Here is a 57,473-nt window from a genome sequence, read left to right as displayed (position 1 = left end):
TAGCTTTAATACCGCGTCCCAACGATCATCGTCAGATGTATTAACATCACTGATGATAGCTTTTAGTGCCGCACGCTTTTCAGCATACTGAGCAACTAATTTAGTGCGCTTTGCTTCGCGCGCTTTCATAGAATTCTTTGCCATAACCCTACCCTTATTTCTTGAATGGGAAGTTAAACGCTTCTAACAACGCACGGCCTTCATCATCTGTTTTCGCAGAAGTAGTGATAGTGATATCAAGACCACGTACACGGTCTACTTTATCATAATCGATTTCTGGGAAGATGATTTGCTCACGTACGCCCATGCTGTAGTTACCACGTCCATCAAAAGACTTAGCACTTACACCACGGAAGTCACGAATACGTGGGATAGCGATTGAAACCAAACGCTCAAAAAAGTCCCACATACGCTCGCCACGTAGGGTTACTTTACAACCAATTGGGTAACCTTCACGCACTTTGAAGCCTGCAACTGATTTGCGTGCTTTAGTGATTAGAGGTTTCTGACCAGAGATTGCTTCTAGATCCGCAACAGCGTTATCTAGGATCTTCTTGTCAGCTAGAGCTTCGCCCACACCCATATTTAATGTGATCTTTTCGATCTGAGGGACTTGCATGACAGAGCTGAAACCAAACTTCTCTTGAAGCTCAGCAACTACTTTGTCTTTATATACTTCATGCAGTTTCGCCATCATTCTACTCCAACTATTAGATAGTTTTACCAGTAGATTTAAAGATACGTAATTTCTTACCATCTTCAATCTTGAAACCTACACGATCTGCTTTACCCGTTTCCGAGTTGTAGATCGCAACGTTTGATACGTCGATAGACGCTTCTTTCTCAACAATACCGCCAGCTTGGTTCAACTGAGGAACAGGCTTTTGGTGCTTCTTGATTAAGTTGATGCCTTCGACAAATACTCGACCAGATTCAGCAACAACTGAAAGCACTTTACCGCGCTTACCTTTGTCTTTGCCTGCTAGTACGATTACTTCGTCATCACGACGGATTTTTGCTGCCATGATAGACTCCTTATAGTACTTCTGGTGCTAGTGAAACGATTTTCATGAACTTTTCAGTACGAAGTTCACGAGTCACAGGGCCGAAGATACGAGTACCAATTGGCTGTAAGTTATCGTTTAAGATAACAGCCGCATTGCTATCGAAACGGATCAAAGAACCGTCCGGACGACGAACGCCTTTTTTAGTACGCACAACTACCGCGTTTTTAACATCACCTTTCTTCACTTTACCGCGAGGAATTGCTTCTTTTACAGAAACTTTGATGATATCGCCAACCGCTGCATAGCGACGGTGCGAACCGCCAAGGACTTTAATACACTGCACTTTGCGAGCGCCGCTGTTATCAGCAACGTCCAGCTGAGTTTGCATTTGGATCATGTTAATGACCTCCGGTGTAGAAATTACAACACGCCTTAATTTTGTTTAAAATCAAGACATTTCGGTTAAATTCCACTCAAAAAACAAGCAAGTTGTCTCTTAAGGGCGGGCAATTGTAGCAGCAATGGCAAGGAAGTGGTAGGTTATTTTTTAATTAATTTGGAATTATTCGCAATGCCTGCATTGAGGAATTACAGCAGCTTGCTGGTTTGTTATTGATTATAAAACAAACAGGGCGCAAATGCGCCCTGTTTTTGACTTTAATTAAATTTTTATTAATTACCAAATAGACCTTTTAATTTGTCTTTAATTTTATCTTTGGCTTTTTCTTTCACTTCTTCTTTAGCCGCATCACTTACATCGAGCTTATAGCCAACATCATGGAATGGACCTTTGATACGCAGTGGAATTTTAAACCCTGTACTGTCATCGGTCGTGCCTTGCCCTTCGATTGAATCAACAATACCTGTTACTAAACGGTAATCAACGGTCGTCATTGGTAAATCAACCTTACCTGAGCCAGTAATACGAATAAGCGGGCTAAGTAGTGACAAGTCTTTATTTTCACCAACACCGTTAGTGAATACAAAGCTGCCCTGCAATGCCGAGAAATCTGTTTGCTGTGAGTTATCAAAGCCAGTATCTAAACCTTCTGATACTGCGCTTAAGTTACCTTTAATGAGCTCTTTTGCTTTACGAACCATCTCTGCAATATTGGCACCTTTTACCGCACCATCTGCAAACTCAAAGGCTAACTTACCATTCAAGGCATTGATGAAGCTCTTTTGACTTTGGCCTGTGGTCGTTAGATCCCAGTTTAGAGAGCCTTTACCCATCAACTTATCGAAACCGGCCGCATCAGTCAGTAATGGCTGTGCATCGATTTTATCTAAAACGAAGTTGGTGCTAATTTTATACGGTGTTTGCTTGGCATTGACCGTGATCACACCTTTACCATTACCCTCGTAAGCAACAAACTTATCTAGGCTGATTTTAGCTAGTGCATTTTTCAGGTTTACCGTTAACTGGTTTTCACCAAGAGTAATATCATTTGCTTTTAAACCACTTGAGCGCACGACTACATTTGCATCCAATGCATTTAAGCCGCTCATATCAATTGCAGTATCATCCCAAACAATTGGCTGTGCAGGCGCATCTGCTGCAGGCTCTGCTTGTTCTTCTTTAGCTACGCCCTCAGGTAAGTAAGGGTTTAAATCAAGCATGCCTAAATCAATATCGGCATTCACAGCCAAACGGTCACCAAGCTTAATATCGCTTTTACCTTTAATTTGTAGCTCATCTAACGTGGCAAGTAGCTCAGTAAGCTTAAACTGCTGCCCTTTTAGGTGCATTGAACCTTTTATATTAAAGGCATTAAACGCATTTTCTTTTGCATTAAGCTCAACACCTTGCCAGCTTGCAATGTTTTTAACTGAATCACCGCTAACAGAAAGAAGCCCTTGCACGTCATTGCCCATTTCTGCAATTGCACCTTTAAAGTTCAAATCGACTAGGCGAGAATCAAGCTCTGTGCTGACATTAAAGGTTTCGCCTTCAATCGCTTTTACTGGTGTATCTAGCGTGACATCTAAGTTAAAGCGCTCACCCATATAGGTAATACCGCCTTTTAACTCGAGAGTCTTACGAAGAGAAGGTAATAAGATGGCTAATTCTAAATCACTTATCTGTTGTTTGGCCCCGGTTTTACCATCTAGGTAAGTGAAAGTGCCGCCATAGATTGCTACTTCACCAAGTTCGATATCAAAGTTATCTGGTAAGTTAACAGCGCCAGAACTTTTTTGCTGCTCTGTCTGTGGTTGCTCAGCAACGGCATCAAATAACTGCCAGTTTGCTTTACCATTTTTATCGGTTTCTAATAAAATCGTTGGTTCGTTAATAACAAACTTATCTAGCTTAAACTCACCGCCAAATAGCGACATCCACGGGATACGGATAGCAAGTTGCTGCATGCTTGCCATATCTTTTTGCGAGCCAGTTTGCATATTGGCAAAGTGTACATCATTCAGTTCGAGCTTTAATGATGGAAATACCGACAGCTTTTTATCGCCATTAATTGTCAGACTACGACCTGTGGTTTGTTCTACTTGCTCCGATACTTTATTAAATATCGCGTCTGTAGGTATGAGGAATGGTGCTGCGACTACCAATACAATTAGTAATACGAAAATGACACCAACGATTTTCAATAAGGTTTTCATAATCATCCTTAAAAATGGGCAAACAATGTTCATATCATAGCGGGAGTTAGGCGCAAATGCATTGCCGAACACACAAAAAGCTTTGTAAACAAGCTTAGGTACAAGAATATGAATCAGCGCTGAAACATTTTGATACCTATAGGTTACAAAAAGCTCTTGACCAAATGATACCCTAGGGTTACATTGATACCTGTAGGTTACATTTTAGTTGAAAATAAAAGGAAACGATTATGTCTAAGCAAGATATCAAAACGGAAGAAAAGTTTATGAGTCATAACGCATGGTTTTCAATATTCATGGGAGTCACGTTATTAATTATTAGTGTTTACCCAATGCTCAAGCAAACATCAGTTCCTTTACTGTTTATTGGTGGTGCCGCATTTATTGGTTCATTCTTTATGTTTGTGATTCGAGGTGGATTTACATGGAAACTTGGCTATCGCCTTACGTATAAGGATGAATTTTTAAATACGATTGATACCATCGCTTATAAACATGTTGTGCTTGGATTACTTTTTAGCATGGGGGCTATTTTTTTATTGTCTGATGAACTTGCTTTAAATGTATCTCATAGCATGATGGCCACATTTTACCTTGCCTTGATGTGTTTAATATATGGTGTATCAATTATTTGGCAAAGTAGAGACTAGGTGTAAAAGTGCAAAATAATATCGCTAAATTCCGTAAAGATAAGGGGTTATCGCAGCAAGAACTTGCTGATGCCATTGCAGTATCACGTAAAACTATTAGCACAGTTGAAACAGGCCGCTTTATACCCTCAGTGATTATTGCGTTAAAAATTGCTGCTCACTTTGAAGTGGCCGTTGAGCAATTATTTACACTCGATGACAACGATTAATCTAAAAATCAGTGGCAATCTTGCTTATAAATTATCAGTAAGATTGCATCATTTCATTACTTCGGTATGATGCACGACCCTGTTGTTTTTGCACCCTGTGTACTAAAATTAAACAACCCAACTTGGTCAAAACTGGAGTATCGATTAAGCATGAAGAAACTGCTTATTTCACCGTCAAAAATGGCGCTTGGCGAGCAAGAAAGTCAAATTTATCAAAACATCCTCAAGCAAGCCTCTGATATCAGCTTAAACCTAATGGCAGTTAAAGTAGAAAATCATCCTGAAGACTTTTTAGGTTGGTGCTATGAGCTATTAAGTGCAAGCCGCGATCGCATTAATTACGATCTATTAGAAGATAAGCAACTTCCTACGCTAAAAAAACTTCATGACTTATTAATTTCTGCAATCAGCTTTTTGCAGTTAAAAACCTTAAGGGTTGCGCCATGGCCGGTTATCGCAGGCTTCATCGAGCAGCATCAAGAGCTAATAGCACTTGATGAGCAACTACGCTTAGCTAATTACATTGCTGCAATTAAATCGCAATCACTGAAAGAGATGATCCCAGAAGACCGTTTAGCGTTTTCAGGTAAACACAGTGCCTCACTTGACCCAAGCAGCTATAACTTCGACGTTGAATGGTTTGCTTCTACCAAGAACGCAAAAGGTTTCCACCAAATGTTGAGTGATTTACCCGGTGCGTTCGATGAGGCTCTTGCGCACATTCCACTTGAGGGCGAGGTAACTCAAGAACATTATCAACACTTTATGATTGCCTACTTCATGGCATTTAATGGTAGCGATGAAAAACCAACGCTTGCTCCTGCTACTCGCTTACTTGCGATGCGCCGACCTGACGTGTTTACGCCAATCGTAAATAGTAAACTTGATGCCCTTTGTGCGGCATTAGGCATTACTAAGCTAAATAACCGCGATTTTGAGCGCTACTGGCAAGATATAGTCGAAGCAATTCATAGTATGCCTTGGTTCAAAATGGCCAGCGCAGCAAACGAGCTTGAGCAATCTTTAGTTGAAATCAAAGCCCTATTACCGAGCTTCTTCTATTACGCAGATAAGAGCACCGCAGATAACTCTAATTATATTAAGTTGTTAAACAAGCCTAAGAGTACAACGAGCTCAGCAGGTAAAAAGACGGTACGCCGTGGCAAAGAATCAGCTGAGATACTGGTAGACCGTGCATTAGCAAGTGACGATATCCCTGAACATATCAAGGCTAAACGTGACTCTATCATCAGCGAAGTTGAAAAAGGTCGTAGCGTTGAAGAGACAATTAGCTTAATGCGCGCAATTTTTGGCTAAGTCACTCTCAAACAAGAAAAACCTGGTTGCTTCGCAATTGTGCAACCAGGTTATTTTTTGCACCACGCAAGTGCGCATGAATAATTCAAAGAAAACTAATTTTTAAAAAATAGTAAGCTTAATAGGCTGTTTTTAAAGTAGTTAAGCATAAAATATCCCTTCCAAAAGTAACTTGGCACAACCAGTGCTACATCGTATCCAGACAACACATAATTATGTCCGCAAACAATAATCAGGCTGCAACCTGAACTAGGGCAAAATCAACATAACAACAGGATACAGAAACATGCTAAAACTAAAAAAAACGTTCGCAGCAAGCGCAATTGCGCTATTAACGTTAAGCTCTACATATACTTATGCTGAAGTAACAGCTAATGCAGCAGCGACTTCTAACTACTTGTGGCGTGGCCAAGAACAAACAGGCGGCGATGCAGCTATCCAAGGCGGCATCGATTACGCTAATGAATCAGGCTTTTATGCAGGTACTTGGGTATCGAATGCAAGTTGGGCTGAAGACATGACTTACGAGTTAGATCTTTATGCTGGTTTTGGCGGTGACATTAATGAAACCGTTAGCTATGACGTTGGTTATATATATTATGCGTATCCAGATGCAGCATCATCTGCTGATGCTGATTTTTCAGAAATCTACGGTAGCATCAGCATGGGCAGCTTCACCTTTGGTGCAGCAATATTAGCAACATCAGCAGCAAGCGGTGATGGTACAGATTTTGGTGATTCACTTTATTTAAATGCTGACTACAGCTTCCCAGTAGGAAGTACTGGCGCAGAAATGGCTCTTCATGTTGGCCATTACTCTGGTGATTTCATCGGTGATGATGACATCATCGACTACGGTGTTTCAGTATCTAAAGATGGCTTTACATTTGGTCTTGCCGACAACGATATTGATGGTTCAGATGTAAAAGTGTACGTCGCTTACGCGGTTGACTTCACTTTATAAAGAATGTGTTACTTGCTGCAACACGAAGGGCCGTAAGGCCCTTTTCTCGTTTTGGACTTTACGCTTTAAGGCACACTATGACCGGTTGAGCCTTGCCAAATGCGATACCATTGTTCACGATTCATAGTTAGCTGCTTAGCTTCAACAGCTGATTTAACACGCTCAATATTACCCGTACCGAGTACCACAGACGGTGCACTCGGGTGCATTAACAGCCAAGCATAAACAACCTGATCAATGGCAGTAGCACCAATTTCAGCACCAACCTGCTCTAACACTGCACGCAAACGTACCGCTTTTTCATCATCACTTGAGAATAAACGACCCCCTGCTAATGGTGACCAAAGCATAGGTTTGATATCAAGCAATTGGCATTGGTCTAAGCTACCATCGTCAAGAGCTTTCATTTCGTAAGGTGAAAACTCAATTTGATTAGTCACAAGCTCAAAGTCTAAACGCGACTGCAACAAGCTAAGTTGCGATGGCGTAAAGTTAGACACACCAAAATCAATCACATCACCATTTGCTTTTAGGGTATTAAATGCTTCTGCCATTTCATCGGCATTCATCAAGTAATCAGGACGATGAATAAGTAATACATCTAAACGATCAGTATTGAAGTTTTTAAGTGACTGCTGTGCTGAGGCAATAATATGCGCGGCACTTGAGTCATAATGATTTGCTTTGCCTTGCAACCCTAGGCTTGCAAATGCAGGCTTGATACCACACTTGGTGATTATTTTGATTTCATCACGAATGCTTGGTTTTAGTTTAAGTGCTTTGCCAAATTCAGCTTCACAACCGTATTCACCGTAAATGTCAGCATGATCGGTATGTGAAACCCCCATATCGATTGCATTTTCTAAAAAGCTTAAGCATTGCTGTGGCGTAATCTGCCAATCTAACAAACGCCAAAACCCTAATACCAACTCATCAATACAACGTACATTACAATTCGCCATAACGACCTACTTTTCCTAATAAACTCGACTCAAATTAACCGCTTAACCTTATCACAGATTTACTAATCACATCTGTTAACATACAGTTACAAAACAAATTGCTAATTTGTTACTAAACAGGATATTTTAGTACCTAAAAACAAATGTTATAAAACAAGGAATAAAAAATGAAATCATCAAATGTTATGACCGCTTTGGTTGATATTTTTATCAGCCCGAGTAAAGCCTTTAATGGTTTAAAAGAAGCAAAAGGCTGGTCTTTTGTTGCCTTTATTTTACTTGCCGGCATTCTCGCAGCCAGCATGTTTGCTTTTTACAATAAAGCTGACCCGCAATATTTAATCGATCAACAAGTCGCTGTAGCCAGTGTTGATGCCACTATTGCAGAACAAAAAATGATTCGCCAAAGCATGGAGCAAACCATAGATATGCAAGTTTGGTTTGCAATGTTTGGTGGCATTATTGGTTTAGCTGTTATCAATGCTCTGATGGCAGGTTACTACCTATTTGTATCGAAGCAAGACCCAGAAGCTAACTACGGCTATGGCGCGTGGTATGGCTTTGGCATTTGGACCATGATGCCAATGATTATTTCAAGCCTTGGTTTACTTATCTTAGTGTTAACTGCAAGCACTGACCAAATATCACAATCATTATTTAATTATGCTTCAATTAACCAACTTTTAATTGGTTTAGAAATTGGCCACCCACTGTACACCTTATTGGAAAGTCTCAATATCTTTTCTATTTGGGGCATTTTCATCGCAGCTATCGGTTTAAAGTGCTGGACTAATTTCACTTTCAATAAAGCGCTACTGTTTGCAGCTCTACCAAGTATTGTTATTTACGGTATTTGGACTGTAATCGCTCTCGTTTAATCCTGCTTTGAGCGGCAATATGCCGCTCTTAACCACCAAGGAAGTAACATGAAAAAAGCCATTATTATTGGCCTAGCTGTTACGGCATTTGTCGCTTTACTAGTATCAAAGCAAGTCACAGGCAATAAAGATGCACCAGAAATGCATATTGCAGAAGTTGAGCAAGGTAATATTGCCGATTCAATTTTAGCCTCTGGTAACCTAGTCTTTAACACCCAAGTGCAACTGCGCTCAGAAGTGACCGGCCGTGTTGCGAAAGTGTTTGTAGAAGAAGGCGAAAGTGTCACTGAGGGCGATATTCTTATGCGCCTAGATACCACAGCGTTTGAATCTGAAGTTGCCCGCAACAAAGCCGTGCTTCGTGCGACCGAAATCGATATTAAGCATAGCGAAACTCGCTTGAAAAATATCGAGCGTCAATTAAGCCGCCAAAAAGAGCTTTATGAAGTTGGCCTTGCTGGCCAAGAAGTGTATGAAAACCTACAAAATGCCCGCGATTTAGCAAAAATAGATATTGAAGCAAAACGTGAAGCTTACAACCAAGCCCAAGCATCGTTACTAATTGCTGAAGACCGTTTAAATAAAAGCGTGTTTCGCGCTCCAATGAGTGGCCTACTTGCTTCGGTCAATATTAAAGAAGGTGAAACTGTTATTGCGGGAACAACTAACATTATTGGCTCAGACTTGATGTTAGTAGCAGACCCTAGCGCAATATTAGCCGAGCTTCGAGTGGATGAAACCGATATTGCCGGTATCAAACTAGACCAACATGCAGACATCTATGCCGCCGCTTACCCTAATCAACCTTTCACTGGCAAAGTAATAAACATTGGCACATCGGCAAAAAATCAAGCAGGTTCACAAGGCTTATCATTTAAAGTTAAAGTACTGCTTGATGCCACTGACCGCCAACTTTATGCCGGAATGAGCTGCCGCGCAGAGATCGCTACCAGCATTGCCGAAAATGGCTTAAAGCTGCCTATTGAAGCTATTCAAAAAGAGGATGATAGCTACTTTGTTTGGAAGCTTAACGCAGATAACACAGTAACTAAAACAGCGGTAACGGTAGGTATTTCGTCAGATATCGAACAAGCACTAACCAGTGGAGTTGCAAAGGGTGACCGTATTGTTATCGGCCCCGCTAGACCACTTAGCTCACTAAAAGAGGGTGATACGGTAGCCGTTAAAAACAGCCCTGAAAAAGGTGCTAGCTAATGTCTGCGGTGATCAAACTCTGTAATATCAATAAACAATACAAAATGGGCGAACAAGTTTTCAAAGCCCTTGATGATATTAATATTGAAATTGCTCAAAATGAGTATGTTGCCATCATTGGTCCTTCGGGCTCTGGTAAATCAACCCTGATGAACTTGCTTGGCTGTTTAGATACTCCCACCAGTGGTGACTACTATTTAAAAGATAAGCTAGTAAAGCGCATGACCGAAACGGAGCTTGCTCATCAACGTAATGAAAGTGTTGGCTTTATTTTTCAAAGTTTCAATTTATTACCACGAGCATCCGCCCTTGAAAATGTCATGCAGCCCTTAGTGTATCGATTTATTGCTGCCAAAGAGCGAAAGCAACAAGCGCTCGAATCATTACAACGGGTTGGCCTTGGCGATAAGGTAAACCACCTTTCGAGCCAGCTATCTGGTGGCCAACGTCAACGTGTTGCGATTGCTCGCGCATTGGTTACTAAGCCCCACATTCTACTTGGTGATGAGCCTACCGGTAACCTAGATAGTAAAACCACCACTGAGATCATGGCGCTGTTTGATGAGCTTCATAACGAAGGGCACACCATTATTTTGGTTACTCACGAACAAGATATTGCTGATCACTGCCAACGGGTTATTCGTTTGGTTGATGGCAAGGTTGTTAGTGATACCCGTAAAGGCGAAGGAGAAAAACAAAATGTTTAAATCTGCTATCGCTGTTATGGAAGGCACTAAAGCGGCGCTGATGGCAATTAAAGCCAATGCAATGCGCAGCGCCCTTACCTGCTTAGGCATAATTATTGGTGTTGCAGCGGTTGTGACCGTAGTGGCAGTAATGCAAGGGTTTACCAAGCAAATTAATGATCAGCTTGCTGATATGTCTCCCGATGTCACCAATATCAAGCCTTACACTAGCGTAGAAAAAGAAATGGTAGGCCAACAAGCAAAGCTAACCTACAGCGACTTTTTAACCCTAAAAGCACGCGTTAAAGAAGCCGAAACCTTTACTGCGCTGATGTTTACTTGGCGCTTTTCTGGTGCAGCAGAGTATGGCAATAAAAGTCATGCTTCACGGGTAATGGGCACCGAACAAGACTACCAAAAAGCTTACCGCACCTACCCAGAACTCGGCCGATTTATTCGCGCAGAAGATGATGAAAAACGCCGCCGAGTGGCGTATATAGGCCCTTCAATTATCGAAAAGCTTAACCTACCTGAAAACCCCGTAGGTGAATATATCAAACTCGGTGGTGAGTGGTTTCGCATTATTGGTGTTGCTGAAAAACAAGGTAGCTTCTTAGGTTTTGACCAAGACGATTACATTAATATTCCGATAAGTACCATGAGTGCGCTAGAAGGCGGCAGTGTTGATACCAATGTGCAAATGATGTTTCGTTTAAAAGACGATGCTAACGAAGCGCAAGTAATGGCTAAAATTCGCCGCATCTTACGTCAATTACATAAACTGAAAGACGGTGAAGATGACGACTTTGAATTTCAAACCGCCGAAAAAGCCCGTGCTAATATCGATAAATTTACTGGAAGTGCTACCGCAATTACCGCGGGGATCGTAGGTATTAGCCTCGTAGTTGGTGGTATTGGTGTGATGAATATCATGCTGGTTTCGGTAACAGAACGTACGCGTGTGATCGGCACCTTGAAAGCATTAGGGGCAACACCTGGCTTTATTATGCTGCAATTTTTAGTTGAAGCTGTGGTGCTATCACTTTTTGGTGGTTTAATTGGTTTAGCGATAGGGTATGGTGCTGCGGCACTAATTTCAGTGTTAGTGCCGAGCATGCCAGATGCCTACATACCGGGTTGGGCGATTATGCTGTCATTTGGCTTTACTTCATTGATTGGTATTGTGTTTGGCTTAGCGCCCGCTATTAAAGCGGCACGCTTAAACCCAATTGATGCACTACGTTATGAATAACTAGTCTGGCTTATAAGGTACTTGAGCACAGCTTATTTCTACTGTTTTCGGGTACCAAATAGGCCCAACTTGGTTTACTGCAACTTCAGCTAAACCATTGGTGAACGACTTATAAGTGTGAACGGTTTGCCACTCAGAGTCTGGGCACTCTTCAGATAGGTCGACAGGCTTTGAACCTTCGTAAAGCGCCGCGGCAAAGTTATGATGCCATTGCTCTGTCGCAGGTGCTTTATTAGCTTGAGCAGCACTGCCATTATCAAAGTAGATATTTGTGCAACCACTTAAGGTTGCCACTAACACAGCTGTTACTAGTAGGCTTTTCATAGTTGTTGCTCCTGTGCTTGTTGCTCACACCATACTTTTACTGTGTGAGGAGCATAAATTCCGAGAGTGACTAACCCTAGTGCACCATCTACAACTGTTTGTTGTGACTGCATTTGGGCAACTTTTTTATCTTGGCAAATAGCCTTAACATCAACACGCTCTTCACCAACGAGGCCCCACAAAAAGAATGGGCGACTATCTTGGTAATCAGCTTTAGTGGCTAATTTATTAGTTGTTTTTTCTGGCACTATGGTGACTGATGAACACGCTGTCACCGATAAGGCAAGCAGCATACAGGCCATTTGTTTCATGAGTAGTTCCTTTGTCTGAGTTGTTAAGCTCAGTAAGTATAAGAACATGAGTACTTGTTTTGGGTAAGAAAGCGTATAGAAATTGTAGAAAATACTACAGTTTCTAACATTTAGTCTTTGAACTAAACTGGGGCTAACTAAGACTAATTCTTAAGAAAAGTAAATAAAGGTCATTATGACGTCATATCTGCGTATATTTTTATTACTTGTGTGCTTGGGTGCACTGTCTTGGTATAGTTTTTCAAGCGGTCCTAGCTCAGATGAGCAGCAAGGTATAACCAAAACCGCTGTGGACCTTGCTAATTGCCAACAGCAGTTAGCACAAAGTCGCATGCAAACTTACGCTGAACATTATATCCTGCCTTATCAGTTCAAATTATTGAGTTGGAATATTTACAAAGCACAAATAGATGGCTTACTCACAGATTTGCAAAAGCTAAATGACAATGCAGATATAGTGTTACTGCAAGAAGCTATCGAAGAGCCTGCGCTTACAAAGCTCAAACCTTACTGGCGCTTTGCTAAAGGCTATAAGAGTGGCGGCGTGCAATCAGGGGTTATGACACTCAGCCGCTGGCCTGCCGCGGTGCATTGCACCCTCACCCATGTTGAGCCTTGGCTACGTAGTCCAAAAGCCACTAATATCGTTGAATATGCGCTGCCAGATCAACAGTTATTGCTGAGCATTAACCTGCATGGCATCAACTTTACTTTTGGCGTTAGTGACTTTAAACAACAGCTCGACGATGCAGCTAGTATCATGCGCATGCACAAGGGACCTATCGTATTTGCCGGTGATCTCAATACCTGGAGTGATGAACGCCAAGCTTTATTACAGCAAACATTAACCCAACTAGGTTTACACGAAGCTATCTATTTAGATGATAAACGTACCAAAGCATTTGGATTAGCGCTTGACCAAGTATGGGTTCGCGGTGTCAAAATAGAAACAACCGTTGTGCCTGAGCTTGCAAGCTCTGATCATAACCCAATTATTGCAACCCTGACGATAGAGCATCAAACGCTATGAGATTATGTATAAAAGAATATTGGTTAATCGCGTTAATGTTATTGAGCATTAGCCAATTCAGTTATGCAGCAACCCCAGAACAAGAGATAAACCACCTTATTGATTTTGTTGCTAAAAGTGACGCCATATTTATTCGCAACGGCACAGAGCACTCAAGCGAAGACGCTGCCGAACATCTTGCTATGAAATATCGAAAAGCAACCCGCTATGCAAAAACCGCCGAAAAGTTTATCGAAAATCTGGCGAGCAAAAGCTCATGGAGCGGTAAGCCTTATAAAGTAAGACTCAGCAATGGGTCGTTACTCAATGCAAAAGATTGGTTAAGCAATGAATTAAAAGAGTACCGCCGAAACCAACATATTCATAATTAAAATCATCAATACACAAGAAGCGAAAAGCCATGCAAGAACACAAAAACCAACCACTCAATGACTTTATTGAGTACCCTCATGACGAGATGCTTAAACGCGCCGAAGAGTTTTTAGCCGTGAGTCAGCGTCGCCACAGTATTCGCAGTTTTAGCGACCGCCCAGTGCCAAAAGAAATAATCGAAACCTGTATTAAAGCGGCAGGCACTGCACCGAGTGGTGCCAATCATCAACCTTGGCACTTTGTAGCAATACATAGTAGCGATGTGAAAAAACAAATTAGAGAAGCAGCTGAAAAACTAGAGCGTTCATTTTATGAAGGTCGCGCAGGTGAAGAATGGTTAGATGCCTTAAAACCACTTGGCACAGATGCCAGTAAGCCCTACCTTGAGCATGCACCTTGGCTCATTGCCGTGTTTAGTAAAAAGAAAGGCGGTATTTCTGCCGATGACAAAAATACCAATTACTATGTGCATGAATCTGTTGGCCTAGCAACCGGCTTTTTAATTCAAGCACTACACAGAGCTGGCCTTGCCACCCTCACGCATACACCAAAGCCAATGAGCTTTTTAACCGAAATTTGTGGCCGCGATAAAGATAATGAGCGCCCTTACATGCTGCTTATTGCAGGCTACCCAAGCACAGATGCAACCATCCCTGAGCATGCCTTAGTGAAAAAGTCGCTGGACGAAATAGCGACCTTTATTTAGTTTTAAAATCAACAGCCAGCACATCCCCCGGGTTTAAACCTGAAACGATGTGCTGCTGTCCATCGACCATTTCGCCAAGGCGTACGTAGCGGCGCACTATCTGATTATTTTCAAGTAAATAGACCATGCTCAATTGGCCATATTGATGCACCCAGCTTGACTCAATCAATACCCCTTTTTCAGTAGCGAGCGGTAATTGTAATTGTGCATAAAGCCCAGGCATTAACCCAGTTTGGGCATCTGTTTCTAAACGGATTTCCATACTACGCGCAGCACTATCAGCAACCGGCACGATTTCTGTCACCGTGGCAGGCATTGATATTGATAAAGCGGGTAATTTGACTGTTAGAGTTTGGCCAACATTCAGCTTAATTGCTTGTTGTTCTCTGACATTAAATGCTAATTGCAATTGTTGTGGGTTATACAGTGCGAGTAATGGCGTGCCAGGAGTTGCGGTATCGCCGGGCTCTGCAAAACGCTCAACCACAACACCTGAAATCGGCGCTTTAATTTGCGTAAAACTCAGTGCAACTTGCGCTTGTGTTTGCTGCTGTTTAGCAATCGCTAGGTTCGCCGTTAAATTATCGAACCTTGCTTTTGCATCGTCGTATTCGCTAACAGATACCAAACCTTGCTTGTATAAATCGTTAATACGCTTTAGTTGTTTCTCTGCTTGAGTTAGCGATGCATTAATTGCATTTATTTGTGCTTCGCTTTGAGCAAGCCCAGCTTTAAAGTCATCTTGCTGCAAGGTAATTAGCACATCACCTTGTGTTACGGTATCGCCAGCGCGTACATTTAAACGCTCAACTTGTGCCATAACCCGTGAAGAGATTTGCGTATTTTGTTTGGCAATCACAGTGCCCGGTACAACTTCATCACGCGCAATATCTGCCAATGTTACAGTGACTAACTGACCAGTGTAATCATTTGCTGATGGATTTTTCATGCCTGCAGCTTGCTTATCAGAGAAACTGCCCGCCATGTAAAGTACCGCCACAATAATCACTGATAACGCGATAATTGAACCAATAAGTTTCGATTTACCCTGCATGAGCTTGTTCCTCTTTGGCTGCATCCTTTGCAAACACTAAATAATAAACCAGCGGCACAACAAATAATGAGAACAATGTTGATGCCACAATACCAAAAATAATTGCGATCGCTAGACCGCTAAATACCGGGTCTAAGGTGATCACCAAGTTACCTAATAAGGTGGTTCCCGCTGTCAGTAACACAGGGCGCATACGCACCGTACCTGCGGCAATCAAAGCTTGCTTAATTGCCATACCTTGACCGCGAGCTTGATTAATAAACTCAACTAAAATAAGTGAGTTACGAACCACAATACCGGCAAGTGCAATCATGCCTATCATGGCTGTTGCTGTGAATAACACCGGCTCAGGAGCACCAGCAATGCTGCGCTCTCCAAATTGATTTAATAGCCAAAAGCCCGGCATGATCCCTATTACGGTTAATGGAATAGCCGACATGATGATCAGTGATAAACTCGCTGAGTTTGTTTGAATGCGTAAGATGATGAAAATTGCAGTGAGCGCAAACGCAAAGGCAATCCCCATATCTCTAAATACATCAATGGTAATTCGCCATTCACCTTCACCACTAAAGGTCAGGTCAGTGCCAGCAGGTAATTGCCAAGCTTGGCTACCACCATTATTGAAAAAGTGCCTACTTTGCCAATCAGTTTGGCTAAATTCGTCAGCACCGATGCCTAAGTCGGCATTGACGTCAGCAATAATTTCAGCAGGGGTACGACCATTTAGCTCAGCCATAACATATACAACATTACGCTGATCTTTACGCATAATTGGCTTGGCAACATCTTGATGCTGAAATTCACCTAATTCAGATAACGCCACCAGCGGACGCGGCGCACTTTGCAATCCAAATTCATCACTGGTTTTTGCAAGTTCCCTATCACCACGAACTTGTAATGCCAGTAATTGAGCAAATTGGTTACGGTCTTGATATGGTAGTTGCAGTTTAATATCAACAGGATCTGTTTCGCCGCTAACATATAACACCCCAACATTTTGCCCATGCGAAGCAATGGCTAAGGTCTGGGCAATATCTTGCGTAGACACTGCCGACAATGACGCTTTACTTTTATCGGTAACAAAACGCTGTAAGGGCGCATTGACAGCAATACTGGTATCAACTTCAACCACATGCGGCTCTTGTTTTAACCTAGCTGCAACAGCAAGGGCTGCTTGATAGTGCGTGTCTGTATCAACAAATGGCTCACTGTAAACCTCAGCCACTAAGGTACTTAAAACAGGCGGACCCGGTGGCACTTCAACCACTTTAATTACAATGCCATCGGTTGCCAGTGGCGCTAATGCGGCACGCAAGCGCATGACCACGCCATGAGATTGATGATCACGCTCAGTTTTATCAAGCAGTAATACTCTGAGTTCAGCTAAATTAGCAGCTTCACGTCGATAATAACCACGCACCATACCATTAAAGTCCATGCTTGATGGCTGACCAACGTAGGCTGCCGCCTCGCTTACTTCATTTAATTGCCAAGTGATAGTTTGTACTTTTCGAGTAAAAGCGGCGGTTTGCTCAAGGTTCGTGCCTTCTGGCATATCGATTAAAACTTGTAACTCGTTTTTATTATCAAACGGTAATAGCTTTAAAGGTACTGCACGCATTACGGGTAACATGGCACTTGCGACAAACAAAGCTAATGTGGTCCATAGAACGAGTTTGGCACGGCCTTTAGACTCAAGTAATGGTGATAATATGCGCTCGTATAAGCTATGCGGATTGGCTTCTAGTTGCATGCTGTCATCAACTGGCGCTTTCAGTAATTTCATAGCCAACCATGGCGTGACAAAAAATGCCACTATGGTTGAAACCATTACACTGACCGGTACATTGAATGCCATCGGTGCCATATACGGCCCCATCATGCCGGTGATAAACGCAAGTGGAATAAACGCCACCATAATGGTCAATGTTGACATAAACAGCGCCACACAAATTTCGCTCATGGCATCAACTATGCTTTGTTTTTTATCGCCTTTTTTCGTTAAAAAGCGACTTATGTTGTCTATCCCCGTGATCGGATCATCAACCAATAAACCTAAAGAAAGTATTAGTGCAAACAGTGTGACTCGGTTAATTGTATAGCCAAAGGCAAAATCAAGTGTCAGGGTAATGCCGTAGCAAATAGGTACTGCTAAACCAACCACAATTGCTGGTCGCCAACCTAAAAATACGCCAACAAAAATAACCACGGTAAATACCGCAAACACTAAGCTCGAGGTAAGGTTATTTACTTTTTCGTTCGCTGTTTGGCCATAGTCACGCAGTTCGGTGTAGCCCACTTCATCTGGTAGTAGATTAGCCGATAAGCTATCCATCATGCTGTGCACTTCATTGGCTACAGCTACCGCATTGGTACCTGCTTGTTTAGCGACACTAATAGTGACTAAAGGAAGTTGTTGCTGATTATCTGATTTAGCCAACCATTGATAACTTTGTGCTTCGCTTGGCCCATCACTCACCTGGGCCACATCACTTAGGTAAACACTCTTACCATTAACCACATTGACAACAAGCCGTTCAATGGCAGATTGAGAGCGTAAAACATCACCCACTTGTAAGGCAATTTGCTGCTTCCCCTCAACAACACTGCCCACATTCACTAATTGGTTAGATACGCTAAGCGCATAATACACATCGGTTAATGTTGTTTGATGTGCAGCAAGGGCACTTGCATCAAGGTTAATCGTTAATTGACGAGTTCTACCTGCAATCACTTTCACTTCGCTGGTATTTTCGATGCGCTGTAAACTGTTAGCGATTTCGTTAGCAAAGCGGGTTAGTTGATAATCATCGTAAAGTTTTGGATCTTTACTAAATAAGCCCAACATCACAATGGGTACATCGTTCACTTCAACCGGACGAATTTGCCATGAGCTGATCACTGACGCCATCGTGTGTTGATAACTATAGAGTTTAGCGTAAGTGTCGAGGATGGCTTGCTCACGGTCGTGACCAACTTCAAAGCGAAGAGTGACAACAGCAGCATTACTTTGTGTACTTGAGTAAATATGCTCAACGCCCGTCAATTGCGCTAATAACTTCTCCAATGGTTCAGTTACCAGCCTAGCTACTTCTGGCGCTTCGACGTTTGGTGCTGCCACATAAATATCAAGCATTGGAACCACAATTTGCGGTTCTTCTTCACGGGGTGTTTGCTTTAATGCCATTAGGCCAAGCAGCACAGACATAATAAAAATAATGACAGGGAGGCGGCCGCTCAAGCTGTTTTTTACTGCATTATCGATAGCATTCATTGCTTAATTACCTTTGCAAAATAAACCATATAGGGTTGCTAAGATCGATACTACGTTTTCATCCACCACGCGATAATAGATGGTTTGGCTTTCGCGTCGAGTCGCGACTATCTGAGCTTTTCTTAGTGCCGCTAAGTGTTGCGATAATGCTGACTGCGCCAATGGCACAGCTTCGTTTAATTCGCTCACGCTCATTTCACCATCTTGCAGCGAACATAAGATCATCAAGCGATTTTTATTCGCCAATATCTTTAGCATTTGCTCTGCTTGTTCCACATTGTCGGCCATAGCCGCAAAATCGATGTTCATAATCACACTACTCTATATTCTTAAAATACCGCTAAAGTATAGATTGATATATTAGAAAAGTCTAATATTAGAATTTACTAATGTAGTATTATCTAATATATTAAATACATCACTCTGTTATCGAGGTCTTTTTATGAAACTAAATGACGCGCTTCGCCTAATTGCTGGTGTAATGATCTGTATTTCATTGTTGCTACAACAGTTTCACAGTCCGCTGTGGATTTGGTTTACGGTATTTATTGCTCTAAACTTAATTCAATCGGCATTCACGAAATGGTGCCCAATGATCACCATTTTACGCAAACTTGGCATGGAGGATTAGTATGCTGACACCAATTCCTGACTTAATGAAAATTGTTGCCCCAAACCAGCGCCGCATTAGTGCTGACCAAGCAAAACAAGAATTAAGCGAAAACCACGGTTTATTAATAGACGTACGTGAGCCTGCTGAACACGCCACTAAAGCAGCAACAGGTGCAATTAATATCCCACGCGGTGTACTTGAAATGAAATTAATGGAAATTGAAAAAGATCCTGCAAGACCCATTTACTTACACTGTGCAAGTAGTGCTCGTGCCACACTGAGTGCCGAAGCTCTGACTCGTGTTGGCTACGAAAATGTCACTGTAATCACTTGTAATGCAGAACAAATTTGTCAGGTGTTTTAACTTCATAGAACAGTAACACTGGTCGGATAAGCTCGTACTTTTCTACTTATAGGTACAGAGCAATGACTTTTACACGCAGACGCTTTTTAAAAGCATCGGCGGCTGGTTTTGGAGCCGCCGTTTTATCTTTCGGTTTAACGGGCTGTAGTCTTAATGACGATGATGACGAAACCACAAAGCAAATCCCTGTCAGCTTTGATCACGGTGTTGCCAGTGGCGACCCGCTCGCTGACAGTCTCATTATTTGGACTCGCATAACACCACTTGAAAACGTCACGAGTGTTAACGTTGTTTGGCAGGCCTCAACCGATGCTAACTTCACAACCATTAGCCATGATGGCGAAACACAGGTAAGCGATGCAACCGACTTCACCTTAAAAGTTGATCTGCAAGGTCTCGATGCTAACACTACCTATTACTACCGCTTCATAAGTAATGGTAAAACCTCACCTACTGGAGCAGGTAAAACGCTTCCAACCGACAACATAGAACAAGTAAAATTTGCCGTTGTCTCTTGCGCGAACTATCCTGCTGGCTACTTCCATGTGTATGGTGAAATCGCAAAACAAACCGATTTAGATGCAGTACTGCACCTAGGTGACTACATCTACGAATATGGTAATACAGGTTATGCGACTGAAGATGCCGCCGAACTTGGCCGTTTATTACCTGATGACAATAGCGACGAAATCATTTCTTTAGCGGATTATCGCAAACGTTACGCCCATTATCGTAAAGACGAAAACCTACAAGCTGCCCATAGTCATTGTGCATTTATTACTGTTTGGGACGACCATGAAATAACTAATGATACATGGCGCAGTGGCGCTGAAAATCACAACGACGGCGAAGGTGAATTTAGCGAGCGCAAAATGCATGCGCTACAAGCCTACTTTGAATGGATGCCTATCCGTAATGTAGCCGATAAAGAACGTATTTATCGACGCTTCGAGTTTGGCAATTTAGTGTCGTTACACATGCTCGATACCCGTGTTTTAGCTCGCGACGAGCAAGTTAATTATGTAGATTTCGATTTAACCAGTAGCCAAGGACAAACTGACTTTGTTGCAGCAATTAGCTCACCGACTCGTGCTCTATTAGGGAATGAGCAACTTACATGGCTAACTGATGGTTTAACGACAGCAACAACACAATGGCAAGTACTTGGGCAACAAGTGCTGATGACCAAAATGCATTTGCCATTTGAGATTTTGCAGTTACTTATGAATATTCAAGTGACTCAAGCAAGCGGTGCTGACCCATCTGCATTACTTGCTCAAGCAAACACGTTATTTAGTGAGCTTGCGCAAATTAAAGGCCGTATATTAGCTGGCGATCCAACGGTTACTAGTGAGCAGCGAGCACGCGTAGAAACAACAGCGCCTTATAATCTTGATGCATGGGATGGCTATGCTTATGAACGTGAGGTAATACTTGGGACTGCAATTGCAGCGCAAAAGAACTTGGTGGTTTTAGCGGGTGATACGCATAACAGCTGGGCAGGACAATTAGTCACTGATGCCAGTAACCCTGTTTCTGCAAAAGCTGCAGCTGGTGTTGAGTTTGCCACATCTTCGGTTTCTTCTCCGGGTCTTGAGAACTACTTAGCGTTGAATACGCAACCGAGCGAAGCTGTCGCACAAATTGAGCAAGTTATTGCATTACTGGTTAACGACTTAGCTTACAACAATTTAGTGGAACGCGGTTACTTAACGGTCACCTTTACTCAACAGCAAGCACTAGCCCAGTGGCATTATGTAAGTAGCGTTAAAACAGCCGATTACACACTGCTTAGCGAGCGTCAAAAAGCGCTCAGCGTACAAGCTGGTAACCCTACTTTACAACTGGCTTAACGCTTTTCATCTAATAGCGTAACTAACATTTGCTCAATGTTTTTTACGCTATACGTAAGTGAACGCAGCAGTTCTAACTGACTATCTTCAGGTTTATGCTCAGCTTTAGCACTGCTGCTTTGCGTCATTTCATCTTTTTGCTTCAAGATTGCTTCGCGAAAGGCCTCTGCATCAACCACTCCGAGTAATGATACCAATGCACCTTGCCCTGATTGACCTGCCGTTTCAAAACTCAGTCGATAAAGACCAAATTGACGCATCAAAGGACCTTGGCTAAGTGCCACATCGGTTATTTTTTCAAGTGGGATCGATTTTTCTTCTTTAAAGAATACACCGCGTTTTACCACTAACTTACGCGTTAGCAACGTGGCTGACATCGCCGCTAAAATACGCCCTGCCACCAGCCAGATTATTAACGCAACAATGGGAATGAAAGGGATACCTACCATACTAATCACACAGGTAAAAATACCCAGTAATAACCAATACTGTTTTACTTTTGGATCAAAGCTGGCACTCAATAAACTGGTTTCTGTCATCATAGGCTCCTTGATAAGTAGTTATGACAATATACAAACTTTTCATTAAATACAAAAAAAGCCGAGCAAAAGCCCGGCTTAAGGGTACTGCAGGGAAAGCTACTCCACGGCTTCAACCGTCACTGTTAGTTTACTCAGATCAGGTCCTTGCACTGTAAAACGATAATCGCCAGCAGCTGCAATACTCAGAGCGATATTGGCGCCAACGGCTTCTAGTAAAGCGGCTTCGCCAAGTACAGCAACAGGGGCATCACCACTGCCGCCATAATCTACGGTACTCCAATCTTCAGAAGCGACTTTGAACTCATAATCACCTGCTTCTAATGTCATGGTGGTACTGTACATCGCATCACCAGCATAAATCAGTGGGTTATCTGTGCCCCAGCCATTAACGCTACCGCGTAAGTACACCTGAGTTGCGCCAAACATTTCTGCATTGAATACGCTCATGAGTGGCTCTTCAAGGTTGCTGGCATCAAACACAAACTGATATTGACCATCGCTTGCAATATCAATTGTCATGTTTGCACCTTTTACTGCGAGCAGTTTCTCTGTACCCACAGTGACTGCCGCGCTGCTTTCACCTGAGCCATAATCCACCGTACTCCAGTCTTCAGAGGCTACTTTGAATTCATAGCTACCCGCTGTTAGCTGTTTAGTGAAGGTATAAATACCTTTACCTTGATACATCAGCTCGTCACTGGTACCCCAATCATTTAAGCTACCGCGTACATAAATTGCAGTGCCAACAAATGGCTCTTCGTTATAAACCTTAAGTACTGGGTTATCGGTGTCTGTGGCATCGAATGAGAACACATAAACAGCATCCATTGCCGCCGTAAAGATCATATTGGCACCACTACGTGTTAGCGGCTCATCTTCACCTTCGATCACCTCAGCAACATCAGCAGAAAGCGCACCAAAATCAACGGTAGACCAATCTTCTGAAGCGACTTTAAACTCATAACTACCCGCTGTTAGAGGAATGGCAATTTTGTACTCGCCATTACCCACATATTCAAAGCTATTTGCCGTACCCCAGTCGTTTAACGAGCCACGAACATAAACCGTCGTGCTACCAAATGGTACAATATCTGGCGCCCCCACAGTCGCATCGGCACTTAGGCCTTCGCCTTGTGCATCAGCTTGTGGTTTCACAAACACAGCAACAGTATATGGCGGAACATTAAAGGTACCTTCGCCCTCACCAGCTATAAAGCTTGCCGCTGACATACTAGAGTCAACACTCGCTTTTAAAACAGGATGGAGCTCAAAACCCGCAGCCGTTGATACCGTATGCGATAAGCTTTGCTCAGTGCCGTTCATCACCACGACAATGGCATCGTATTGGCTATCTAGGTCAGTTAAACCAACGCCATCATCAATACTCATCACCACTAAACCTTGTTGTTGACGCTTACCAATATTATGGAAGCCAACGCGGTCTAAGATGTCTTGCTCTGTGGTTAAACTAAATAGTGGGCTGGCACTACGAATTGCTAAGAATTCAGTAAATACATTACTTGCGTACTCAATGTCGCTTGCCATCGCTTGTGCGTTAGGGTTTGCTGAAATAGGTGCTATTTCGCCCCACTTTGCTTGATTATCTTGTGCTGGTGGTAAACCTACATTCCAGTTATTGGTTTCTTTACTGAAATCAACAAAATTGAACCAATCACCAGAATCATAGCTGTTACGATCCATTGATTTAGAACGCAGCATATCAGCACCCATTTGCATAAATGGAATACCTTGGCTCATCAGCGGCATAGCTAAGGCCATATTGTGAACACGCACACGCTCTTCAATACTTAAGTTAGTTCCATGTTTATATTGCAGCTGATCCCACAATGTTTCGTTATCATGCTTAGAGACATAGTTAATGCTGTCAGCAGGGTCAAGTGCATAAGCCGCAGGCTGACCACTCCAACTAAAGCTACTGCCTTTTGCTGAATTACCTTTAAAGTCTTTCAGAATGTAGTTTTGTAAGTTACCTGCCAGTGATAAACGCAACGTATCTTGCTCAGATAAATTGCCATCTGTGGCATTATTGCTAAAGAATGCACCACCACGAATTGCTTCACGGATACGGTCATTAAAGGTGCCTACTTCAGTGCCTGCCATATCCATTTGTTTAGCTTGCACAAATAAACGGTTATCAGCGACTTCACCAAAGTTCCACCCTTCACCATAGAAGTAGGTATCAGGGTCAACCGCTTGCACTGCACTAAGTGCGGTCATAATTGATGCTTTTGGCATATGCCCCATCACATCAAAGCGGAAGCTATCGTAACCAAAATCACGGGCTAGAATCACCATAGAATCAGCAACAAACTTATCCATCATGACATGTTCTGTTGCTGTATTTTCACAACAGGTTGAGCGCTCAATATCGCCTGATGTTTCGTTATATCTGTGGTAATAACCTGGTACCAGTTTATCGAAGACTGATTTATCCCAAACACCTGATGAGGTAGTGTGGTTGTAAACAACATCAAGCACGACACGTAAACCAATTTCTTGTAAAGACTGGACCATCGCACGCGTTTCTTTAACTCGTGCAATACCTTCAGGCGATGAAGCGTAAGAGCCTTCAGGCGCAATAAAATGATGCGGATCATAACCCCAGTTAAAGCTATCAACACCACGCATTGCATTAGCAAGTGCTTGAGCATCATCAGAGCCAGGTAGGTAAGACGCCATTAAATCAACTATCAATGCACTCTTATCTTCGGTTTTACATGCATCGGCATCATCGTCAATGCGGCTACATAAATCACCTAAGGTTGCAGTAATATCAACACGCTGACTGGCATCTTCATCAATGGTGCCAATATCTGTTAGTGGCAGTAAATGGAAATGTGTCAAGCCATTATCTGCTAACTTTTTAAGATGTTGCATTGGTGCGCTATCAAGCTCAGTAAACGCTAAATACTTACCACGGTTTGCTTCACTGACTGTTTCATCACGCACACTAAAATCACGCACATGGCCTTCATAAATTACCGCTTGCTCAGGGTAATCAATCGTTGGCACCATACGCTCATCCCAGCCAGTCGGTTTAGTATCTTCATCATCAAGGTTAATTAGTTGGCTATATAAACCATTGGTTGAAACATTGAGTGAATAAGGATCTGTGCTCCATAAGCTTTCAATTTGCTTAGTCGTCGGATGATAAACATCAAACATAAAGCGGTAGTAATGGCGATCGTGACTAATATCGACATTGCTAGACCAAATACCCGTTGCGCTATCAAAGGTCATAGCAAGTTGTTCAAGCTCAGTTTTATTAGCATCATACAGCGCTAGTTTCATATTGCTGGCTGTAGGCGCCCAAACCGACACATCAATGCCATTATTGGCGTAATGCACACCAAGTTGTGCTTCATTAGCGTCACTTTCGCCACTGGTATATAAGTCATCGAGGGCTTTAGCGGTTTGCACATAGGTTGCTTCAATTAGCTTGCCATCAGCATCGTAGCCTGCCACAACTAACTGCTGTTTAATAAGCTCTTTTGCAGCGGCTGCATCCCAGCTACCTTGGTACGCATTCCATCCAGCAAGGTGTGGCACTTTAGCGATTTGTTCATCGCTCAAAGATGTCGATGTAAGCTCAACTACTTGACCATTTAACTCACCGGTATCTTCATCAACTTTTAAATCAGCACTGCTTGATGAGTGTAATTTAATGATACTTGTCAGCTCATTACTTGGCTGATAAATCACAGTAGATAAATCTATCCAATGCGCTGATGCACCAGAAATACTTACCGGACGCTCACCTAAGCTAACAATTGGATATTCAAATACTGATGGTTCACCATGAATGGTAAAGTTCATGCGTTGGAACTTTTCATCGTCCTGCATCAATGGCATTTTTAAATCAACATCACCAAACGCTTTGCCAGACCCTTCGGTACCAATATGCACGATGAAGTTAGCACACTCGTTGTAACCCTCTTTTAGTTTTACAATCCAGTACGCGCCATAGTTAGGGTCAATACCATCGTATTCATGACCATTTGCCCAATCAGTGGCATCAAACGGTGCTGCGTAAGAATCACAGTCATCGTTATTCCATGAGTGTAATCGATAGCCTTCGTAGGCATCGTCACTGGTGCGGTTATAGAATAAGATGGCTTCGTCATCAGCAGGGAAAACCACAGGATCAGGCAAAGTGGGATCAGCGCCTACTACGCAGCTCTCATTATTCTCATCGGGTACCGTTGGTGCCGGACAACTGATCGGTGGTGGATCAACACACTCAGTCCCTGCTTCATTGGGAACTTGCGGGACACTACAGGTCAATAATACTTGTCCTGAATCTATATCGTTACTTGCGCCACCACCACATGCAGCTAGCAATACCATGCTACATGCAATCAGTAAGCGGCTAAAATTAGCTATTATTTTCATATTTTTATCTCCAACTTACTGATCAATGGTTATAGGTAAAACCTAGATAAAACTGACGACCAAAGAATTGCGTGGTGCCTGTTTTACTGGTTGTTCCAAAGTAGCTTTGTGTTGGTTCATCAGTCAGGTTATTCACTTGTAATAACATGCCGAATGAATCTGTGAACTGATACGATGTTTGGAAATCGACAACCGTTTCCGCATCAAAATTCACCACTTGCTCATTGACAGCAACTTGCTCTGATACGAAATCATCGCGATAACGCACATTCAAACGTGTTTCAAAGTTTTCATAGCTGTAAAAAAGTGTGCCGTTAAAAACATTGTTTGAAAGGCCAGGCAAGTCTTGCGACACAGAATCGCCACCTAAATCGGTGATAGACTGCACTTCGCTCTCTGTATACGAGTAACTGGCGTTAATACCTAGGCCTTCAAACGGTGAGGGTAAGAAAGAGAAAACTTGCGTATAGGCAAGCTCAATACCACGAATATAACCACCTTTGGCATTATTAACCGCAGTTTCATACACACCATTAGTAGTTTCGATTTGCTCACCGCTGACAGGGTCAACAATGTAGTCTGGCACGTTAAAACCATTACCCTTAAAGTCAAAGTTCTCTATGGCTACCGTGTCTATGAATGAGTCGATATTCTTATAAAACGCAGCAACAACCAGTGCACCATCGGTGTCTTCAAAGTATTGCTCGTACGAGATATCGTATTGATCAGCATAGAAAGGTTTTAAGAATGGGTTATTGGTACTTGAACCGTTAATTTCGCCGTCATTGTTAACCGATGCACTGGCATCGCCCGCTAAACGGTTAATCGGAGCACGCGCCATCACTTTTGCCGCAGCAAAACGAATTTGTGTCGCGTCACTCACTTTAAAGTTCAGGTTTAATGAAGGCAGGTAGTCTGTGTATTTAATGCCTAACACGCTTGGTGCATATAGGTCGTTAACAATGCCATTGTCATCAACAATATACTGCGCACCGAGTTGCGGATCACCACCGACGTTTTCGAGTACCGTCGCTGATTGATCAGTATCTACACGGCGAATACCAATATTACCTGTAACGGGTAGAGTGCCAATTTCAGTATCAATGTTAAGCATCAGATAGGCTGACACCACCTCTTCATACACTGAACCACTTTGTAACATGGTCCATGAATAGTTAGTGGTATAACCTTGTGCATCTGGCTCACCATCACCATCTAAATCAACAACACCATCGGCATTACCCCAGGTTTGTACTGGCTGCGGAATACCACTTGGGAACCACGCGTTGAGCGCTTTATCTAAATCTATCGCTAGGTATGATGGGAAATAGCTAAACTCACCTTGCCAATCTACCACTGTAGCCATGTCATCAGTAAGGCGAAGCGGTGGTTGAGTCGAAGAGAATGCGCCGTCGTTACCGTACTCAAATACAGAGCGATTATTACTGTACTCACGGTCTGAATAACGAGCGCCAAATTCAATTGAGCTGAACCAGTTATTCTCTAACTCATATTTAAAATCGAGTCGGAACGCTTTGACTTCATCTTCATTTTCATACGGATAAATACCGTATTTACTGACCATAACGCGGTCAATATCGCTAAATGCGTCGGCTTGGTTAAAACCTACATCAGGCAAGTTTAAGCCGTTTAATTGATAGTTAAGCGATACATTGGTATCAAACACAGGGTTCTCAACGGTGGCATCTTCCGCAACCAATGCCCACAGTAAACCATTACGGAAATTACTCTTCGCACGAGATAACGACACATCAGCATTAACGTTTAAACGCTCAGTAATTTGCCAATCGGCATTAATGCCATAGCTGTCTACTTCATCAAAGTCTTGGTTATCATCATTAACGATTTCAACACGGGTAAAGCTGTTTGATGTGCGGTTAATCGCGCCACCAATCACCGCATTACCGTCAAGTACTGGGTTAGCATAAACCGCAGACGGACCACCAAACTTAACCCGAAAACCACGGGCAAATGATTCGCTATCAAACCGCGATAAAAACGCATCACCTTTTAGTTTAAAGTTATCAGCTGGTGCCCATTCAATTGAGGTTAAATAACCATTACGGGTTTCTTCACCACCTAAGTGCTGAAGCTCAAAACCCTCGCTAATGTATTCATTAGCAGGGTTATCTACTGGGCCATCAGTATCATTGGCCAGTCCATCAACATCTTTATTGCCGTTGTAAGCAAAACCGATAAACTGAGTCGCCACACTTGGCTGGAATAGTCGCGCGTAACCCAATGCCACACCTAACGTATCGTCAAGAAATTTGCCTTGATAAGAAAAGCTAATACGGTCGCCGTATTCGGTGGCATCAAATACCTCTGAAGCACGGTCGTTATACATACCACGTACATTCGCAGTAAATTTGTGTTGCTGGTCGTTATCCAATGGGCTGGCTGTTTGTAGCTCTACCGTCCCCGCTACGCCACCTTCAATGAGTGAGGCTTTTGGCGACTTATACACCGCCGCCGAACTGATTAACTCAGACGGATATTGGTCAAACTCAATACTACGGCTACCACTGGTAGATACTTGCTCACGACCGTTTAATGTCGAAAAAACAAATCCACCTGATAAACCGCGAATGTTGATTTCGGCAGCTTGGCCACCAGTGCGTACCGCTGAGATCCCCGGCAACCGTGTTAATGCATCAGCCATAGACACATCAGGCAATGCGCCTAAATCATCGGCTGATAGCTGCTCAGAGACAGTGTCACTAAAACGTTTTTGATTTAATGATTGAATTAAGCTGCGACTAAAGCCGCGCACTTCGATTACTTCTAGCTCAGGATCGATTTCCTTCGCTGATGTGCGTTCTTCTTCCGTCGCCGCCATTGCACTATTTGCTGCCACTAAAGCCAGCATAAGTGCACTTAGCTTGAATTTCCCCATTGGATTCCCACCCTGTTGTCGTTGGAAGTGTTGTATTTGTGGTTATTGTTGTTGTCAAAAAACAACCAATAAAGTGTAACCAAAAGGTAAATATTGTGTGATGAATACGTATGCAATAGGAGCTTGCTGGGGAAAGCAGCGATCACAACCCTTTTTTTATTCGTGATGTAATCGCAATATAGAGGGTTTTATAGGGTAATAACGACGCGAACAGCTAAGGCAATAAAGATTATCCCTAGCAATTTTTCAAACCACGGATTCGCTTTGGTAAAACCAAAACGCTTTTTTGATATTTCAGTTAACAGTGCAACAAGTAGATACCAGCCTGTATCAAGCACAAATACCGTTAAACACATGATTAAGCCAACCTGCAAAGTCAGGCTCTCTGGATCAATAAATTGCGAAAACAGTGCCAAAAAGAACACTGCTAGTTTTGGATTTAAAAAGGCAATGGCAAAGCCATCTTGCAACGCGCTGCGAGGACTTGGCTTAGCCTGCTCAACATTCAGTGTTTGCGGGCTAGGTTTAGCTAACAAAATACGAATACCTAAATATGCTAGGTATGCTGCACCGCCATATACCAGCACTTGATAAAGCGTTGGTAGCTGCGTCATCAGCGCGCCTAGGCCAAGTAACGAGGCACACGCATAAAAACCAACCCCAATACCATGGCTTAACGCCGCTAACATGCCGTTTTTCATGCCGCCATGTAGGCTATGTTTTAATACTACAGCTAAACTCGGCCCTGGCGACATCGCACCCATCACGCAAATTAAAACTAAACTCAACCACTCAGTTAGTGTCATTATTCGTTATTCTCAATTAGTAATAAAACGGATGTTATCTGACCATAAAACCCAGTGGCAGTGGTAATTGTTTTCACTTGCCAACCAGCTTGGCCTAACTCGAACACCCGTTGATTTAATGCCTCAATATCGATGCCGCCGAAAAAGCGCTTCTTTTTAAACTCAACTACTTTTTGCATGTTAGTCCATCAGTTGGTATTCAAAGTCATAATGATGAATACCCGATTCAATTCGAATTGCCATTTTACCAGAAAGACCTTCAAGCTCTCCTGCGCCGGAGTCTGGCACCACTTCTAAAATCAATCGGTCAGTCCCCTTATCCATGGTGCCAAAATGTTGCAGTACAAAACTACCTTGCTTACCTTCTAAGCTACCAACAACTTGTTCAATCGCTACATAACCTGCGCTACCTTGAGTCGCAGTCATGGCACTGAGCATTTCGCCTTGGCTTGTTGCCTCTAATGGTCCTGAGAACTGTTTATCAATCGACATCCGTCCTAAATTAACGCCATCCTTACCTGTTGCATAGCCGCCAATAGGGTTTAATTTTACAGTGAATTGCCCGCTGATAGTTGTAGATTCCATACTAATCCCTTAATAACTGTTGATTTTTAGAGCATTGATAACCATATCTATACCCTATTCACCAACAAGAATCTAGCATGTCTAACAATAAAGAAAAGGCCGCATTTAGCAGCTTATTACCGATTTTAGCTTTTATAAAACCCTATAAATGGGTAGTGTTTGCAGCGCTTGGCGCCTTGTTGCTTACCGCCGGAGTCAACTTATCTCTTGGACAAGGTGTTAAATTTGTTATTGATCATGGTTTTATTGCAGGCTCACAAGCTCAGCTACAGCAAGCAGTGATGGTACTGATTGGTTTAATTAGCTTATTAGCGGTAGGTACTTTTTGTCGCTTTTATTTAATGTCATGGATTGGCGAGCGAGTCAGTAACGATATTCGTAAAGCCGTGTTTGACCGCATCGTTACATTACACCCAAGCTACTTTGAAGAAAACCGCAGCGGCGAGCTGATGTCGCGTCTGACCACTGATACCACCTTGTTGCAATCTATTATAGGTTCCTCTTTTTCGATGGCATTACGCAGTAGCTTAATGCTCATCGGTGGCTTGGCTATGCTACTTATCACTAACTTAAAGCTAACCCTTGTGGTTGTTGCTTGTGTGCCTGTGGTATTACTGCCGATGATGATTTTTGGCCGAAAGGTACGAAAACTCGCAAGCTCAAGCCAAGATGCCATTGCCGATATCAGCACCTACGCAGGCGAGATCATTCAAAATATAAAAGTCGTGCAAAGTTATAGTCATGAAGAGCGTGAAAAAGCAGCATTTAACGAAGAAACCAACAAGGCATTTCAAGTAGCAAAAAGCCGCATCAAACAGCGCTCGTTTTTGATTGCCGCGGTGATATTTCTGACCTTTAGTGCTATTAGCGTGATGCTGTGGGTTGGCGGCAGCGACGTATTAGCTGGCACCATGACAGGTGGTGAGCTAGGTGCTTTCGTGTTTTATGCGATTATGGTGGCGATGTCTGTAGCAACGGTTGCCGAAGTGTACGGTGAGCTACAAAGAGCCGCAGGTGCAGCAGCGCGATTATTAGAGCTACTTGCCGTTGAAAGCATGATCAAAAGCCCAGATAAAAATCATGATGCACAACTTGAGATAAACAAGCTTAATCACCCTGCTATCGAGTTTAATGATGTGTCTTTTCATTACCCTTCAAGGCCAGATAAAGCCGCTTTAAATGCGCTTAACTTACAAGTTAAACAAGGACAAACTGTTGCAATCGTTGGCCCATCGGGCGCTGGTAAAACAACATTGTTTGAATTACTGCAACGTTTTTACGACCCAAGTTCAGGGAGTATTTCGCTGGCGGGCATAGACATAAAAGCACTCTCTCTTGATTGCTTACGCCAGCAAATGGGGATGGTGGCACAAAACCCAATTTTATTTAGCTCAGACGTAATGCACAACATACGTTATGGCAACCCAAACGCCACTGACGAGCAAGTATATGCGGCGGCTAAATATGCTCATGCCGATGAGTTTATTAAGCAACTTCCTGATGGCTATCACAGCTTTTTGGGGGAGCAAGGGGTCAGGCTCTCTGGTGGGCAAAAACAACGTATAGTACTGGCGCGAGCAATTTTAAAAGACCCAGCAATTTTATTACTTGATGAAGCAACTAGTGCACTCGACGCACAAAGTGAATTTCATGTACAAGCTGCCCTTGAGCATCTAATGAAAGACAGAACAACCCTGATTATTGCCCATCGTTTGGCAACGGTTAAACATGCTGATGTGATTGTTGTAATGGATAAAGGAGAAATTATTGCAACGGGTACGCATCAACAGTTGTTTGAGACTAACCCATTGTATAAACAATTGTGCGAATTACAGTTTAATCGAGATTAATTAAGCGAGTCGATATAAGAAGAGAAATGTCAGGTTTGAAAGGGCATATCAAACCTGACCACAAATCTAGATGTAATATCTAACCTTGTGTATTCGGTACGATCTGAATTTCTACGCGGCGATTTAAAGCACGACCATTAGCTGTATCGTTGCTCGCTACAGGGCGCGTTTCACCATAGCCTCGCGTGCTGATGCGTGCAGATATGATCTGATGATTAACTAGATAATCTTTTACACTTTGCGCACGTTGCTGAGATAACGTCATGTTGTAGCTATCTTTACCCGTGCTGTCGGTATGACCTTCAACACTTAAGTAGGTTTTTTCATACTTGTTCATCACTTGTGCAATTGCATCAAGAGTACTGTGAAAGCCCGACGAGATATAAGATTGATCAGTGGCAAAAGTAATGTTTGATGGCATTACTAAACGAATATTGTCGCCTTCACGAACCACTTCAACACCAGAGCCTGCTAGCTCATCGCGAAATGCTTCTTCTTGTTTATCCATGTAATCGCCAACTGCTGCACCTGCTAATGCACCAATTGCAGCACCTATGAAGATACGTTTATCGTCATGGTCGCCTGTTGCTTTACCTAATACAGCGCCAGTTGCTGCACCGATTGCTGCACCTTTACCTGTGTTAGTTGTTTCACAACCCGTTAATAAAACGGCCAAAACGCCCACTGTTAAAACTGATTTACTAATAGTCATGTGTCTCTCCATGGCAATATTAATTTCGAATTATTATCCATTATAATTAAACAACAATGAACAAACTATGAAGAAAGAGTTAATTAACAATAGCCGCAGCTGAAACAGCCGGTAAGTTATATTCCGCCACTATTTTTGTTAGGCGACCATCGAGAACTAGGTTGTTCAGTTGAGTTTGAATCTTTTGAGCAAACTCAGACTTAGCAAATTGCTTACTTAATGCTAAGTGCCCAAAAATCACATCATCAAAACGATACGACATCTTTTTTACACTTTGTGATGGCCTTTGCAAAATGGCTGCTGAATGATCCGCTGTTTCCTCAACAGCAATGACCAAATCAACTCTATTCTTCAGTAACATTTCAAAGGCATTGTGTTCACTTAAGGCTTCAACTTTGGTGAGTGTTTTATCTTTATCGAAACGAGAAAAATGGGCCGCTCCTCGCATTACCGCAATGCGTTTACCAACTAAATCTTGATAGTTATTTACTGCAAACTCACTATCAGCTTTTGCATAAAAAACAAAAGAAGATGACAACATCATGTAGGGTGGGGTTAAAAATTGCATTTTTTGCTCACGAGCTTCTGTGCGGATAAGCCCGCCCATCACATCTAGCTCATTTTGCTCGAGCATTTTTAAGCAGCGCGAAAACGGGCAAGCGACAAATTCAAGTTTCATGGGAAGGCTGCTTTGCATTTCGCGCATGATATCGACTATCGCCCCACTAACTTGGCCTGACTCTGATACCATGCCGTAAGGCGGCGCATGATCAACAGCCACCACAACTTTTTCAAAAGTAGTTGCAAATGCAAAGGAGCTAGCCAGTAGTAACAACAAACTTGTAAAATACTGCTTCATAGTGATACTCATAACTACGTTCACTCGTTTTCTATATTGTAGACGGCCTAGTGTCATAAAAACCACAAAAATGTCATACAATTTTGTCATAATAGAAACAACTATCCTGTAACGGCAAAAGTAATGTTATTTGTTATCTTTAAACAATTCTTTTTATTGGGCTGCATGAGCTTTGGCGGCCCAGCTGCACATCTTGGTTACTTTAAACGTCATTTTGTTGATAACTTAAAATGGCTCACCGCTGAGCGCTATGCGCAACTTATTAGCCTAAGCCAAGCGTTACCAGGCCCCGGTTCAAGCCAAGTTAGCTTTGCAATGGGGGTTGAAAAAGGAGGCTTATTAGGTGGCCTATGTGCTTTTATTGGCTTTACCCTGCCCTCATTTTTAATTATGTTCTTTTTGGCTCTTAGTGCTCACCAGTTTGGTGATATTTACTTTGCTGTGATAGCCGGGCTTAAACTCTTTGCGGTGGTGATTGTTGCCGATGCAACCTACAGTATGGCAATGAGCTTTTGCAAAAACCACTTACACAAACTTATCGCGGTACTGAGCACGGTTGCGCTGATTGTGTTTTCACAGTTATCGAGCCAAATTATAGTACTTATTGCAGCAGCAGCCTTAGGTTGGTTTTATCCTCAACTTAAACTACCAGAGAATCAACAACACAAATCAGTCAAAATTGCTTGGTTACCGCTTGGTTTATTTACTGTTTTGTTACTGGTTAGCTTTTTACCTTTAGGTGAGTGGTTTTCTGTGTTTGCCCCATTCTATCAAACTGGCGCCATGGTCTTTGGCGGCGGTCACGTTGTGTTACCCATTTTACAAGCGGGTGTGCCGAGTCTTGAAACCGAGCAGTTTTTATCTGCTTATGCCAGTGCGCAAGCCATACCAGGGCCAATGTTTACCATAGCCACATACTTAGGCGCACAGGTTTCTCCAAATACGCCACTTATAGGTGCGATTGTTGCTACTTTACTAATCTTCTTACCTGGCTTTTTATTAATGTTAGCGTTTATGAAAAGCTGGTTACAATTAGCTGATAAGCCTCGCTTTGCGGGTAGTATCGCAGCATTAAATGCCGCCGTGGTAGGTTTTTTAGCCGCCGCCCTTTATTCACCAATTTGGCAGTCGGCAGTGCAAAATCTGTGGCAAGTAGGCTTGGTGGTTGCCGCATTTACTTGGCTAAGAATGGCAAAGCCACCAATTTGGTGGCTATTGTTAGGCTTTATTGCTTTTAGCGTACTGATTGGTCAGTTTTAAGCTTTTTCGCGCGGAGGATTAGCAACCTTAATACTTGGCTTTAGCCCTGTTTGTGGCTCACTTGCACTTATCTGGCCTGTAACACTCTGATAAGGTCTAAGCGCGAAAATTGGCAACACCGCAAGTAGATGATCCATTATCTCTGCTTGCAAGTGCTCATAAGAAATCCAGCGTTTGTCTTCACTAAAACAATAGAATTCGATTGGTAAACCATGGTTCATTGGCTGTAGCTCACGCACCATCAGGGTTAAATCACGATTTATTTTTTCATGCTGCTTAAGGTAACCTTCTGCATAGCGACGAAATAAGCCAAGGTTGGTTACCGGATCTGGCAAGCTAGAAACACGAATATAGTCATGCAGTGGAATAGCTGTGTCTATTTGCTCACGAAACGCATCGTCAACTAAGCGAATACTATTCATATCAATGTTTAAAGAGCGTTTGATACGACGACCGCCAGACTCCTGCATGCCACGCCAGTTTTTAAATGACCCAGCAACCAGCATATAGGTCGGAATGGTTGTAATGGTGTTATCCCAGTTACGCACTTTAACCGTGTTTAAGCCAAGGTCGATAACTTCACCGTCAGCACCATAGCTGTCTACTTGGATCCAATCACCATAGGTCACTAAACGGTTAGCTGCAATTTGAATACTGGCGACAAAACCCAAAATAGTATCTTTAAATACGAGTAAGGTCACTGCCGCTATTGCACCAAAGCCTGAGAGAATATAAGTTGGCGACTTCTCCAGCAAAATACTCACAATGAGAATGGCGCAAACCATAAAAGTGATCAGTTTAACAACCTGGATTAACCCTTGAATCGGAATGTCTCGAGCAAATTCAAGTTGATTATAAATACCGCCGGCAATGCTCACTACACTACTTAAAATGAAGCCACCATAAATAATGAGCGCAACTTGACCTACTGTTTTTAAAACGAGTGCAGCAACATCATGAACAGGATAAACATAATCGAAAGTTGCTAAATAAAGGACACAGCACAAAGCACCAGCAAAGCGGCGATTTAGTTTGTTGAGCATAGGTGCAAGCGCACCAATACGCTCAGGTGACAAACGAGTAACGACCTTTTGAATGCCTGGCAACAATAAACGACGGGTAAACATATAAATTAATAGTAATGAGCCAACGCCGATAGCTGTCGCCGTTAATGCACTTACAAGTGTCGCGTCTGGCATTGATTCAAACCAAGGCATCACTAATTCTTGCAGGTGAGTTTGCTTCATGGCGCTTCAACCTCTTTATTGATATTAGCAATGTAATCCGCTTCTTTAGCCTGGTGATAACTTAGTAGCTGCGCATCTTTTTGCAACCATAAATTATTAACATACTGTTGAAAAGTCGTTCTAAATGCACGATCGTGCTGATAATCGCCAATCATATCTGCGCTAATTGCTTGTAAATGCACATCCACTTTAATCACGTTTAAGCGGCCACGCATCAGGTTACGACAGATGTGATCACCCTCGCCTTGATAAATAATCGAGGTATTTAATAATGCATCAAACTGCTCACCTAACACCTCAAGAGCAAAGGCAATACCGCCCGCTTTAGGCTTTAAAAGGTAACTAAATGGGCTATTTTGCTTTTTGTGTTTTTGGCACGTAAAGCGTGTGCCTTCAACAAAGTTGATAATAGTTGTTGGATGATTACGAAAGTCGCGGCAACTGCGTTTGGTACGCTCAACATCAAGGCCCTTTAACTTTGGATTTTTTGCCAATTGCGCTTTACTAACCCGCTTCATAAAAGGCATGCCCATGGCCCATGCACCAGTGCCAATGAAGGGCACATATTTTAATTCATCTTTTAAGAAAAACTTTGGTGCGGGTAAAACATCTATCGCACTAAGTACGACAATATCTAGCCAGCTCATATGATTAGAGATAAGTAAGTACCAACCATCCCTACTAACGCTGCCTTGAATATTAATATCGATATTCTCACAACCTAACCACAGTGCTAAGCGGTTACCTTTACACCAACCTCGATAAGCACCATGCAGAATATCGCTAACTACTTTAAATGGCAGTAGTAATTTAAGCACACCAAAAAGCAGCACAAGCGTGCCCCAAATAATTACGTTGGCAAACAAAACAATGCTAACTAGAACGCCTGTTAACCAATTTGGTAGAAACTTCTTTAACATATGTGTGCTCTCGAGTACGTCAACTGCAACTACTTCGCGTGTGTTTTAAACTCTGCTAGTTGCTGATTTTTTTCATCCCAGAGACGATTAAGCTCAGCTTGAAAGTTTACTCTAAAATCAGCGTCGCCTGTATAATCACCAATTAAATTAGGGCTCACTTCCATGACTTCAACCTTCACATCAACCTGCTTTACACGCCCACTAGCAAAGTCCACAAAGCTAGGTATGCCGTCTGGGTAATGAATAGTTACATTCACCACTTTAGAAATTTGCTCACCCATTGCTTGCATCACAAACGCAACCCCGCCCGCTTTTGGCTTTAATAAATGCGTAAATGGACTATTCTGACGCGCGTGCTTATCAGCAGTGAAACGCGTACCTTCAACAAAGTTAACGATACTTACCGGCATTTCTTTAAATTTTTCACATGCTTTACGTGTGGTTTCTAAATCTTTACCGCGCAATTTAGGGTTTTTCTTTAATTGTGATTTGCTAGTGCGGGTCATGAATGGAAAATCCAGTGCCCACCATGCAAGACCTAAGAAAGGTACATATATTAGCTCTTTCTTCAAAAAAAAGTTCAAAAATGGGATGCGACGATTAAATACACGCTGCATCACAACAATATCTACCCAGCTTTGATGATTAGCGATAACTAAATACCAGTCTTTCGCTTTTAGTTGCTCAAGACCCGTTACGTTCAGCTTATATGAAGCAAATAGATTTTGATTAATACTGTTACAACTCACCCACATAGTGGCGCATTGCTTCGCTATCCAGCTCATGAGCTTTTGTAACGGTTTGATTGGTATAAGTTTAATCACACCACAGATAAAGATGGGCACAAACCAAAAAAGTGTATTAAGGGTGTAAAATAAAAAACTGAACACACAACGGATCATGGACATTACTACTTATTCCTTTAACGCTTAATCTTCAAAATACGTGTAGCCAGCAAGGCCTGCATTTAGTTCTGATAAATATTGTGCCTTAGATTGCTCATCAATTGCCAGTGAGTTAACCCGTTTTGCAAAGTTTTCAGCAAGGATGTCGCTATCATAATCAACAAACTTTAATACGTCCTTAACGCTGTCACCTTTAATTGCGTTGGTTAACTGATAGCCTGCATCAGTTAACTCTACATGCACTGAGTCTGTGTCACCGAACAGGTTATGTAGATCACCTAAAATTTCTTGATAAGCACCCACTAAGAACATCGCGATGTGGTATTGCTGGCCTTGCTTGTACTCAGGAATAGGTAAACTGCTCTCAATACCTGTACCTTCAACATAGTTACGAATTTGTCCATCAGAATCACAGGTAATGTCTTGAATAATAGCGCGTTGCGTTAACGGCTTATGTAAGTTTTCAACTGGCATTACAGGAAATAACTGTTGAATACCCCAAACATCAGGCAGTGACTGGAATAATGAGAAATTAACAAATAGCTTGTCAGCCAGTTTTTCGTTTAAATCATCTAACACTTCACGGTGGGCACGGGCATTTTCACTGAGAGAAGCACGAACACGGTGTAAGATAGTGAAGTACAACTGCTCTAACTTCGCCCACTCAATCATAGTCAGCAAACCGTGAACGTATTGATCATGTGCTTCACTAAATAAGTGCATTGCATCGTGATAAATTTCTAGTGCCATGCGCGGAGTTAACCGCTGTAAGCACTGCCACATTTCATCGAGCACCAATACACTGCCAGCCTCAGGCGCAGCTGGGTTTGCATGGTTAGGTGCACGTTCAACATCGATAACATCAGTAATTAATACAGCGTGATGCGCAGTTAACGCGCGACCTGATTCAGTAATAATGGCTGGGTGTTTAAGGTCATGTTGTTGGCACACTTCAGCAAACGCATTAACGACATTACGTGCATATTCATCAACACTGTAATTCATTGAACACGAACTACGAGAACCAGAACCTTCGTAGTCAACACCTAAACCGCCACCTACATCAACTGTATTAAGTGGTACACCTAACTGCGTTAGCTCAGCAAAGTGACGAGCACATTCACGCAATGCACGGTGAATATCACGGATATTGGCTATTTGAGAGCCAATATGGAAATGCACTAATTGCATTAAATGGAGCTTATTACGCGACTTAAGTAGCTCAACAGCAGACAGCACTTGCCCTGCAGTTAAACCAAACTTACCTTTTTCACCACCGGTATTTTGCCATTTACCTTTACCAACCGAGTTTAAGCGAATACGAATACCAATCGATGGCTCAATGCCTAAGTCATCAATTTCAGCTAGTAAAGTGGTTAGTTCAGAGAGCTTCTCAACAACAATGTGAACCTTGTGACCCATACCTTGACCAATACAGGCTAAGCGTAAAAACTCACTGTCTTTGTAGCCATTACAAACAATAGTAATTGGTTCTTTGGCTACGCCTAAAATCGCCATAAGCTCAGGTTTTGAGCCAGCTTCAAGGCCAACCAAACCACTTGGGTGAGCAAGTAACTTGCTAACAACAGAGCGTTGCTGGTTTACTTTTATAGGGTAAACACAAGTATACTCGCCCTGATAGTCCCGCGCTTGACGTGCCTTGGTAAATGCACTTGTTAAGGTGCCAACACGATTTTGCAAGATATCAGTAAAGCGCACTAATACAGGCAAAGTAAGACCTTGCTTTTTAAATTGATCAGTAAGCTCAGACAAAGATATCGCTGACTTTGTTTGATCGCCATCAGGATAAGCAACCAGCTCACCTTGTGCGTTAATATCAAAATAGCCGTCACTCCAATGAGCAACATTATATGTTTCGCGTGCTTTGTCTAAACCCCAAGTCATGGCAATGTCTTCTGTAATTTCAATAAATATAAACGCACATTTTAATACGCCCGAGCTGCCCACGCTAACAAAAAATGCACTCTATGCCAAAGTGATAAAAAATATTCGCTATACTGATTAAAATTTGATTGAGCAATTGGCCAAGCACTGGCAGAATTGCACCCCTTTTTTACCATTAACCAAAAGTGTATAAGCAAGATGGCCAATTTAGATCAAAACAACTGGTTTACTGAAATTAGTGACCGTGATGGTAGCGCCTTTTCACTACGCATAACTAAAAAGCTTGATGAACAGCAATCACCATTTCAAAAAGTAGAAATGTACGAGACAACTGACTTCGGTAATCTGATGATTATTGATGGTTGTACGATGGTAAGTAGCCGTGAAAACTTTTTTTATCACGAAATGATCAGTCATCCTGCATTGCTTGCACACCCAAACCCTAAAAACGTTGTGATTATTGGTGGTGGTGACTGCGGTACTTTACGCGAAGTATTAAAACACCCTGGTGTTGAAAGCGTAACACAAATCGATATCGACGAAGTTGTGACGCAAATGTCACTTAAGTACTTCCCTGAGCTATGTGAATCAAACCAAGATCCTCGCGCTACAGTGATGTTTGACGACGGCATTAAATACATGCGTGAAGCAGCGCCTGAATCAATCGATGTGGTGATTGTCGATGGTACAGATCCAGTTGGCCCAGGCGAAGGTTTATTCAACCATGCTTTCTATACCAGCTGTTTAACTGCACTTCGCCCTGGCGGCATCTTAATTCAGCAAAGTGAATCACCACTTATGCACATGCCACTATTAGTAGAAATGCGCGACGCAATGAAAGAGGTTGGTTTTGTTGACCTGCAAACACTACCTTTCCCACAACCTATCTACCCAAGTGGTTTATGGTCAGTGACGCTTGCTCGTAAATCAGAAGCGTTTGCAGGTTTTCGTGAAGACGATGCAAATACACTCGCGCAAAGCACAGAATACTACAATGCAGGTATTCACCACGGTGCATTGGCAACACCAAATTATATGAAACGTGCTTTTGAGAAAAAGTAAGCGTTTTAGTTAGATGTAAAAAAGGGCTCAATTGAGCCCTTTTTTATTGCATTAAACCTTAAACCGATTCACTAAATGATTGAGTTCATTAGTTAGTTGAGTCATCCTAGTTGCCACTTCTTGGGTTGAACTTGCCAGCCCGCCCCCTTGCTGAGTTTGATCATTTAAGTCAGATAAGTTTTGACTGATTTCATCAGCAACAGCGGTTTGCTCTTCGGTGGCTTGTGCCGTTTGCATTGCCATATCATTAACTTTTACAGATGAGTCTTGCATAGCATTTAAAATATCATTCGTTTGCGCGAAAGATGCTACTGCCTCGTCAGCAAAACGTTTACCCGAGTTAATAGCTTGCAATGACTGCTCAACACTACCGGCAAACTGTTCAACCATTGTTTGAATGTCATTGGTACTTTCTTGGGTTCGCGTAGCGAGTGTTCGCACTTCATCTGCCACTACCGCGAAGCCGCGACCTTGTTCTCCTGCCCGAGCTGCCTCAATTGCCGCATTAAGTGCAAGTAAGTTAGTTTGCTCGGCAATCGCACGAATAACCTCAAGCACCTTGGCAATGTTGTCTGAGCTTTGCTGCAACTCCGTTGAGCGCTGGCTGGCGTGTTCCATATTTTCTGACAACGCTGTAATTTTACGGCTCGAATTATCTACGGCTGTTAAACCTTGTTTAGCAAGCTGCTGTGAGTTATCGGCTTCATGGGATGAATTTTGCGCTACATTGGCTACTTCACGGCTTGCCACACTCATTTCATGTACAGCACTTACAATAGACTCAGATGCTTGACTGAGCTTTTGATTTACTTGATGGTTTTGATTAGCGAAATTGCCTAGATCGTTACCAAGCGTATTAAGCTCTTTTGCCTGTTCTAAAATATCTTTAATAAGCTGCTGCAAATTATCTAAGAAGCGGTTAAATGCAGTTGCCAGTTCGGCAAATTCATCTTGGGTTTTAACATTTATACGGCCAGTTAAATCACCATCTCCTGAGGCAATTTCGTTAATCCGTTCAGTGACAAAGTTGATCTGCTTTGTAAGCTGACGTGGTACAAAATAACTAAACCAACCCGCCACAGCTAAAACCACTGCAATCATCACCATAAGCATAACTTTAAAGCCCATGATTTTAGCCATCAATCTTTCTGTTTCGTCTTGCGACGTTTTTTCAGCTACTTCACCCGCTTTATCTAAAACATCACGTAGTTCAGAGAAGGTTTGTTCAGCCGCTTGTTTTTGCGAAGCGTTAGCTGGGCTGTTGATATAAGCTGTTGAGGCTTTGTACCAAGCATCAAACGCGCTATCAAAGTTACGGAATTGCCCTGCAATCTCAGCATAAGGTGACATATAAGATAAGTATTGCTTAAAACGATCTTTCACTTGTTCAGCATTCTCTTGATGCTCAGTAAGCTGGCCTTTATCACCCTTCAATTGGGTAACAAGTTGCAGCTCTGCCACTTTGGCTTGATACAAGTCTCGGTCAGCATTAACAACCACAGAGACAGCCTTTAAAAAACGTTCTGACTGTGCATCAATGGCTTCTTCTTGAAGGTTAATTAAATAGGTATAGCCCGCAATTAGGAGAATTATGGCAATACCTAATAACGCGATTGGTAACGAACTTTTGACGCGAATGCTTTTTAACTTCATACATTGTCCTAATTCAAAATCTAACCTACCCACTCCTTAGAATGGTAGTAGAAAAACGATAAAAGTGTATGAAATTAAAATTGCCAACCCGCTGAAAGTTGAAATTGCTGCTGCGAGTTATGCTCATTAAATCCCATACCGGGTCTATTTTGAGCGTCACTGCTCAGCACTGAATATTCAGCACCTACTTGCCACTTGTTTGACAGTTGATAGCGCCAACTTGCGGTTAAAGCTTCTCCACGACTTTGGTTAGGATCAAATTGCCAATCATCATGATCACTTACCTTAAAGTAATCATACCTAATTGTAAGACGGTGCTGGTCTAACTTGTGGCTTAATAAAACAAAATGGCTGTAAAAATCGTTATCTATCCCACGGTATTTACCCATTGCGGTTTTGCCATCTAGCATCTGAACAATAATGCGGGTTTGCTGATTGAACTTATACAACCATGCCGCACTTAAAAAACGTGTATCCCACGCATACTGACCTGTACGGGTATTTAAAGCACCGGGGTCACCGTTATTGTCATAATAATAAACGCGAAACTGTGACCTTTTTTGATAATCCCAATGCATACCTAAATAATATCCAAAGCGACCATCTACTTCTTCGAAAGGCTCAACATAGTCAGCTTGCTTATCAAGCTGCGCCCATTCGAATGAATATGGAATAGCAAAGTCGATTTGTTCATTAAACGTGGTTTGCCTATCATGCATAGCGAATCCTCGCCATGACAGCAGCGTTCCTGCAGGGTCGTTACCTTTAAAAACCGATGCAAAGCCTTCAAAACTGTGGTTACTTCTAAACTGACGACCTGGGCGTTTAATACTGGCCTCAAGACCAAAGGCGCGCACCTCTTCCCCTATCCACGTATTAATCGCAGAGTTAGTATAGTTATAGGGTGATATCCAGCCACTTTGCGGATTCTCTAGTGACATTTTTGGATAAAAGCCACCCGCTTTAACAGCCCATTTATAGCGACTTGCTGTGAGAGGCTGATACTGTAAATAGGCCTGACTAAAACCTACGGTTAGTTCAGGATCAGGATGAGCGTTAAGCACTGTATGCGCAGACCAATCTCGGCTTAATTCAAAACGACTACTAAGCATAGCTTGGGATATCACTAAACCATCATGCTCTTGGTCATAACGGTACAAACCAATTCCTTCTCGCTGATAGCTCAACAGTTGGTCGCCACGCACAGCCGTCACAGTTACCAAGCCATCATGCTCAGCAAATGCCAGCGCAGGTAAACCCAAAACACTAACCAATGCCAAGGCTTGCCAGTTATTCATAATCATCAAACTCATCGTTGTTTAATTCTAATTTTGGTAACAAAGTTTGCTTTAATTTGTAGCTAAATTGACTATTAGAGGTGGAAATTTCTATCGTTTCTGGCGAACTAACATCGTTAAAGCGATCATGCCAAACCGCCAATATATGAGGCCCTTCAGGTAGTGGTAAATTTACAATACCCTGTTTGTCTGTTTGCCCAAATACAGTGCCATCAACCACAACAATATAGCCCAACATCCAGTCATGAATATTACAGCCAAGTTCTACAACGCCCGTTTGCGCAAAGTTAATCGGTTGTTCTGGTTTATCATGGTAAAGCTTTAGCTCAAATTGCTTCGTTTTAGAAAACGAGTAAACATGATGCATGATTGAATCAAGGTTCGGAAATTCAACATTCGCTCCTTTTGGTACAACCAAGACATGAGGAACAAACGCACGCTCCTGCTGACTCATAGTGTAATGAGTATCAGGCAAAGTTAGCTGCTGAGAACCTTTTAACCAAACAACTGCATTTTTGACCGGTTGATTCTGCTTATCCACTATTTGTATTTGCTGCGCCAATAAAGCTTGGCTAAACAATAGTAGTAGCAACAGGGTTATTCTTATCATTTTTTAAACCTTTTTCAGTATAGGGCCTGATATCACAGCACTCACTTTGTTGAATACGTATGCAGATCTCTCGTATTAACTGGCAAGTCACTTTATGCTTGAAGCATGTATGTGAATACGTGACAACAATCCATAACCATAAGCCGCCAAGGAACAACAATGCGATTAACTGCCTTAATGTTAGCAGCCTTTTCAGGTACTTGCCTAGCACAAACCACAACCGTCAGTTCACCTGATGGGCAGATCAAAGTAACCATTTCTGATGAACAACACACACCTAGCTACGAAATCAGTTTTGCTGGTAAACAAGTCATTGCTAACTCAGCGTTAGGCCTTGTTTTTAAAGAACAACCGGCAATGAGCGAAGGTTACAAAATTAGCAGCCAAACCACTGACTCTGTAAAAAGCAGCTGGGAACAACCTTGGGGTGAACGCCAAACAGTGGTTGATAACCATAACGAAGTCGCTGTTACCTTTAAAAAGCCACAACCACAAGGTGGCACATTTACAGTACGTTTTCGCGCTTTTAATGATGGTGTCGGCTTTCGATACGAATTACCAAAACAAGCTGGTTTTGATGATGTAGAAATCACCAAAGAGCTTACTGAGTTTGCAATTACAGACTCATCAGATGCAACGGCATGGTGGATCCCTGCCCGTGGTTGGAACCGTTATGAGTACGTGTATAACACCACCCCATTACATAAAGCGGCACTTGTGCACACACCATTTACTTTAAAAAATAAAAATGGTGTACATATCAGTATTCACGAAGCAGCCCTTGTTGATTATGCCGGCATGGTTTTAAACCAACGTCGTGATGGTACTTTCCAAGCCGATTTAACACCTTGGTCAGACGGCGTAGCGGTTAAAAAGCACGGTGCATTTAATACCCCTTGGCGTACAATTCAAATTGGTGATGAAGCCGTTGATTTAATCAACTCAGATATCATCTTAAACCTGAACGAACCAAATAAACTGGGCGATGTTTCTTGGGTAAAACCGGGTAAATACGTAGGTATTTGGTGGGGTATGCACATCAATGAAAATACCTGGGGTAGCGGTAAAATTCATGGTGCAACCACTGAGAATACCAAATATTACATGGATTTCGCGGCTAAATATGGCTTCGATGGCGTACTAGTCGAAGGCTGGAATATTGGCTGGGATGGCGACTGGTTTTATAACGGTGATGTATTTAGCTTTACTCAACCTTATGATGATTTTGATATTGAAGAGCTGGCACATTACGGCAAAGAAAAAGGCGTACAACTAATTGGTCATCACGAAACCTCAGGTAACGTAACAAATTATCGTAACCAAATGGAAGATGCATTTGCGCTATACGAAAAATCAAATGTAAGCCAAGTTAAAACAGGTTACGTAGCCGACGGTGGTAACATCAAACGCGTCGATGAGAACGGCATTATCCGCAAAGAGTGGCACGATGGTCAGTTCATGGTAAACGAGTACCTATACAACGTGAAACTTGCTGCTAAGCATAAGATTAGTATCAATACGCATGAGCCAATAAAAGATACCGGCTTACGTCGTACATACCCGAACTGGATTGCTCGTGAAGGTGCCCGTGGCCAAGAGTTTAACGCATGGGGTACGCCACCAAATCCACCTGAGCATATTCCAATGCTTGCTTTCACACGTATGCTTGCAGGCCCTATGGACTTCACGCCGGGTATTTTTGATATGAGCTTTAACGGTTTAGGTGCCGATACCAACCGCCCGCAAACAACTCTAGCGAAGCAATTAGCGCTATATGTTGTAATGTACAGCCCAATTCAAATGGCGGCAGATTTACCACGTAATTACTTAGCAAAACCAGATGCGTTCCAGTTTATTCAAGACGTACCAACTGATTGGCAACAAAGTATTGCACTACAAGGCGAAGTTGGCGATTACGTTGTGTTTGCACGTAAAGAACGCAAGCGCGATCAATACTCAGGTAATGACTGGTATTTAGGTGCAGTTACAGACGAAAAAGCCCGCACGCTAGAAGTGAAATTAGACTTTTTAGATAAAGGTAAAAAGTTTGAAGCGCAAATCTACCGCGACGGTGACAAAGCTGAGTGGGTTAATAACCCTTACGACTTAAAAGTAGAAAAACGCATTGTAACTGCTGATGATAAGCTAACGTTAAAGCTTGCCACCAGTGGCGGCACAGCGATTCGATTTAAAGCAATGTAAGTTGGCTAGTTGCTGAACATTATTAAAAGCGCGGCATTTGATGCCGCGCTTTTTTGTTAGCAAAAAAGTAGCCATCTCGGGCTGCTTTAAACTTATAGCTTAAGGCTTTTAAAACGGTAAATAAATCTGTGCGCTGAGGCCACCTTCAGGGCGATTAAGTAGCTGTACTCGGCCGCCATGCATATCGACAATACGTTTAATTATCGCAAGACCTAAGCCACTGCCTTCACTACCACGTGCCGCATCACCTTGTTTGAACGGTTCAAATACGGTTTCAAGTTCGCTTTCAGGAATACCCGGGCCGTGATCATTCACCACCACCATGGCAAACTTTTTATTACTGCTAACGCGGGTTTCAACTTCAATATCACCGTCTGAATAGCGAATTGCATTTTCAATCATATTGGTTACAACACGTTTTATTGCCACCGTGCTTACTGGCACTTCGCCTAAGCTTGGGTTTTCTTTAAAGGTAATAGTGCGATGATGCTTTTGCTCAGCTTCAACGACTTCTGAAACAATCGCATTTAAGTCTTCAAGTTCGAGTTCTTCGCGTTTGTGATGGCGTAAATATTCAATGAATTGATCGATAATGGCGTTCATATCTTCAATATCATGAATGATCCCTTCACGCAGGTAATCTTCATCGTCCGACATCATTTCGGTCGCTAAACGAATCCGCGTAAGCGGGGTACGTAGGTCATGTGAAACACCTGCCATTAATAATCGGCGATCATTCTCAAGGGCAGCAATACCACGGGACATTTGGTTAAACGCTCGGGTTACTTCAATCACTTCTGTAGAGCCCTGCTCTTCTAGTTTGGTAGAAAAGTCACCTACCCCTACTTTAACAGCGGCTTGTTGCAGTGCTTTTAAAGGTCTATTTAGATGACGGGCAAACAACCAACCACCGAGTACACTTAAAAAGCCAATACTCGATAAATAAAAGGTTAAGAACTTTAGGTTGTTTTCTTGCAATCCGGTGAGCGGCACACGTACCCAATAACCTGGCGCTTGCGGAGCTTCAACCCAATACACAAGCGGATCGGTTTGGCTAATGCGTACCCGCGCAGAGCCATTAAGCTCTTTCGACATGCTGCGCGATAGCATTGAATACTCACGAGTTTCAGCCAACCCTTCACGCATAGCTTGGCGCTGCGTCATGACCTCAATGCCGGTGATCTCAAAAAACTTGTCAGAGGCTTCTTTGCTTACCTCCACTCCCTCTTCCCATTCAATAAAAACGGTTTTCACCTGTTTTGAGAGAATAAGGTTTACTTGTTCTATCGTTGGTTTAACAACATAAAAACTGACTGTGATATAAGAGACTATTTGATTGATTAACAGCAGGGCCGCAACCAAAAATACCGTTTGTCCAAACGCACTACGTGGAAACATGCCCATTGCTATTATTTTTCACCATCTGGCACAAATACGTAGCCTAAGCCCCATACTGTTTGTATATAACGAGGATTAGCCGCATCAACTTCAATCATACGACGTAAGCGCGATACCTGAACATCGATACTGCGCTCAAGTGCACTGTAATCACGGCCACGTGCTAAGTTCATTAGCTTATCGCGACTAAGCGGTTCACGAGGATGTGTTACCAAGGCTTTCAATACAGCAAACTCACCACTGGTTAACGACATTGTTTTGTCACCATGACTCATTTCGCGGGTCGCAAGGTTAAGAGTAAACTCACCAAAACTAATTTCGTTTTCTTCGGCAGCAGGCGCCCCCGGCACTTCTTTAGCACGACGACGTAAAATTGCTTTGATGCGCGCAAGTAACTCACGTGGATTGAATGGTTTAGGAATATAATCATCCGCACCGAGCTCTAAACCAATGATGCGATCAACTTCATCGCCTTTTGCTGTGAGCATTACAATAGGAATGTCATTTTCTTTTTGACGTAAACGACGGCAAATTGAAAGACCATCTTCACCCGGCAACATTAAATCTAATACAATCAAGTGGAAGTTTTCGCGCTCTAGTAAGCGATCCATTTGCTCTGAATTTGCTGCTGTACGAACAATAAAACCTTGTTCTACAAGGTAACGCTCTAGCAAACTGCGTAAGCGCATATCATCATCAACAACCAATACTTTTGTCGTTTCGTGTCCCATAACTTTCATTCTTTTTGTAATATGTTACTTATTAATATAAATGAAAAAGTTAAGAATAAAAAACGAATTACGCGCTTAGATTGTTACTGAACATTTCAAAATCCTGCTCGACAAAGGGTATACTTTGCGGCTGGTTTTCTTTTTAGGCTGAATAAAATGGCAAAGACAAATTTAATAACCCGAGAAGGGTATCAGCAATTACAACAAGAACATGATTATTTATGGCATGAAAAACGCCCCGAAATTACCAAAATAGTGACTTGGGCAGCAAGTTTAGGCGACCGCTCTGAAAATGCCGATTATCAATTTAATAAACGTGTTTTACGACAAATCGATCGCAGAGTTCGTTATTTGCGCAAGCGTATGCCTGACCTTAAAATTGTTGACTACAACCCACAACAAGCTGGCAAAGTATTTTTTGGTGCTTGGGTCGAAATTGAAAACGAACAAGGCGAGACAAAACGCTTTCGTATTGTTGGCCCTGATGAAATTTACGAGCGTAAAGACTACATATCTATCGATGCACCAATGGCTCGGGCACTGCTTGGCAAACAGGTCGATGATGACTTTACGGTAAACACGCCTGAAGGTACAAAAGAGTGGTTCATCAATGAGATAACCTATCCTGATGCAAAATAATTTTTCCCAGAAAATTCAGAAAGCGTTAATTAATGATTGTTTAGTCTAAAAATGTGATCTATAACTAAAGATACTCAAGATAAATCATTACTTGAGTTTTAGAAGGTAGTAATTATGTCAAACGCAATGCAACGCATAATAAGTAATGCAATTGTATTCGCACTTTTAATAAGTGTGAGTTTGATATCTTATGCCAACGATATAGAAAGCCACTCAGACAGTGTTACACCAACCGCACATTTTATTGCGTGTGATAGTGCAGACCCTGCCAATCTAGATACCGACCTAGACAAACATACACCTGCGTACATCGCCAATGTAGCCCAACCACTGCCAGATGCACGTGTTGTGTTGTATGCTCAACCTTGTAACAAGGCGTCTGTTTATAGCGCACACCAGCGAGGGCCACCTGCTTTTTAATTAACTCAAATTTTTCTATTTCAGTTTTATTAAAATGTATGGTGAACAAAATGAATAAATTCAAAGAATTACGTCTACAAGATATCTCTAATGGCGCATTATCTAATGCAGTAAATGAAGTTGAGCCAACACTTGATCTCACTTCTTCTGCACTTAAAGTACTTAATAGCTTTACTAAAAAAGACCCGCTTCGTGCCCACTATGGCACATCAATCGTTGATGCGTTAAAACAAACAAATAGTTGCTGTTCAGATTTTATTTTAGTGATTGATGGCGAAGATAAACTGCTCGGGATCACCTCTAGCGCAGATTTACAAAGCTCAAAGATTATGATTCTTGCGCAGCGTTTAAACTTACACCGTGATGAATTAACACTACACGATGTAATGACACCACTTAGCAATTTAGCGGGAGTAAGCTTGCAGAGCATCAGCTATGCATGTATTGGAGATGCACTGCAAACTATGGAGCATCAAGGTATGATGTTCTTATTAGTGACTAGCGCAAACCATGAAATTTGCGGTTTGATTTCTGCGCGAGAAATCGCTAAGAAACTCCATATTCCGGTCAATATCAATCCAATAGCTAACAGCTTCAGTGAAGTCATGCAGCAGATTGACCACCCACACTAACGCCTAAAATCAGCGTTGTGTAAAACTATTTTTGCGGGCCTTAAAAGCAGTGCTTTTAAGGCCTTCTTATTGTGATATTATTCAGGCAATTAATCTTCAGTTTTACTGATTTTCTATTTCTAAAAAGGTTTATGCATGAGCAATATCTCTGCACGCTTAGCGACCGAGCTAAATGCCCAGCAAACACAAGTTGTTGCTGCAATCAAATTACTTGATGAAGGTGCCACAGTCCCTTTTATCGCCCGTTATCGTAAAGAAGTAACTGGTGGTCTAGACGACACACAATTACGTTTACTTGAACAACGTTTATCTTATTTACGCGAGTTAGAAGAACGCCGTAGTTTTATTCTTGCCACCATTGAAGAACAAGGCAAATTAACAGCAGAGCTAAGTGCTGATATTAATAATGCTGACAGTAAAACAGAGCTTGAAGATTTATATTTACCGTTCAAGCCTAAGCGTCGCACGAAAGGTCAAATTGCTATTGAAGCCGGCATTGAGCCGCTTGCCGATGCATTATTTAATGATCCAAACCTCGATCCAGAACAACTCGCAGCTGATTACATAAATGCTGATGCAGGCTTTGCTGATAGTAAGGCTGTACTTGATGGCGCTAAATTTATTCTGATGGAACGCTTTGCAGAAGATGCTAAGTTATTGGCTAAATTCCGCAGCCACATCTCACAGCATGGTCAAATTGAAAGCACTATTATAGCAGGCCAAGAAAATAATGGCGCTAAGTACCGCGACTACTTTGAGCATCAAGAGCCACTTAAGAAAGTACCATCACACCGTGCACTTGCTATGCTTCGTGCTCGCAATGAGGGGGTTTTACAACTCAGTATCAACCCTGAACCAAGCGCAGAAAACCCAGCCCAAGTGTGCGCACAGATGATTGCCGATCATTATCGCTTAGATGTAAGCAATTCTGCTGCAAGTAGCTGGCTGATGAGTGTGGTGCAATGGGCGTGGAAGATTAAATTAAGCCTTCACCTTGAGAATGAGTTTTTAGGCGCAATGCGTGAAAAAGCTGAAACTGGCGCAATTGACGTTTTTGCGAAAAACTTAAAAGATTTATTAATGGCTGCACCTGCAGGCCCGCGTACTACTCTAGGTCTTGATCCTGGTTTACGTACAGGTTGTAAAATTGCCGTTGTAGACAGCACAGGTAAGCTTTTAACCACGCAAACCATTTTCCCTCATGCACCACAAAACCACTGGGAAAAATCATTACGTACCCTAGAGCAGTTATGTCGCCAGCACAAAGTTGAGCTAATCGCCATCGGTAATGGAACAGCTTCACGTGAATCAGATAAGTTAGTTGCTGAACTTATCAAAGCGAACAGTGAACTTAAACTAAATAAAATCATGGTCAGTGAAGCAGGTGCATCTGTTTATTCAGCGTCTGAATTTGCTGCCAACGAGTTCCCTAACCTTGATGTTTCACTGCGTGGTGCGGTGTCAATTGCGCGTCGCTTACAAGACCCTCTTGCTGAGCTGGTAAAAATTGAGCCTAAATCAATCGGTGTGGGCCAATATCAGCACGACGTATCACAAAGCCAGCTAGGACAAACGCTAACATCCGTTGTAGAGGACTGTGTAAACTCAGTAGGTGTAGATTTAAATATGGCCTCGGTGCCACTACTTACTCGCGTATCGGGCTTAAATAAAACGTTAGCACAAAATATTGTTAGCTACCGTGATGCGAATGGTTCATTTAGCAAACGCTCTGAACTGAAAAAAGTAGAGCGTTTAGGGCCAAAAGCCTTTGAACAAGCGGCTGGTTTCTTACGTATAACTAATGGTACAGATCCTCTTGATAAGTCATCTGTTCACCCTGAAGCTTACCCGGTTGTTAAACGCATCTGCGAAAAGAACAACCTCGATGTAAATAGCTTAATTGGTAACTCTGATATCTTAAATAAACTGATTGCTAACGACTACACAGACGAAAAGTTTGGTTTACCAACAGTTACAGATATTATTAAAGAGCTTGATAAACCGGGTCGTGATCCGCGTCCTGAGTTTAAAACAGCTGAATTTAAAGCCGGTGTTGAAACCATCAACGACCTAAAACCGGGTATGATTCTAGAAGGTGTAGTGTCGAATGTTGCGAACTTCGGTGCCTTTGTTGATGTGGGTGTTCACCAAGACGGTTTAGTGCATATTTCTGCTATTACCAACAAGTTCATCTCTGATCCACGCGAAGTAGTTAAAGCTGGCGATATTGTTAAAGTAAAAGTACTTGAAGTAGATGCAGCACGCAAACGTATCAGCTTTACTATGCGTTTAGACGATGATGTTGATACTAGTAATAAAGCAGCACTAGCTAGCAAACCTAAGCCAGCTGCGAAAGCGAAAAGTGCAGCACCTAAACAAAAACGTGATTTTGGTAATGCAGCAATGGGTAATGCCTTTGCTGATGCATTTGCCAATGCAAAAGTGAAAAAATAATACCCTATAGGTGTAAATCGATAATAAAAAACCGCGTGAGTGTAAACTTACGCGGTTTTTTAATTTAAGAAGCTTAAATAAAAGCAGAGAACTGGTTTTGATTAGTGGGCGAGGTAGCTGCTTGATAAAAATTAGCAATACGTGCGGCACGCTCATCTACTTCAACATCACGCTTTGCTGTTTTTGTTTCACTGCTTTGAGTTGCGCTATCTTCGGCATACTCACTGTTTATTTTGAAGGTCGATTTGCCTGAGTCAGCATCGCCATCAGCTGATTGGCTAGCAAGCTCAGCCTGCGCTGCCATAAGCTTTTGTGTGGCATCTGCAGCAATTGAGCGATCAGCACTTGAAGGCTCTTGTGGCGCAAGTGCCGCTGCACGCACCGTCTGCATTTTTTCGATTGTGGCTTGTGGGTCACCTTTTATTTCAGCAACATCAATTTGCACCTCGCCGCCAACAGCATAGTTTGTACCATCGGGGCCACGTTGATACTCATAGCTAGGAGAGCCCGCATACTGCCCCCCTACTGTGGCATGCGCTTGCTCATGAATACGCACTTCGGTATCACGCGCTTTTAATTCTTTTATTTGTTCAGCGTCTTGTTGCTCTTGTTCAGCAACCTTTTGCTCTTTTTTCTGTTCTTGTTTAGCGTCTTGTTCTGATTGCTCTGGATCGCCTTGTTCACTGCCTTGTTGACGCTCCTCAATCACTTTATCTTCTGATAAACGACCTTTGGCATCGTAAGTACCAGCCTCAGAACCCGGTTGCTTGGTTTTATCACCATCGCTAAGCGTTTTATTTTCGGCATTACTTGGTTTAGTAGCTGCAGGTGGCGGGATTACTTCACGTAACTGATTATCACGGCGAGCACTTTCGGTGTGCACATTCGCCGTGTTGATATTAATCGAGGGAAACGGAGTAACGATATTCATAAGTGCTAAACTTTGATATCAATTAACGTACCCAGCACTTCATCAGCAGTTTGAATGGTGTTGATGTTTGCTTTTGCATTAAATTCTTCAACTTTCAAATTAACAAGCGACTCATCGATTGGGGCAGGTTGTGAAACTGGCGGAGTTACAGCTTCATTTGGAGTTGCCGCTTGTAATTGGCGTTGTTGAGCTAGTTGGGCATCATCTTGCTGATCAATTGAGGCACGGCTAATCTCAGCGCTCGCCTTTTCGATACCTTGGCTTGCACGGTTATAACCTTCTACCGCATTATTAAAAACAGAACTGATTGGCATAACACCCTCCAACAGTGAGATTCACTTGTTAAGTATCGCTCATAAAACGAGCAAAATAAAGCTAAATCCCGCTATTTTTGTGGCCTACGGCCGAGTTTAAATTAACACATTGATTTCAGTGCTGTTATAAATGCTTTTTTATGGGAGATAAACGGGGCATGCGATGCTTTATCTAATACTTCATACTCAAACTCAGGCTGTAAAGCATGCATTTTTTCAATTGCTCGATAAGGAACCAGTGAATCTAAGCGACCAAAAATGCCACATACTGGCACACTTAGCTCAGCAAACAGTGAGCGTAAATCGTCATGCTGCAAAATTTCTAAACCTGCGCTTAAAGCCTGCTCTTGTGGTGCTGGATACTGATTTAATAAAGTTTTTAGTTGTTTAATATCGTCACGGGCCGATTCACTGCCCATCGCCTGGATTGCTAAAAATCGCTCAATGGTTTTTTCGCGGTGACTAACAAGTTGCTCTTTGAAGGTATTTAATACATTCGGTTTAATACCTGGCCAGTCATTCTGCTCGGCAAAGAAAGGCGTTGATGCAACAAGCACAACTTTAGCCACCTTTTCTGGCCAATGAGCTGCAATGTACAAAGCAAATAATCCACCTAATGACCATCCAACGAGTAATGATCCTTCATGCAATTGCTCACTAAGTTGCTCAGCAGCGGCATGCAAGGTGTAAGGGGCTGGGCAGTTTTGTGCATTACCAAATCCCGGTAAATCCAAGCAACGAACCTCACCATCATGGAAAAATTCCAGTTCAGGCATTATTACTTGCCACACGCCTTGGTTCATTCCCCAACCATGTAGTAACACCATATCATTTTGCATATTTCATCATTCCAGACCACACTTAGCGCTCATGATAGCGTTTAAAGGAATGAATGCAATGTCTCGTTTAACCCATGCTTTAAAACTAGGTTTAGACACGTTATTTCCAAACTTTTGTATTGGCTGTAACAGCCATATTCATCCTAACCGCGCTTTATGCAGTTATTGTTTGCAAGATCTAAGCTTATTTGATTTAGAACGCCACCCAAACCTGTTACACAGGCCTGATGTCTGTGATGCTTTTCCTGACTGTCAGTTTGACCACTTAATTGCCTGCGCTTGGTACCAAGCGCCCTTAAATCAATGGTTAAAGCAGTTAAAATTTAATGACCAACAGTATTATAAGATTGCTCTACAACAAATCATTAGCCAGCAACTTGCAGTTGCTCGCAAAGTAAATATCCACTGGCCAGACGCTTTTATTATAATGCCCTTACATAAACAGCGATTTTTAACCCGTGGCTTCAACCAAGTCAGCCAAACATGGTTGCCTGTACTCCAAACACAAAATGAGACTATTATTTCGCCTCTTCAAAAGCTAAAAGCGACAAAAGCACAATCAAAGCTCAGTAAAACGAACAGAATTAAAAACTTAAAGGGTGCGTTTATTTGCCAGCAGGATTTGTCTGCAAAAACCGTGGCAATCATTGATGATGTGATGACCTCTGGCGCAACTTTAAATGCAGCGACTGAGGTCATTAAAGAAGCCGGAGCTAAACAGGTGTGGGCTATGCTTACCTGCTTAACTCCGTTAGGTGCACATTAAAGGTGGTTAGTCAGCTGAGGCATAGAATGCGTTACCAAAAAATAATGCATTGCTCAGTAAGCGACTAGTGCCGTACCAGTAACCACGAAATACTGGGTTATCAGTCATACCAATGACACTCCCCTTACCGTATGAGTGTGCAATAAGTCCTGCTGCACCCGCTACTTGCTCCACGTTTACGTCATCAGTAAAGCCAGCTAAAAGCGGCTTGTCTGTGTAAGTAAGTACGTTAACAAAAGGTGCGTCTGATTTCTCAAGCAACCAAGTGCTATTCTTAAATACAGGTAATGTATTACGGTTCAGCGAATACGTCAGAGGGTGAGATAAGTCCACTGAGGTATTAAAAATTGCACCCGCAATACGCTGACGACCAGCGAGGTCATCTTTATCAGCATAGGTAAGCCCTGTTGTATCAAAGGCGCTGGCTACATCACGACGAGATAAGTAATTAGCCTTTAATAATTGTTGATCGGCTAGGAACTTAGCTCCGCCTTTGTGTCCCCAAATAACTCCGCCTTTACGAACCCACGACTTAATTGCCACTTTCGTTGCATCATCAAGACGATTGTAATTACCGTGCGCTAGAATGATATGGCTATAGTTTTCAAGATCAATATCATCAAGACGTTGCATTTCAACAATGCTTGGCGCTGTGCCAACGAAACGGTCTAGGTAATACCATACCTCGCCAAGCTCATACTGGCTGCTCCCTTCACCACCGACTAATAGCACTTTCGGCGCTTTCACTACCGCCATTGAACGAGAGCCCAAGTCAGCACCTTTCACCGTTAAGCCTGAACTAATGGGTGTAATTTCAATGCCAAACTCGTTTTGTGCTTGGTTTAAATAGCTAACCCAGTTGCTATCTGTTTGCAGACCTGCAGGCACAAGGATACTTCCAGGCTCAAAAGCAATCTCACCCATAGGCGTTTTTGCTGTGAGT

55 protein-coding genes (2 of these 55 running past the window's edge) are annotated in these 57,473 nt (G+C 42.4%); 23 read left to right on the top strand and 32 right to left on the bottom strand.

Features of this window, described 5'->3' with window-relative positions:
• The 5 genes from rpsN to AAEU31_RS16040 form a co-directional block, all read right to left on the bottom strand.
• A protein-coding gene (gene rpsN / locus AAEU31_RS16060) for a 30S ribosomal protein S14 (RefSeq protein ID WP_135922850.1) crosses the window boundary here: on the bottom strand, positions 1-144 show its beginning. The gene continues 162 nt to the left of window position 1, outside the view; the window shows 144 of its 306 coding nt (coding positions 1-144); it begins with the start codon at positions 142-144; its stop codon lies beyond the left edge, outside the window.
• A gap of 10 nt (positions 145-154) precedes the next feature.
• Positions 155-694, bottom strand: a complete 540-nt coding sequence (gene rplE, locus AAEU31_RS16055; RefSeq protein ID WP_058586187.1) for a 50S ribosomal protein L5 — start codon at positions 692-694, stop codon at positions 155-157.
• 16 nt (positions 695-710) lie between these two features.
• Entirely contained in the window at positions 711-1,025 is a 315-nt protein-coding gene (gene rplX, locus AAEU31_RS16050; protein ID WP_054554391.1) for a 50S ribosomal protein L24, read from the bottom strand.
• Positions 1,026-1,035: 10 nt separating this feature from the next.
• Positions 1,036-1,404 carry a 50S ribosomal protein L14 gene (gene rplN / locus AAEU31_RS16045; protein ID WP_010378257.1) on the bottom strand — a complete coding sequence of 123 codons (369 nt, stop codon included), beginning with the start codon at positions 1,402-1,404 and terminating at the stop codon, positions 1,036-1,038.
• Between the two features lie 275 nt (positions 1,405-1,679).
• Positions 1,680-3,623: an AsmA family protein gene (locus AAEU31_RS16040; RefSeq protein ID WP_421967723.1), complete on the bottom strand. Its 1,944-nt coding sequence runs from the start codon at positions 3,621-3,623 to the stop codon at positions 1,680-1,682.
• Positions 3,624-3,853: 230 nt separating this feature from the next.
• Here AAEU31_RS16040 and AAEU31_RS16035 point away from each other — a divergent pair, with 230 nt between their 5' ends.
• The 4 genes from AAEU31_RS16035 to AAEU31_RS16020 all read left to right on the top strand — a co-directional run bounded on the left by AAEU31_RS16035 (position 3,854) and on the right by AAEU31_RS16020 (position 6,763).
• The gene (locus AAEU31_RS16035; RefSeq protein ID WP_138558499.1) at positions 3,854-4,273 is read left to right on the top strand and encodes a hypothetical protein; all 420 of its coding nucleotides are present in this window, start codon (positions 3,854-3,856) and stop codon (positions 4,271-4,273) included.
• An 8-nt stretch (positions 4,274-4,281) separates the two neighbouring features.
• Entirely contained in the window at positions 4,282-4,482 is a 201-nt protein-coding gene (locus AAEU31_RS16030; RefSeq protein WP_135922853.1) for a helix-turn-helix transcriptional regulator, read from the top strand.
• A 150-nt stretch (positions 4,483-4,632) separates the two neighbouring features.
• Complete coding sequence (locus tag AAEU31_RS16025; protein ID WP_421967722.1) at positions 4,633-5,799, top strand: hypothetical protein; 1,167 nt, start codon at positions 4,633-4,635, stop codon at positions 5,797-5,799.
• A gap of 286 nt (positions 5,800-6,085) precedes the next feature.
• Entirely contained in the window at positions 6,086-6,763 is a 678-nt protein-coding gene (locus tag AAEU31_RS16020) for a TorF family putative porin (protein WP_135922855.1), read from the top strand.
• A gap of 65 nt (positions 6,764-6,828) precedes the next feature.
• Here AAEU31_RS16020 and AAEU31_RS16015 read toward each other — a convergent pair whose 3' ends face one another.
• Entirely contained in the window at positions 6,829-7,725 is an 897-nt protein-coding gene (locus AAEU31_RS16015; RefSeq protein ID WP_138558497.1) for an aldo/keto reductase, read from the bottom strand.
• A gap of 167 nt (positions 7,726-7,892) precedes the next feature.
• Between AAEU31_RS16015 and AAEU31_RS16010 the strand changes: the two genes are divergently transcribed.
• From AAEU31_RS16010 to AAEU31_RS15995, 4 genes are read left to right on the top strand one after another with little or no spacing between them, the layout of a single operon-like run.
• Entirely contained in the window at positions 7,893-8,603 is a 711-nt protein-coding gene (locus AAEU31_RS16010; RefSeq protein ID WP_135922857.1) for a YIP1 family protein, read from the top strand.
• A gap of 48 nt (positions 8,604-8,651) precedes the next feature.
• Complete coding sequence (locus AAEU31_RS16005; RefSeq protein ID WP_135922858.1) at positions 8,652-9,818, top strand: efflux RND transporter periplasmic adaptor subunit; 1,167 nt, start codon at positions 8,652-8,654, stop codon at positions 9,816-9,818.
• Entirely contained in the window at positions 9,818-10,525 is a 708-nt protein-coding gene (locus tag AAEU31_RS16000) for an ABC transporter ATP-binding protein (RefSeq protein ID WP_421967721.1), read from the top strand. Before AAEU31_RS16005 ends, AAEU31_RS16000 begins: the two co-directional genes overlap by 1 nt.
• Positions 10,518-11,756: an ABC transporter permease gene (locus tag AAEU31_RS15995; protein ID WP_421967720.1), complete on the top strand. Its 1,239-nt coding sequence runs from the start codon at positions 10,518-10,520 to the stop codon at positions 11,754-11,756. The genes AAEU31_RS16000 and AAEU31_RS15995 overlap by 8 nt, the downstream gene beginning before the upstream one ends.
• On the opposite strand, the gene AAEU31_RS15990 is transcribed toward AAEU31_RS15995, so the two are convergent.
• On the bottom strand, positions 11,757-12,080 hold the full coding sequence (locus AAEU31_RS15990; RefSeq protein WP_135922860.1) for a Bor/Iss family lipoprotein: 324 nt from the start codon (positions 12,078-12,080) through the stop codon (positions 11,757-11,759).
• Positions 12,077-12,391 carry a Bor family protein gene (locus AAEU31_RS15985; protein ID WP_135922861.1) on the bottom strand — a complete coding sequence of 105 codons (315 nt, stop codon included), beginning with the start codon at positions 12,389-12,391 and terminating at the stop codon, positions 12,077-12,079. Before AAEU31_RS15985 ends, AAEU31_RS15990 begins: the two co-directional genes overlap by 4 nt.
• 175 nt (positions 12,392-12,566) lie before the next feature.
• On the opposite strand from AAEU31_RS15985, the gene AAEU31_RS15980 reads away from it, so the two are divergent.
• Genes AAEU31_RS15980 through AAEU31_RS15970 form a run of 3 tightly spaced genes read left to right on the top strand, consistent with a single transcriptional unit; the run spans position 12,567 to position 14,499 of the window.
• Positions 12,567-13,421: an endonuclease/exonuclease/phosphatase family protein gene (locus AAEU31_RS15980; RefSeq protein ID WP_235382568.1), complete on the top strand. Its 855-nt coding sequence runs from the start codon at positions 12,567-12,569 to the stop codon at positions 13,419-13,421.
• On the top strand, positions 13,418-13,792 hold the full coding sequence (locus AAEU31_RS15975; RefSeq protein ID WP_135922863.1) for a YfeK family protein: 375 nt from the start codon (positions 13,418-13,420) through the stop codon (positions 13,790-13,792). The genes AAEU31_RS15980 and AAEU31_RS15975 overlap by 4 nt, the downstream gene beginning before the upstream one ends.
• A 29-nt stretch (positions 13,793-13,821) precedes the next feature.
• Positions 13,822-14,499: a nitroreductase family protein gene (locus tag AAEU31_RS15970; protein ID WP_421967719.1), complete on the top strand. Its 678-nt coding sequence runs from the start codon at positions 13,822-13,824 to the stop codon at positions 14,497-14,499.
• Here the strand turns inward: AAEU31_RS15970 and AAEU31_RS15965 are convergent.
• Genes AAEU31_RS15965 through AAEU31_RS15955 form a run of 3 tightly spaced genes read right to left on the bottom strand, consistent with a single transcriptional unit; the run spans position 14,492 to position 19,139 of the window.
• Positions 14,492-15,553 (bottom strand): efflux RND transporter periplasmic adaptor subunit, encoded by a 1,062-nt coding sequence (locus AAEU31_RS15965; RefSeq protein WP_421967718.1) that lies wholly within the window; start codon positions 15,551-15,553, stop codon positions 14,492-14,494. The two genes, AAEU31_RS15970 and AAEU31_RS15965, sit on opposite strands and share 8 nt — an antisense overlap.
• Positions 15,543-18,830, bottom strand: coding sequence for an efflux RND transporter permease subunit (locus tag AAEU31_RS15960; RefSeq protein ID WP_421967717.1), 3,288 nt, complete (start codon positions 18,828-18,830; stop codon positions 15,543-15,545). Before AAEU31_RS15960 ends, AAEU31_RS15965 begins: the two co-directional genes overlap by 11 nt.
• A gap of 3 nt (positions 18,831-18,833) precedes the next feature.
• Complete coding sequence (locus AAEU31_RS15955) at positions 18,834-19,139, bottom strand: ArsR/SmtB family transcription factor (RefSeq protein WP_054554407.1); 306 nt, start codon at positions 19,137-19,139, stop codon at positions 18,834-18,836.
• A gap of 133 nt (positions 19,140-19,272) precedes the next feature.
• Here AAEU31_RS15955 and AAEU31_RS15950 point away from each other — a divergent pair, with 133 nt between their 5' ends.
• The 3 genes from AAEU31_RS15950 to AAEU31_RS15940 all read left to right on the top strand — a co-directional run bounded on the left by AAEU31_RS15950 (position 19,273) and on the right by AAEU31_RS15940 (position 21,660).
• Entirely contained in the window at positions 19,273-19,461 is a 189-nt protein-coding gene (locus AAEU31_RS15950) for a YgaP family membrane protein (protein WP_054562832.1), read from the top strand.
• Position 19,462: 1 nt separating this feature from the next.
• Complete coding sequence (locus tag AAEU31_RS15945) at positions 19,463-19,807, top strand: rhodanese-like domain-containing protein (protein ID WP_063702368.1); 345 nt, start codon at positions 19,463-19,465, stop codon at positions 19,805-19,807.
• 62 nt (positions 19,808-19,869) lie between these two features.
• Positions 19,870-21,660, top strand: coding sequence for an alkaline phosphatase D family protein (locus AAEU31_RS15940; protein WP_421967716.1), 1,791 nt, complete (start codon positions 19,870-19,872; stop codon positions 21,658-21,660).
• On the opposite strand, the gene AAEU31_RS15935 is transcribed toward AAEU31_RS15940, so the two are convergent.
• The 6 genes from AAEU31_RS15935 to AAEU31_RS15910 all read right to left on the bottom strand — a co-directional run bounded on the left by AAEU31_RS15935 (position 21,657) and on the right by AAEU31_RS15910 (position 30,923).
• Positions 21,657-22,199 carry a PH domain-containing protein gene (locus tag AAEU31_RS15935; protein ID WP_138558501.1) on the bottom strand — a complete coding sequence of 181 codons (543 nt, stop codon included), beginning with the start codon at positions 22,197-22,199 and terminating at the stop codon, positions 21,657-21,659. The genes AAEU31_RS15940 and AAEU31_RS15935 overlap by 4 nt on opposite strands.
• 99 nt (positions 22,200-22,298) lie before the next feature.
• Positions 22,299-26,615 carry a pullulanase-type alpha-1,6-glucosidase gene (gene pulA / locus AAEU31_RS15930; protein ID WP_421967715.1) on the bottom strand — a complete coding sequence of 1,439 codons (4,317 nt, stop codon included), beginning with the start codon at positions 26,613-26,615 and terminating at the stop codon, positions 22,299-22,301.
• Positions 26,616-26,637: 22 nt separating this feature from the next.
• Entirely contained in the window at positions 26,638-29,532 is a 2,895-nt protein-coding gene (locus tag AAEU31_RS15925; RefSeq protein ID WP_421967714.1) for a TonB-dependent receptor, read from the bottom strand.
• Between the two features lie 188 nt (positions 29,533-29,720).
• Complete coding sequence (locus AAEU31_RS15920) at positions 29,721-30,338, bottom strand: LysE family translocator (protein WP_135922869.1); 618 nt, start codon at positions 30,336-30,338, stop codon at positions 29,721-29,723.
• Positions 30,338-30,517: a DUF4177 domain-containing protein gene (locus tag AAEU31_RS15915; RefSeq protein ID WP_135922870.1), complete on the bottom strand. Its 180-nt coding sequence runs from the start codon at positions 30,515-30,517 to the stop codon at positions 30,338-30,340. The genes AAEU31_RS15920 and AAEU31_RS15915 overlap by 1 nt, the downstream gene beginning before the upstream one ends.
• Before the next feature lies 1 nt (position 30,518).
• Positions 30,519-30,923 (bottom strand): DUF3224 domain-containing protein, encoded by a 405-nt coding sequence (locus AAEU31_RS15910; RefSeq protein ID WP_062564809.1) that lies wholly within the window; start codon positions 30,921-30,923, stop codon positions 30,519-30,521.
• A 77-nt stretch (positions 30,924-31,000) separates the two neighbouring features.
• Here AAEU31_RS15910 and AAEU31_RS15905 point away from each other — a divergent pair, with 77 nt between their 5' ends.
• Positions 31,001-32,773, top strand: coding sequence for an ABC transporter transmembrane domain-containing protein (locus tag AAEU31_RS15905; RefSeq protein ID WP_421967713.1), 1,773 nt, complete (start codon positions 31,001-31,003; stop codon positions 32,771-32,773).
• A gap of 79 nt (positions 32,774-32,852) precedes the next feature.
• Here AAEU31_RS15905 and AAEU31_RS15900 read toward each other — a convergent pair whose 3' ends face one another.
• Positions 32,853-33,485 carry a YiaD family glycine zipper/OmpA-like lipoprotein gene (locus AAEU31_RS15900; RefSeq protein ID WP_135922873.1) on the bottom strand — a complete coding sequence of 211 codons (633 nt, stop codon included), beginning with the start codon at positions 33,483-33,485 and terminating at the stop codon, positions 32,853-32,855.
• Positions 33,486-33,564: 79 nt separating this feature from the next.
• On the bottom strand, positions 33,565-34,344 hold the full coding sequence (locus AAEU31_RS15895; protein WP_421967712.1) for a substrate-binding periplasmic protein: 780 nt from the start codon (positions 34,342-34,344) through the stop codon (positions 33,565-33,567).
• Positions 34,345-34,467: 123 nt separating this feature from the next.
• Here AAEU31_RS15895 and chrA point away from each other — a divergent pair, with 123 nt between their 5' ends.
• Positions 34,468-35,604 (top strand): chromate efflux transporter, encoded by a 1,137-nt coding sequence (gene chrA / locus AAEU31_RS15890; protein ID WP_138558484.1) that lies wholly within the window; start codon positions 34,468-34,470, stop codon positions 35,602-35,604.
• Here chrA and AAEU31_RS15885 read toward each other — a convergent pair.
• From AAEU31_RS15885 to speA, 4 genes are read right to left on the bottom strand one after another with little or no spacing between them, the layout of a single operon-like run.
• The gene (locus AAEU31_RS15885; protein WP_135922876.1) at positions 35,601-36,851 is read right to left on the bottom strand and encodes a mechanosensitive ion channel family protein; all 1,251 of its coding nucleotides are present in this window, start codon (positions 36,849-36,851) and stop codon (positions 35,601-35,603) included. The genes chrA and AAEU31_RS15885 overlap by 4 nt on opposite strands.
• On the bottom strand, positions 36,848-37,771 hold the full coding sequence (gene yihG / locus AAEU31_RS15880) for a 1-acylglycerol-3-phosphate O-acyltransferase, YihG family (protein ID WP_135922877.1): 924 nt from the start codon (positions 37,769-37,771) through the stop codon (positions 36,848-36,850). The genes AAEU31_RS15885 and yihG (AAEU31_RS15880) overlap by 4 nt, the downstream gene beginning before the upstream one ends.
• A 29-nt stretch (positions 37,772-37,800) precedes the next feature.
• Positions 37,801-38,679: a 1-acylglycerol-3-phosphate O-acyltransferase, YihG family gene (yihG, locus tag AAEU31_RS15875; RefSeq protein ID WP_138558483.1), complete on the bottom strand. Its 879-nt coding sequence runs from the start codon at positions 38,677-38,679 to the stop codon at positions 37,801-37,803.
• Positions 38,680-38,700: 21 nt separating this feature from the next.
• Complete coding sequence (gene speA, locus AAEU31_RS15870; protein ID WP_421967711.1) at positions 38,701-40,581, bottom strand: biosynthetic arginine decarboxylase; 1,881 nt, start codon at positions 40,579-40,581, stop codon at positions 38,701-38,703.
• A 198-nt stretch (positions 40,582-40,779) separates the two neighbouring features.
• Between speA and speE the strand changes: the two genes are divergently transcribed.
• Complete coding sequence (gene speE / locus AAEU31_RS15865; protein ID WP_135922880.1) at positions 40,780-41,643, top strand: polyamine aminopropyltransferase; 864 nt, start codon at positions 40,780-40,782, stop codon at positions 41,641-41,643.
• 51 nt (positions 41,644-41,694) lie between these two features.
• On the opposite strand, the gene AAEU31_RS15860 is transcribed toward speE, so the two are convergent.
• From AAEU31_RS15860 to AAEU31_RS15850, 3 genes are all read right to left on the bottom strand, one after another.
• A complete protein-coding gene (locus AAEU31_RS15860) occupies positions 41,695-43,296 on the bottom strand; it encodes a methyl-accepting chemotaxis protein (protein ID WP_281547143.1) in 1,602 nt (533 codons plus the stop codon).
• 74 nt (positions 43,297-43,370) lie between these two features.
• Positions 43,371-44,600 (bottom strand): hypothetical protein, encoded by a 1,230-nt coding sequence (locus AAEU31_RS15855; RefSeq protein WP_421967710.1) that lies wholly within the window; start codon positions 44,598-44,600, stop codon positions 43,371-43,373.
• Positions 44,587-45,204, bottom strand: coding sequence for a methylamine utilization protein (locus tag AAEU31_RS15850; RefSeq protein WP_135922883.1), 618 nt, complete (start codon positions 45,202-45,204; stop codon positions 44,587-44,589). Before AAEU31_RS15850 ends, AAEU31_RS15855 begins: the two co-directional genes overlap by 14 nt.
• 159 nt (positions 45,205-45,363) lie before the next feature.
• Here AAEU31_RS15850 and AAEU31_RS15845 point away from each other — a divergent pair, with 159 nt between their 5' ends.
• Positions 45,364-47,406: a glycoside hydrolase family 97 protein gene (locus tag AAEU31_RS15845; protein WP_421967709.1), complete on the top strand. Its 2,043-nt coding sequence runs from the start codon at positions 45,364-45,366 to the stop codon at positions 47,404-47,406.
• A 108-nt stretch (positions 47,407-47,514) separates the two neighbouring features.
• Here AAEU31_RS15845 and envZ read toward each other — a convergent pair whose 3' ends face one another.
• The gene (envZ, locus tag AAEU31_RS15840; protein WP_135922885.1) at positions 47,515-48,810 is read right to left on the bottom strand and encodes a two-component system sensor histidine kinase EnvZ; all 1,296 of its coding nucleotides are present in this window, start codon (positions 48,808-48,810) and stop codon (positions 47,515-47,517) included.
• Positions 48,811-48,815: 5 nt separating this feature from the next.
• Positions 48,816-49,535, bottom strand: coding sequence for an osmolarity response regulator transcription factor OmpR (gene ompR / locus AAEU31_RS15835; protein WP_063702407.1), 720 nt, complete (start codon positions 49,533-49,535; stop codon positions 48,816-48,818).
• 156 nt (positions 49,536-49,691) lie between these two features.
• Between ompR and greB the strand changes: the two genes are divergently transcribed.
• From greB to AAEU31_RS15815, 4 genes are all read left to right on the top strand, one after another.
• Entirely contained in the window at positions 49,692-50,174 is a 483-nt protein-coding gene (gene greB / locus AAEU31_RS15830; protein ID WP_135922886.1) for a transcription elongation factor GreB, read from the top strand.
• A gap of 114 nt (positions 50,175-50,288) precedes the next feature.
• A complete protein-coding gene (locus AAEU31_RS15825) occupies positions 50,289-50,594 on the top strand; it encodes a hypothetical protein (RefSeq protein WP_135922887.1) in 306 nt (101 codons plus the stop codon).
• Positions 50,595-50,644: 50 nt separating this feature from the next.
• The gene (locus AAEU31_RS15820; protein ID WP_135922888.1) at positions 50,645-51,226 is read left to right on the top strand and encodes a CBS domain-containing protein; all 582 of its coding nucleotides are present in this window, start codon (positions 50,645-50,647) and stop codon (positions 51,224-51,226) included.
• A 135-nt stretch (positions 51,227-51,361) separates the two neighbouring features.
• Positions 51,362-53,680: a Tex family protein gene (locus AAEU31_RS15815; RefSeq protein ID WP_421967708.1), complete on the top strand. Its 2,319-nt coding sequence runs from the start codon at positions 51,362-51,364 to the stop codon at positions 53,678-53,680.
• Between the two features lie 73 nt (positions 53,681-53,753).
• Here the strand turns inward: AAEU31_RS15815 and AAEU31_RS15810 are convergent, their stop codons facing one another.
• The 3 genes from AAEU31_RS15810 to bioH form a co-directional block, all read right to left on the bottom strand.
• Positions 53,754-54,611, bottom strand: coding sequence for a putative metalloprotease CJM1_0395 family protein (locus tag AAEU31_RS15810; protein ID WP_135922890.1), 858 nt, complete (start codon positions 54,609-54,611; stop codon positions 53,754-53,756).
• A gap of 5 nt (positions 54,612-54,616) precedes the next feature.
• Positions 54,617-54,925 carry a hypothetical protein gene (locus tag AAEU31_RS15805; RefSeq protein WP_054554434.1) on the bottom strand — a complete coding sequence of 103 codons (309 nt, stop codon included), beginning with the start codon at positions 54,923-54,925 and terminating at the stop codon, positions 54,617-54,619.
• Between the two features lie 101 nt (positions 54,926-55,026).
• On the bottom strand, positions 55,027-55,764 hold the full coding sequence (bioH, locus tag AAEU31_RS15800; RefSeq protein ID WP_421967707.1) for a pimeloyl-ACP methyl ester esterase BioH: 738 nt from the start codon (positions 55,762-55,764) through the stop codon (positions 55,027-55,029).
• A 58-nt stretch (positions 55,765-55,822) separates the two neighbouring features.
• Between bioH and AAEU31_RS15795 the strand changes: the two genes are divergently transcribed.
• Positions 55,823-56,530, top strand: coding sequence for a ComF family protein (locus tag AAEU31_RS15795; protein ID WP_421967706.1), 708 nt, complete (start codon positions 55,823-55,825; stop codon positions 56,528-56,530).
• Between the two features lie 6 nt (positions 56,531-56,536).
• Here the strand turns inward: AAEU31_RS15795 and AAEU31_RS15790 are convergent, their stop codons facing one another.
• A protein-coding gene (locus AAEU31_RS15790) for a M14 metallopeptidase family protein (RefSeq protein WP_421967705.1) crosses the window boundary here: on the bottom strand, positions 56,537-57,473 show its 3' portion. The gene runs 1,613 nt beyond the window's last position; only the last 937 of its 2,550 coding nucleotides appear in the window; its start codon lies off the right edge, out of view; it ends in the stop codon at positions 56,537-56,539.

Source organism: Pseudoalteromonas thalassia (assembly GCF_049257215.1).
GTDB classification, from domain to species: Bacteria; Pseudomonadota; Gammaproteobacteria; order Enterobacterales; family Alteromonadaceae; genus Pseudoalteromonas; species Pseudoalteromonas lipolytica_C.
The sequence above is the reverse complement of the archived record's forward strand: the minus strand, read 5'-3'. Positions and strand labels throughout refer to the sequence as shown.

What these genes read in the sequence shown, in the direction of transcription:
- rplE (WP_058586187.1), bottom strand. Translation starts at nt 694, where the DNA reads ATGGCGAAACTGCATGAAGTATATAAAGACAAAGTAGTTGCTGAGCTT.
- rplX (WP_054554391.1), bottom strand. Translation starts at nt 1,025, where the DNA reads ATGGCAGCAAAAATCCGTCGTGATGACGAAGTAATCGTACTAGCAGGC.
- rplN (WP_010378257.1), bottom strand. Translation starts at nt 1,404, where the DNA reads ATGATCCAAATGCAAACTCAGCTGGACGTTGCTGATAACAGCGGCGCT.
- AAEU31_RS16040 (WP_421967723.1), bottom strand. Translation starts at nt 3,623, where the DNA reads ATGAAAACCTTATTGAAAATCGTTGGTGTCATTTTCGTATTACTAATT.
- AAEU31_RS16035 (WP_138558499.1), top strand. Translation starts at nt 3,854, where the DNA reads ATGTCTAAGCAAGATATCAAAACGGAAGAAAAGTTTATGAGTCATAAC.
- AAEU31_RS16025 (WP_421967722.1), top strand. Translation starts at nt 4,633, where the DNA reads ATGAAGAAACTGCTTATTTCACCGTCAAAAATGGCGCTTGGCGAGCAA.
- AAEU31_RS16020 (WP_135922855.1), top strand. Translation starts at nt 6,086, where the DNA reads ATGCTAAAACTAAAAAAAACGTTCGCAGCAAGCGCAATTGCGCTATTA.
- AAEU31_RS16015 (WP_138558497.1), bottom strand. Translation starts at nt 7,725, where the DNA reads ATGGCGAATTGTAATGTACGTTGTATTGATGAGTTGGTATTAGGGTTT.
- AAEU31_RS16010 (WP_135922857.1), top strand. Translation starts at nt 7,893, where the DNA reads ATGAAATCATCAAATGTTATGACCGCTTTGGTTGATATTTTTATCAGC.
- AAEU31_RS16005 (WP_135922858.1), top strand. Translation starts at nt 8,652, where the DNA reads ATGAAAAAAGCCATTATTATTGGCCTAGCTGTTACGGCATTTGTCGCT.
- AAEU31_RS16000 (WP_421967721.1), top strand. Translation starts at nt 9,818, where the DNA reads ATGTCTGCGGTGATCAAACTCTGTAATATCAATAAACAATACAAAATG.
- AAEU31_RS15995 (WP_421967720.1), top strand. Translation starts at nt 10,518, where the DNA reads ATGTTTAAATCTGCTATCGCTGTTATGGAAGGCACTAAAGCGGCGCTG.
- AAEU31_RS15990 (WP_135922860.1), bottom strand. Translation starts at nt 12,080, where the DNA reads ATGAAAAGCCTACTAGTAACAGCTGTGTTAGTGGCAACCTTAAGTGGT.
- AAEU31_RS15985 (WP_135922861.1), bottom strand. Translation starts at nt 12,391, where the DNA reads ATGAAACAAATGGCCTGTATGCTGCTTGCCTTATCGGTGACAGCGTGT.
- AAEU31_RS15980 (WP_235382568.1), top strand. Translation starts at nt 12,567, where the DNA reads ATGACGTCATATCTGCGTATATTTTTATTACTTGTGTGCTTGGGTGCA.
- AAEU31_RS15975 (WP_135922863.1), top strand. Translation starts at nt 13,418, where the DNA reads ATGAGATTATGTATAAAAGAATATTGGTTAATCGCGTTAATGTTATTG.
- AAEU31_RS15970 (WP_421967719.1), top strand. Translation starts at nt 13,822, where the DNA reads ATGCAAGAACACAAAAACCAACCACTCAATGACTTTATTGAGTACCCT.
- AAEU31_RS15965 (WP_421967718.1), bottom strand. Translation starts at nt 15,553, where the DNA reads ATGCAGGGTAAATCGAAACTTATTGGTTCAATTATCGCGTTATCAGTG.
- AAEU31_RS15960 (WP_421967717.1), bottom strand. Translation starts at nt 18,830, where the DNA reads ATGAATGCTATCGATAATGCAGTAAAAAACAGCTTGAGCGGCCGCCTC.
- AAEU31_RS15955 (WP_054554407.1), bottom strand. Translation starts at nt 19,139, where the DNA reads ATGAACATCGATTTTGCGGCTATGGCCGACAATGTGGAACAAGCAGAG.
- AAEU31_RS15950 (WP_054562832.1), top strand. Translation starts at nt 19,273, where the DNA reads ATGAAACTAAATGACGCGCTTCGCCTAATTGCTGGTGTAATGATCTGT.
- AAEU31_RS15945 (WP_063702368.1), top strand. Translation starts at nt 19,463, where the DNA reads ATGCTGACACCAATTCCTGACTTAATGAAAATTGTTGCCCCAAACCAG.
- AAEU31_RS15940 (WP_421967716.1), top strand. Translation starts at nt 19,870, where the DNA reads ATGACTTTTACACGCAGACGCTTTTTAAAAGCATCGGCGGCTGGTTTT.
- AAEU31_RS15935 (WP_138558501.1), bottom strand. Translation starts at nt 22,199, where the DNA reads ATGACAGAAACCAGTTTATTGAGTGCCAGCTTTGATCCAAAAGTAAAA.
- pulA (WP_421967715.1), bottom strand. Translation starts at nt 26,615, where the DNA reads ATGAAAATAATAGCTAATTTTAGCCGCTTACTGATTGCATGTAGCATG.
- AAEU31_RS15925 (WP_421967714.1), bottom strand. Translation starts at nt 29,532, where the DNA reads ATGGGGAAATTCAAGCTAAGTGCACTTATGCTGGCTTTAGTGGCAGCA.
- AAEU31_RS15920 (WP_135922869.1), bottom strand. Translation starts at nt 30,338, where the DNA reads ATGACACTAACTGAGTGGTTGAGTTTAGTTTTAATTTGCGTGATGGGT.
- AAEU31_RS15915 (WP_135922870.1), bottom strand. Translation starts at nt 30,517, where the DNA reads ATGCAAAAAGTAGTTGAGTTTAAAAAGAAGCGCTTTTTCGGCGGCATC.
- AAEU31_RS15910 (WP_062564809.1), bottom strand. Translation starts at nt 30,923, where the DNA reads ATGGAATCTACAACTATCAGCGGGCAATTCACTGTAAAATTAAACCCT.
- AAEU31_RS15905 (WP_421967713.1), top strand. Translation starts at nt 31,001, where the DNA reads ATGTCTAACAATAAAGAAAAGGCCGCATTTAGCAGCTTATTACCGATT.
- AAEU31_RS15900 (WP_135922873.1), bottom strand. Translation starts at nt 33,485, where the DNA reads ATGACTATTAGTAAATCAGTTTTAACAGTGGGCGTTTTGGCCGTTTTA.
- AAEU31_RS15895 (WP_421967712.1), bottom strand. Translation starts at nt 34,344, where the DNA reads ATGAAGCAGTATTTTACAAGTTTGTTGTTACTACTGGCTAGCTCCTTT.
- chrA (WP_138558484.1), top strand. Translation starts at nt 34,468, where the DNA reads ATGTTATTTGTTATCTTTAAACAATTCTTTTTATTGGGCTGCATGAGC.
- AAEU31_RS15885 (WP_135922876.1), bottom strand. Translation starts at nt 36,851, where the DNA reads ATGAAGCAAACTCACCTGCAAGAATTAGTGATGCCTTGGTTTGAATCA.
- yihG (WP_135922877.1), bottom strand. Translation starts at nt 37,771, where the DNA reads ATGTTAAAGAAGTTTCTACCAAATTGGTTAACAGGCGTTCTAGTTAGC.
- yihG (WP_138558483.1), bottom strand. Translation starts at nt 38,679, where the DNA reads ATGTCCATGATCCGTTGTGTGTTCAGTTTTTTATTTTACACCCTTAAT.
- speA (WP_421967711.1), bottom strand. Translation starts at nt 40,581, where the DNA reads ATGACTTGGGGTTTAGACAAAGCACGCGAAACATATAATGTTGCTCAT.
- speE (WP_135922880.1), top strand. Translation starts at nt 40,780, where the DNA reads ATGGCCAATTTAGATCAAAACAACTGGTTTACTGAAATTAGTGACCGT.
- AAEU31_RS15860 (WP_281547143.1), bottom strand. Translation starts at nt 43,296, where the DNA reads ATGAAGTTAAAAAGCATTCGCGTCAAAAGTTCGTTACCAATCGCGTTA.
- AAEU31_RS15855 (WP_421967710.1), bottom strand. Translation starts at nt 44,600, where the DNA reads ATGATTATGAATAACTGGCAAGCCTTGGCATTGGTTAGTGTTTTGGGT.
- AAEU31_RS15850 (WP_135922883.1), bottom strand. Translation starts at nt 45,204, where the DNA reads ATGATAAGAATAACCCTGTTGCTACTACTATTGTTTAGCCAAGCTTTA.
- AAEU31_RS15845 (WP_421967709.1), top strand. Translation starts at nt 45,364, where the DNA reads ATGCGATTAACTGCCTTAATGTTAGCAGCCTTTTCAGGTACTTGCCTA.
- envZ (WP_135922885.1), bottom strand. Translation starts at nt 48,810, where the DNA reads ATGGGCATGTTTCCACGTAGTGCGTTTGGACAAACGGTATTTTTGGTT.
- ompR (WP_063702407.1), bottom strand. Translation starts at nt 49,535, where the DNA reads ATGGGACACGAAACGACAAAAGTATTGGTTGTTGATGATGATATGCGC.
- greB (WP_135922886.1), top strand. Translation starts at nt 49,692, where the DNA reads ATGGCAAAGACAAATTTAATAACCCGAGAAGGGTATCAGCAATTACAA.
- AAEU31_RS15825 (WP_135922887.1), top strand. Translation starts at nt 50,289, where the DNA reads ATGTCAAACGCAATGCAACGCATAATAAGTAATGCAATTGTATTCGCA.
- AAEU31_RS15820 (WP_135922888.1), top strand. Translation starts at nt 50,645, where the DNA reads ATGAATAAATTCAAAGAATTACGTCTACAAGATATCTCTAATGGCGCA.
- AAEU31_RS15815 (WP_421967708.1), top strand. Translation starts at nt 51,362, where the DNA reads ATGAGCAATATCTCTGCACGCTTAGCGACCGAGCTAAATGCCCAGCAA.
- AAEU31_RS15810 (WP_135922890.1), bottom strand. Translation starts at nt 54,611, where the DNA reads ATGAATATCGTTACTCCGTTTCCCTCGATTAATATCAACACGGCGAAT.
- AAEU31_RS15805 (WP_054554434.1), bottom strand. Translation starts at nt 54,925, where the DNA reads ATGCCAATCAGTTCTGTTTTTAATAATGCGGTAGAAGGTTATAACCGT.
- bioH (WP_421967707.1), bottom strand. Translation starts at nt 55,764, where the DNA reads ATGCAAAATGATATGGTGTTACTACATGGTTGGGGAATGAACCAAGGC.
- AAEU31_RS15795 (WP_421967706.1), top strand. Translation starts at nt 55,823, where the DNA reads ATGTCTCGTTTAACCCATGCTTTAAAACTAGGTTTAGACACGTTATTT.